We start from the raw sequence: 47,685 nt of genomic DNA, 5'->3' as shown, positions 1-47,685 counted from the left end.
AGTTTTAACTCAGATTCTGAATGAGCAAATCTCCTCTGACGATTCTTGGGGTTGGTTTGTCCACTGTAGTCTATTCATCTGAAAACTGCTGTAAGTTGGCAATTTGCTTGATTTGGGCGGCCATAACCAAATGAATCGACATAAAATATCGGAATACCCAACCTAAGGTTGGAGTAGAAGTTGGTTTACCCAACTGATTGTCAATAGTTTTTTTCGCTCGTTCTAAAGCTTGACGTAAAGCTCTTTGACCCAGACTATAAACAAGCAGGCACAAACCCATAATCATTGCTAGTGCAGCAACTCGCTCAGTCGAATTGAGGAATACACTGGAAGTAAAAAATAAAGGGTCTTCGAGAGACCGAAAACCGCGCTCAATAGACTGCTGTGCCTTGTATTCACGTAATAACATTGTATCGCTGAGTTCTTCGGAATCGAGGACATTGTGAGTGCAGATCATGAAGTCTCTTCCAAAAGAAAGTCATTCAAACAACTTTAAATTTAATTAGATAAAGTTCATAATTTATAGACCCACTATAAGATTAAATGATTGCTCATCCAGCCGGGAAAACTAATAGGCTGATCGCTAACTTCAGTTTTGAAGCCAAGCATGGTAAGTGAGTCCCATACTTAACTTAAAGGTTTATCGCCTGCCTGTCACCTATCCTCCTCCCCTTGTGGTGCAGACATGATTTTCTTTTGCTGTTCTTGTAGCCAGTTTTCAAAGAGTTCATTCAACAAACGCATTTTCATAAATTCATCCAGTTGTGCTGGAATAAATTTTTCTAACCGCAAAATAACAAACCATTCAGCGATACGGGTAGGAGGCAATATCTGACCTGGTTGACTGCTAGAGAGCATTTGCACCATTATCGGATGTAGTGCATTCAGTTCAATCGGGCCTACCAAGCCACCAGTTTGGGCTTCCGGTCCAAGTGAGTATTCCCGTGCCAAATCAGCAAAAGAGTTTTCTTTTGCCTGAATCCTGAAGTAGAGTTCTTGGGCAATTCCTACATCCTGGGTTCGCAGTAGGGAATAAATTACTTTGTCTAGTTTTGCCTTAGACTGAAAAAAGTAAGATTCCAGTTTATTACCCCAAGTGGCTTGCTTAAATTTTTCAATTTTCAGCTTACGAGTGGTAATAACTTCTAGTTGATCGGGAGTCAGCCCTTGATGTGCCATCCAAGCCTGGATGTCTTCTTCATTTTTAAACTGTTTCTCAGCGTAAAACTGCTGTTTAGCTTGAGCTACTTCCTCAGGGGTACACTCTATTACTACCTTGGCAGAGCGTGAGTTTTGCTCTATCGCCTCATCAATGGTTAATTCCCGCTGCAACTGTGGCAGCATTTGGTAACTTGCCAGTAAAGAAATCAGTTCACTAGCTGTAATTGTACGATTACCGATTTGGATCGCTTCAGTCATTAGCTTTCGGTCATCTCAAGAATATCTAGTCTGTTAAAGAAGCTATACCTTAGCCCATTGTCTAGGACTTTTTACCTTAATTCTACAGACTTAGGTATACTAACCTCACTTTCGCAATAATTAAATAGTTACTTGCTAACATACTTAAAAATATACAGTTTATATGAGTTTTTATCAAAGATTCTACGCAAATACTAGCAGATGTAAAGATAAAGACAAAAGACAGTTCTCGCCACTACGACTTAAAACACGAAATTTATCAGACTGAGCTAAGGTGTTTTAAGATAACCCTCTTTAATCAACCTTACCATAGTAAAATTTTTAACCCTTATCTAGCTAGGATTTTGTCTATTAAGCTTCGTTTTGAGGTTTCTATTATGCGTAGACGCGCGCTGGTATTAGTGTTGCGGTAGCGAGTCTTCTCCCAACCTCAAAAGAGCGTTTCGTAGATAAGAGGAGACACCAAGGGCGTTAGCGAGTTCGCGTATCCTCACGGGGAAGCAAGCTACGGGCAGCGTCTCCCCACCCAAGCGTTTGGAATTTCCTCAAGTAGAGCAGGCATTATGCTAAGAGCGACCTCCTACAGCCGTTAAAGATTCTCTACGAAATGCTATGCGAACACTATCGAGCAGAGGTCTGTTTACAGTTGTTAGAGGTGTAAAAAGGCAGCACATCCTATGCTGCCTTTTCACATGAGGGTATTTATGTATCCTACAACTAAAAATTTTGAGGTTTATAACGACTCTAAATAGTTCAAAAGATCCGCCATTTCTTGGGCACTAGGTTGGAATTTTGGCATTGGTGGTGTTTCGCCACTGATTACTTGGTGAATCAGCCCATACCGAGACTTGTGCTTTGAAACAGCTTGCAAACTGGGCCCCACTCGCCCGTCTGCTTCCAAGCCATGACAACCAGCACAGTTAATTTGAAATATCGCGTGTCCTTGAACTGGGTTTCCTGTTAGGGATAGAACACTCTTGACGTATGGATCAGAGGCTTGAACCAACTGAACACCAAAAAAGCCCAAAGGGACTCCTAGCAGTATAGCCAGCGTCAATAAAACGATCCGCTGAATCAAAATTTCAGGTTTGGTAATCTGGTTATCCAAAAGGTTTGCTGTGAAAGTCTAGGTGTGCTAAAAAGTTTTCATTTCCTACACATAGCTTAAAAGTTCTTGATTGTGTCTGCAAGCACAGAATACTATTTTTTTGTGGGCAGTCGGCCTATAAAAGGCTGTAGAGCGCAGGATTCATACGAAATTTGGTAAAATCAAAAACAGGCAACGAATATTTAATAATTACAAAGAGGAGATTTACAGTGGTTGAACCCCTGCTATCAGGTATTGTCCTTGGTCTAGTTTTCGTCACTCTCGCCGGACTTTTTTACGCTGCATATAAGCAATACAAGCGCCTCAATGAGTTGGGGGGATAAGGAAATGCCCAGTGCTGTTAGCGGTAGCAGGGCGTTTAGCCCGTGCTGAGGAGCCAGTATGTTGGGCAGCTCTGCCGACTTGTACCCCTGCTCTTAAGCAAGCTACGCGTAGGTCTCCGACAGGAGAAGCAACTGGCGTTGCTGAGTAGGATGAGGGAAGGGGGATAAGGAGGACAAGGAAGCAATTTTTCTCTTCCACTCCCCATTCCTGTCATTCCGAAATTCTGTAGAAAGTAAGTGATGTGTTGCCGTAAACTTTCTGGCGGCAAATTTCCCAAGCGGGAATCTCTGGCGGTGTCCAACCTTGTGAGGAGTGTTCAACTGCGATTTCGCCGCTAGGATCTAAAAGTTGATAGTGAGCGATCGCTTCTAGTACTGGTTGGTACAATCCACTGGCATAAGGTGGATCGAAGTAGATTCTATAGAATTTCTTACCTGATAAAGTCTTTAGCTGCTGCGTAATATCTCCCCGCAATACCCGAAATTCTTGGTCGGCATCAGCTACTTGCTGCCAATTTTGCTGGATGGTGGCACAGGCTCGGCTCGATTGTTCAATTCCCACTACTAAGCTGGCTCCTCTACACAAAGCTTCTGCGCCCATTGAACCAGTACCGGCGCACAAATCTAGCCAGCAACAACCTGCAATTTCTCCCTGCCAAATATTAAAAACTGCCTCTCTTACTCGCGCACTAGTGGGTCTAGTTTCTTTTCCTGGTAAAGTTTTTAGCTGACGATTACCGTAAATTCTCAGGCTCATTGGTTATTAGTCATTGGTCACTTGTACTGAGCGGAGCCGAAGTATTAGTTTTCAGACAAAAGACAAAGAACAAATGACAAAAAGAATATTAAGCAGGAATTTTTTCACGGACTTGAGCAACGAAATTAGACAGTATTTGCAATCCGATATTAGAGGATTTTTCGGGGTGAAATTGGACTGCCATCAGGTTTTCATGGGCGATCGCAGCTGTAACGGTTTGAGTACCGTGAGTGATAGTTGCTGCACGGATTAGCGGGTCTATTGGGTCAACATAGTAGGAATGGACAAAATATACCCAAGGATCGGACGGTAAATGCTCCCACAAAATACTTTTTGGTTGAGTGATTTCCAGTTGATTCCAACCCATGTGAGGAATAGTGATGTCAGGTTCGGGACGAAACCGCCGCACTTTTCCTTTGATAATTCCCAGTCCTGGTTGGGTACCTTCTGCACTTGATTCAAAGAGAATTTGCAATCCTAAACAAATTCCCAAAAAAGGTTTACCAGATGCGATCGCTTCTTTAATAGGTTGTTCTAAACCACGCGATCGCAAATGTTGCACTGCTGGATCAAATGCTCCTACTCCCGGTAGGACTATAGCATCTGCCTGCTCTAATTCTTTTGAAGAGTAAGTAACATTAGGAGTTGCCCCAGCTTTTTCCAAGCCTTTGCAGACTGAGTGCAAATTTCCCATCTCGTAATCTACGATCGCAATTACTGGCATTTACCTGCTCCTTGTAAATTTATTATGGAGGGTTTTTCTATTCTAAATAATATTTGTTATGAAGAAAAGAATTCTATTAACTTCTTTTGATATTTGGCTAAAGGATCAACAGTCAAATTCTTCTGATGATTTATTACTTGAAGTGAGCAAACTCGATCTGATACAGCATGACTTAACTTTTTTACGCCAGTTACCTGTAGATGTGCAACTTGCCAGTACTCTGGTAATGGAAAAAATCAAAGCAATCCAACCTGATTACATCATCTGTTGTGGCATGGCTGCAAGCCGGACACAATTAAGTATGGAAGCAGTTGCTAGTTGTGGAGAAATTGTTTTGCAGACAGAAGTTGATTTAGAAAAATTAGTGGCGGGAGCAGCAATTCAGATTAGCCACGACTGTGGGAAATTTGTCTGTGAGGGTCTTTACTATTCTGTGTTGGACTACTTAAGCCAAAATCAACTTACGGCACGTTGTATTTTTGTCCACGTTCCGATTCTCAATCAAGAAAATTTGATGGGGATTCTTGCCGATTTCGTATTAATTATTAACAAACTGGCACTTTCATCAAGTTGTTAATGTCTGTATGGTGAAAGAAATATCTAAGTATATGTTGCCATTGTTACTAATTTTCCCAATAGCCCAATTAACTCCTACCACACCACCACCTGAAGAAGTCGTGCAACCCCAAGAAGTACGTCCTTTACCAGGTCAATTAGATACAGTGCCAACGTTTAATAGCAATAGTCCAGAATTGGTGTTGAAAGAAGGAATTTTACTTTCCACCTTTCCACCAGATGGGAAAAAAGTGCCGACAGCGCATCTAAATTTTCCTTTTCGGGGACGATTTGATATTTTTGCTCATCATGTTGCGAAGGCTGAACCACCAGAGAATTTGCAATCGCTCTATTTAGGGATAATTTTGCATAACCCTAGTTCGGAACCAGTGAAGGTAAATATTTGGCAGGCGGCAAGTTATTTAAGTCAACCGGATGCACCATTTATTCAGTTACCATCCTTTAGCCAAAACCTTTTAGGTAAAGTTTTTGCAGGTCCTGGCGATCGCGTCATGTCTGATGTACTCAGGGGAGTGCGACAAGAGATTTTTCCTGCCCAAATTGAGATTCCACCAAAGCAAAGTCGGATGTTACTCAATTTACCAATTCCTGTGCAGGGATTGACACCACCCTTGAATGGTAGGTCTACATTCATCCGACTCCAAAGTGATGGCACTGTCTATGCAGCTAGCCTAGCGATGTTTGCACGGGTGAATCCTGATGGCAGTGAGCGATCGCCTACCTTACAAGAGTGGCAGAATTTACTAGATAATGGCGATTTAGCTGGGCCACGAGATAAAATTCCCACTCCCTTAGAGGAAACTGGCAAGCCAAGAATTTATGGGCGAGTTGCAGGAGTGGTTGGAGGTTCGCGATGGAGAGCCTTATTAGTAGATAATCCTAAAGCCAGGTATCTAACTATTCCCCAGCCTGGTCAAGTGTTTTCCTACGCTCTGAGTACCCTGCATGGTGGTACATTAGGAACTGGTCAAATTCAAAGTGCGCCTATGCTGGTGCGCTATCTTGACACTGCATATCGCGCTCATGGCAACTATGGAATTCAATATAATCTCAAGTTGCCGTTATACAACAATACTCAAAGTCCTCAAACTGTTAGTGTGTCGATACAAACACCACTCAAGGAGGATCAGTTAGTCAAACCAGGGTTACGCTTTCTGAGTACACCCGCTCCTCAAGTATTCTTCCGAGGCACAGTGCGAGTACGTTACAAAAATGACCAAAATCAGCCACAAACTCAGTTTGTGCATTTAGTGCAAAAGAGAGGTCAACCAGGGGAGGCGTTAGTTTTATTAAAGATGAAACCAGGCGATCGCTCTTTGGTAGAAGTAGATTTTCTCTATCCGCCGGATGCTACACCACCGCAAGTATTAACAATCTCAACCCAAACTGAACCTCGGTAATGAGTTATCGGTAATGGGTAAGAGCTTTTCTCCAATTACCTGTTACCAAAAAATATTAGTCAACTCATTCACAAAGCTCTACTGTTTAAAAACAATTCAAGATTGTAGACGCCTATTGAAGTTGCAATAATAGATACTGTGACTACTAAGGTAGTAGTCCAAGATCCGATCTCACGCATAGATTCTTTTGTTTTTATTGATTGTGCAGAGCGTAACCTACATACACTACCCGAATCTAGTCCTGGCAAGTAACGTCACTGATTATACTACTTACAAGCAACCATGCCATATTTTAGGTTGAAAAAGAATTCAGAATCCAGAATACAGAATTCATGGCTTTATTCTGACGACTGATTCCTGAATTCTGTTTTGATAAAAATGCTATGGCCAAAACCTAAAAATATTAGAGCAAATATTAAGAAATTTAAAGATATAAAAGTTATTTTAAGTTTTTCATCATTAAATCAGGGTCAGCAAAATACTTGTAATTTACGATTGCAAAGCCTCGGACTTCCACTATTACGGAAAACAACACTTTACTTATAGAAACCATATCGTATATACCTCTAGATTCCTACGCCGTCTGTTCGAGCCGCTCAATTCTGAGAATTGCGTTGCACAATGTTAAGTAAAATTATGGAAATCTTATTTTTATATAAAAAATGCACTAATTCTTAAATTTTCATTAGATACTGTGACATTCACTTAGAGTAAGGCTCCTGGTATGCCCATTCCCAACACTTCCACATTGGAAGGATTGCGAGTACTAGTGGTCGATGATGACCTCGATTCCTGTGCCTGGATGACTTGTTTGCTTGAGTTGTATGGGATTGAAGTTTATTCAACTTTCACAGTAGATCAAGCCTTAGCAACGTTTGTCGAACTTCGCCCAGATTTAGTACTTAGTGACATTGCCATGCCCGATGAAGATGGTTATTCGCTGCTACGTCAGATCCGGCAAATCGAAGATAGGCTCGACAAATCCACTCCCGTTATCGCAGTCACGGGACTTGGAGAGTTAGAAGCTCGATTTCCAGAGTCGCAAGCAAGGTTTGACCAATGGTTATTAAAACCTGTGGACATAGATGAGTTGGTTGGGGCGATCGCTCACTTAACAGGGCGGTCAATATTGCTTGGTGAATTAATTTCTTCATATTGATAAAGCTTTTTACCCCAAATTTGTGTATTTAGGGTGAATACTTATTCTGATCCATGCATTGCAATAGAAATAGCAGACTATAGCAAGCAATAAAAGGACGGTATGGGAACGGATCAAAAAATCAATCAAGAAACTGAGTTAAATTCCCTCCAGCACCTTATTGGAACCTTGATCTTACTGGTAGAGGATGAGCCAGATATTGCAGATTTACTTACCTTCATTTTGGAAACGGAAGGTGCAGAGGTGATGGCTTTAAGCGAGGCAGAAGAAGCCCTTGCTTTGGTCGAATCACTTCATCCCGATATTTTGCTGTGCAATATGAAGTTGCCCGCTCATGATGGAAATTGGTTAATTAAGCAAATTCGAGTGCATTCTTCCCCATCTATAAGAGAGTTGCCTGCGATCGCTATCACTTCTTATACACGGGAGGTATCAAGCCATAAGGCTTTGAATGCTGGTTTTGATCGATTTCTAGTCAAGCTTGAAAGTCCAGAGGAAATTGTAGATGAGATTGTTCACCTGTTATTTCCCGATCCTTAAATATAATTAGCCGGCTTTCATCTGGTTTTTAAGACTGATTTCGCACAATACGCTGTAGGAGCGCGCAGCTAGCTATACACTCCTACAAAGGACTTTAAGAAAGGAAACCATATAACCCTAAGTGAGTAGGGTAAAATGTTGGATATGTTTGTTAACCTCGTTGAAAACCCTTTGCTGGCTTTTGTTGCCCCTTACCCTTTGGCTTAGATTTGTTAACTTCTCTTAAAGCTTCCTGAAATAAGTTATGTAAATGTATGGGTACACTGGCAATGTCTGGCAACTCTGGCTCAATAGGTTTGTAGAATTCTTGCAAAAGTGCATCCAAGTCATTTTTAAGTCTAAACTCTGGACGTTGTAAAAATGTTTGCAACACATTTTCTAACTGAGTTGGATACTGTTGTGCTAATCGATGCCAGATAAAAGCATTAATACTTTTATCTTCGAGGTAGTAGCGAATTAGTTTTTCCGCCCCTTGAACACTTTGCCAGTCATCTGCCGATAAGATTGCTTGTACTTTATTATATGTTGGTAAAAACATTTGTCCCCAACGGGGATGAGAAAGAGCCATTACCTGTTCTGCTTTCTTGAGTTCAGCAGGCAAATCAACCTTTGGCATAACCATTTTGCTCTTGCCACTTTTGTTGTTAAACATCTCAGAGACTACGTTGGAATCAGCACCAAATTCTTGTGCGGCTGCTTTTATTTCCTCGTCGCCAATGCCAGCGGCTTCTGCCACTTCAGCCAGAGATTTAGAAGTATCAATTCCTGCGGCTGCAAAGGTTTTTTCAGTAATTACTTCTTGAAATTCCGCTATTTTTTTATTAAGCTGGTATCCAGGTAGTGTGATTTCATCAGTGCCAAAAAAGTCCACAAACTGCTGATGATATTTTTCTACTGACTGCCAAGCTTCTTCTAGCAAGTCTGGAGCATCGCTGTAAAGATTACTTTTATAGTTTTCTTTGAAATTACCAATTGCTACGGCAAGTTTTGGTTTACCTAATTTACCCATTATTGTGTAGGGGCCAGAAAACATCCAGTAGCTATCGGTAACGGGAGAAATGCGAGTTAACAAGATTTCTCCGACTTTCAACCGAGATATTGCTTGTAATGTTTGAGTATTGTTTGGCTTGACAATGTAGCGTTTATCTGTCAACCAGTTCGTCAATTCAAAGCCATCAGGTAAAATATTAGTGATGGCAAATAAGCCAATAAAAGTATGATGCCAACTATTTATCAGGCTGCGATCGCTTTCTGCTAAATCTGGATGGCTTTCGATAAACAACTCTAATGGAGACTTATCACCGACTTTTCCATCTGTCAGAAAGCTATCAATGATTAAGTCCTGCTGCGTACTATCCCCACTTCCACGGCGCGACTGTGCTGCTGCATAAGTTTCCAATGCTTGTGCCAGTTCGCCTTCAGCATCAAAGACAAAATCAACTAAGGCTTGTTTTAATTCGTGCGATCGTTCTAATATGACATCCACAAGTTAATCTCTCGGTGCAACAGATGTAAATTATAGCGTTTGAGAGAATTACAGCATCTAGCAATAGCTAGATTCATGCTTACAAAGCAAGCAGCCTAACTTTTAAAAGCGACAAACTCAATGTTAGTTCCAGTGTATTTAAAGGGCGTGTTTTCAGTCAACCATTGGTCTACAGATTCAAAAACGTGGTAATTGGCGTATGAAATACGATTTTTAGGCAGAAGTTGCCTATGCCAAAGATCAAGCAGTTCAAAGTTGGTTTGCTTGAGGAGGTCTTTTACCATCTTTTTAGAATACAAGCGGTCATGGTAAAAGTCTCCCCGCAAATGGGCTAAACGCTGAGTCCAGGAAAAGTAGTAGGGAAGGAAAAAACACAAGAAAAGGCCTGATGGCCTCAACACTCGATGAATCTCACCAAGAGAAGCAAGGTCATTAGGAACGTGTTCAAGGACTCCAAAACTTAAGACGACATCAAAGCTTGCATCGCTGAAGGGAAGTAAATAAGGATGTTCTAGGGGAACAACCGTTAGGGATGCTTTATCTATAATAGGTGTAATCTGACCAAAAGCTGAGTCATCAGTAGCGTGTACATCACAACTGGTGATTTGGACACCCATTTCACGCATCAGAAAGGAAATATGTCCTTTACCGCACCCCCAATCAAGAATACGTATTGTATTTGAGCTTGTTTTAAACCAATACTCAGAAAAAACTTTTACGTACTCTGTCAGGTAAAGAAAAATGTTGTGAGAGGCAGGGTTTCTTAAGAAGGCATGGGTATCTATATGCCCTGCTAAATTAATGACTTGCTGATTCAGAGGTAGGCGTTTCTGGAAATGAGTGCGTCTTAGAGCAACTAACCTTTCGCTATTGTGCATGTAATTTCTGGTTTTTTTAATGTTCGTGTTATTAGGTGGTTATAAGCTTTAGATATTCCTCTTGTACCAGCTATTAAAAGAAAAAATTGCAGGTATTAAACAGTTCCTCAAAGGTATGGACAGTTATAAAACTACTTGTACTCTGACGATAGGTAAAGATCATTCGTTTCCAGTGCTTGTGCCAGTTCGCCTTCAGCATCAAGGACAAAATCAACTAAGGCTTATTTTAATTCGTGCGATCGTTTTAATATGACATCCACAAGTTAATCTCTCGGTGCAACAGATATAGATTATAGCTTTTGAGAGAATTTCAGCATTTAGCTATTGCTAGATTTATGGAAATGGGCATTTAGCAGAATAGGTTTTATAATTATGTAAGTTATTTGTAATATATAACTATAATACAAATTATCTGAAGGGGTTCATCGGTGATGACAGCCGTAGTTCATCAGTGATGACAGCCGTAGAACTGGAAAATTTATCCAAGACGTTTACTCTGAGTAGGGGTTGGGGACGCAACCGCACGAAAAAAGAGATTGTTGCTGTAGATGGCATCAGTCTGAGCGTTCCCGATGGTCAAGTGATCGCCTTCATTGGCCCCAATGGGGCGGGGAAGTCTACTACAATCAAGATGCTTACAGGGATACTACAGCCCACATCTGGCACAGCCAGGTTATTGGGATTAAACCCTTGGCGAAATCGGCGCGAACTAGCGTACTCAGATTGGGGTAGTGTTTGGACAGCGATCGCAGTTATGGTATCACCTACTTCCCCACGATACCTTAGAGTTACTGGCGCGAATCTATAATCTTAATCGGCAAGAATACATCAAATGTCGTGACCAATTAGTTGAGCGTTTTAACCTCAGCCCGTTCTGGAATATCCCAGTACGTAAATTGTATTTAGGTCAGCGGATGCGAGCAGAAGTAGCAGCCAGCTTACTCCATGCACCTAAAGTACTATTCCTCGACGAACACACAATTGGACTGGATGTAATTGCTCGTGAGGAATTACGCGACCTCATCCGGGAGTGGAATAGTGGGGGAAGTGCATCTTTTTTTCTGATTCTTGCTTGTGCTTGAGAAAGCGCAGAAAGTCCAGAGTTTCTTATACAAGAAACTCTTGAGAGAATTCATTCAATGAATTCAATTTCTTGGGGAAGGAGTTTTTTGAGAGTTATAAATATAAGGAAAAATGGGAATATAGAAGTTTGATTTCCAGACTTTTTTCAAAACCTACTATGCAAATTTAGTTCATTTGTACTATTTTATAGTTGTAGATTTTATTACAGGCATATTATGAAAAGCGATCCTAATCAGAGTAAGGAAATAAATTATAACACTGGGCTGAGTGTTATTTTCTCTGAAAAAGCTCTCATTGCATTGTTGCATATCATACTTGCCTTAGGCATTGCTCATCTACAATTTAGCAGTTCAGCTAATCAAGAACACCCTGCAAAAGTTTTGCAAGACAAACACAATTAGTAAGGTTTTTACTAGGGAAATACGAGAAATTGCGAAAACTTGCACAAAGGATGATTGCTTATGCCGAGAGGCGGTTCCAGAAAAGGGTCAGGTCGTAAATATAAATTTGGGGAGCCACTTGCAGATATTGGTGTTCCTTCATCAATCAGTAATGACTTGATTGTGATAATAGAATACCTCTGGGAAAAGGGAATAAGAGGAAAAGAATTGATAAATGCTCTACGTTCGGCAGAGTTTCGCAAGGTCAGGAAGTATGATTATGCAGTATCAGCAGGCACACACAGCACATCCAGTGTTGGAGGGGATTCAATGAACATCGATTATGAAGAAATTGATCTCTGTGAGGAACTGATCAATGAATCAAATAAAACGGTCATCTTACCTGTAATGGGAGACTCAATGATAGGTATTGGTATATATCCTGGTGATTGGTTAATTGTTGAATTGATTAATCCTCTATATCAAGAGCCTAAAGAGCAAGAGATCGTTATAGTTTCTGTGGATGATGAAACTTTAGTTAAACGTTATAGCAGGGAAAAAGGAGAAGTAGTTTTAGTATCGGAGAACAAGAACCACGAGCCAATCAGACGCTCTGAAGGAGCAATTTATATTTCAGGAATTGTGAAAAGTGCTATTCGTCGCAATTTATCAAAAAGGTTGCTGAATGGATAACCTTTGTACAGGACTCATTGATGAGTTACTTAGCAGCTTTTTTTAAACATTGCCATCTTTGTCGTAGTTGATGCAAGTTAGGCGTATGACCACCATAGCGCCAACCAACATAAGCTTGACAAATTTCATCTATTACCTCAGCAGTTGCTAGAGCATGATGCTGGTATGAAACTCTGGCATACTCTAAAGGAGTTTGTGCTGGATGTTTGCCTAAACCTTTTTGGGTTGTCCATTGCAGCATTTGTTGATAAAGGCTCTCCATTGCTGGCAATTTCTTCAACCATCGGCGGTTACGCCACTCTCGCCACTGACCCCAACCCAGCCAACCAAAGAAAGCTGCTGTAGTTGCCAAAATTAAGCCAGTTAATATACCGAACCAACCTTGGGAGAACAAAGCTAAAAACCAAGCGATCGCTCTAATCACCCACTTAAATATTGTCTCAAATACATTATTCAACAAACCTGTCACCGGAGAGGGCAACCATCCAGCAACCCAGTGCCACAGTTGGCGCAACACACTAAAAGTCTGAGTGTCTTCTATTGAAGGTGGTATCAGGGGATGATTGGGAATAGGGTCAAAAGCAAACCAACCATATTTCGGAAAATACACTTCCGTCATCGCATAAGCGTCAGTATTACGGACAACATATAGCCCTGTAAATGGATTAAACTCTCCTGCACTAAACCCTGCTACTAACCGCGCTGGGATGCCAATGGAACGCAACATTACTGTAAGAACTGTTGAAAAGTGGTCTGGATAGCCTCCTTTTTGCTTAAATAAAAAAGTTTCTACCAAGTCTTGTTTTTCACTCAAATAAGGTAGTTCTAAGGGATTTTGGGGAACAGAGTAGCGTTGCTTTAAATATTGAGCTAAGTAGAGAGCCTTCTCATAAGGTGAATCCAGGCTTTTCGCAGACTTTGCAACTTTTTCTTGATTGTAGTTAGCGAGAATTTCTTCGGTACGTTGCCGGACTTTTTCGGCAATTTCGGGAGGAATTTGCAGATAATGCTTTTTAATTTGTGGTGGATATTTAGTAGAAGCTTCACCCAACAAAGTGCGATCGCGGTATGGCACTTCGGAAATTATTGTGTAGGTGAAACCTTGTGATAATTCTACAGGCGATCGCAATCCGTCTTCTTTATCAACAGCGAGCACTGGTGCTGGAAAGTAAACTTCTTTTGGATAAGTCATCGCTGGAATCAGGTTAGGCAAATCCGACACCACTGTATAAGTTTGTACTACCTCTTGGGTTTTACCAGTGAGCACAGATGGGGAAAGAAAAATTTGGTAAGACCAAGGCGATCGCCTAACAGTCGTCACATCTTCATTGCGAGAAACTTCCCATCCCTTACCTGTATAGCGATCAAATGCTAATACTCGCCAAAAACCCTCAGCTTGCGATCGCACCCGCATTACAACCTTGGGTCTCATCTCGCCCCGCAGGTTTTGATTCATTTGGCTATTAAAACCGTAATAAAAATTATTATCTACTTTACCTGGTTGACCAGTTTTATTTTGTCCCGTACCACCGCTACCACTGCCTTGATTATCACCTTTACCTTGGCGGATATAACCGGGATTAATAATACTACGACCAGTGAAATTACTTTTTACTTGAATAGCAGAACTTACAGGAAAATTCCGTAATTGATAGCCGGGAAATCTGGGTAAAACAGCAAAAATTGCCAGCCCCAGACCAACAATTAGTAAAAAAGTTAGAATTAAAAATTTAAAATTAAGACTTGAGGAATTCTTCTGATTGAATTTTTCCTTTTGAGTTTTTAATGCCTGTAAACCTAAGCGTGAGCGGTAATCTAGTACTAAAGTTGGCAGAGCGATCGCTAAAAATAACAGCAACACAGGTGCAAATGCTAAAGTCTGACTTAGGGTTGCTGCCACACCCAATAAAATCAGTCCGATAACAATCGAATAGCCCAAATTTTTCCGGCGCGGTGTATCAAAGCTATGCAACACCTGGAGTTGAATTAATAACTCTGCCAAACCCAAGCGCGTATCATTCAACTCTCCCACTAATCGCCCAAAAAAAGCACCTAGTGCTACTAACATTCCGATGGCGATGCAGAATTTAATTGCAACATTGCGATCGCGGCGACGATAATAACTCCAAATCGCACCCACTACACTTAGGGGTAACGCCCAAAAACTAAATGAAGTTTCGGCGGCAATATCCGTCGCCACAATTCCCAAAATAACCAACGCTAGCACCAGCACCCGCAAAGAAATAGAATCTTCCACTTCAATCAAAGGCGACCCCTGCGGATTTTGCCGCCAGAAATTACCTACAGGGATACGCCAAAACCGATTCATCCTGGATAAGTTAAACATTTGAGTCTAGTAGAAGCAATGATGTAGATGCAACAAACACAATGCGGGGGACGTAATTTGCTACCCTAGCACTGTGTTAAAAAATGATCGATAGGGGGTAGAGATGGAGAGAAACGAGAAATGGGTGACACGGTGAATCGAGAAATAATCAAATACTTTCTCAATATCTCTATGTCCCCATATCCCCGTGTCTCTGTGTCTTTGTAATAACTGCTTCTCGTAGACACCCTAATGACCGTTTATTGAAAAATAGGATGAGCTTCAAAACCAGGAAAATCCTCTTAATATATATCGGCGTTGATTGAAATAATGTGCTAGCGGTGGAAATTTAAACTAAATCGTGGGATTAATCACAAACAGCAACGACTGTTCGTCTATTTCTGGAAATTCAACTTCTAGAGTATAAGTTGGGTTAAGTTGCTCGCAGCCTAACTCTACATTTAAGTATCCCGAAATCGAAGATGTTGTCATTGCTAAAGTGCCACTTCCCCGCAGCGTCAAAGTTCCTTTAACAGGTAACTCAGCTTGAACAAGTAACTTCGTAAGTTTACTTAGAGACTGGTATTCTACTCTGATGTTCAAAGCACCAACACTGGTTAGCCATTGTCTTTCTACCACCGGACTGGTTGCTGAAAGTGGTAGAGTCAGATTTTCCAGCAGTTGTTTAGCTGCTAGCAACGACAAAGCCATCTGTTGACGCGGTTGTAAATCTGAGTAATTGCTCTGAATAGCAGGCATTGCCTCCAGATTACTTACAGACCGATAGGTGCTTCTTAGCACCAATCCAGCTATGTCATTTAGTGCTTGAGACTCATTGGGAAAAAAGTTCTCCACCACTTGAACTAATTTTGCCCCCAACGGCACTGAAGATGTCACTAAAGCCTGACATTGTTCTAGCAATTGCTGGAAAACTCTTTCCGGCAAGCGAGTCGGCAAGGTCAACTTCGACTGTTGTACCATCCATCCCCAGCTAGGAACGAGCGTCATTGACGGTTCATCAACAAAATCAGGATATTCGATTAATTGTGTTTCCCAGGGAAACAACGGCGGGTGGTCTTGGGCTTGAATTTGTAACCGATGCTTAAGGACAGCTTGAAAACGATCTTGCACAGTAGGAATTTCTCCCAGTTGAAAGGTCTGGGGCGTTCCTCCCAATTTTGGCTCACTGCTTTTTGAAGCAGTGGCTTCCTTGAGGAGGTTTTTTACCCCGTCATTTTCCTCACATTCTACCGATTGCTCGTTATTTTTGACATCATCTGTCAATAACCAATCGAGACACCAGTTTTGTAAGGATTCTGAGTCACTATTCATGAGTAGATGCACCTGATCCGGAAACTAATGAGTTACGAATTTCCCAAGCTTGCTCAAGAATTTTAAACCATCGTTTTTGCAGTTGTGCCATTGACAGCCCTAAAGTTTTTGCTATTTTTTCATCAGCTTGTCCTTGTTGCTTCAACTCTAATAAAGACCGTTGCTTGTTGTCCAGCTGTGCTGTGTATACTTGCCATTGCTGAGGAGTTAAGCCCAAATTGGTGTGCAAAGAAGCTTCCAGCCACTCGTGAACTAATTCCCAACGGTGCAACAGGGCGAACCGAATCAAATGATACTTAAAGCGCTGCTGCAAATAATCTCTCTGACGAGGAGTTAAACCTAAAACTGACTCAATTTCCTGGGCTGATAAATCCTGGAGGCGGAGGGAAAAATAATCAGCGCAGTCAGATTGTTGTCGTTGTTCGAGATAATTCATTAATTCCGTGACAACAACAGAGCGCAAGGTGTCTTCTTCGGGTTCGGGTTCGGCTTGTGTTGCCATTGTAGAGCGCAATTGGTGAATTGCTGGTTCTTCCCAAGAACCGTCACCTTCATTATTGCTACCTTCTGCGGCTTGTTCTATATCTACGCTGGTTTCTGGGGGCTGCTGTTGGGAAAAAGTTTGCGCCCGCAGGATAATTAGCTGTTGCTGACGACCTGGTAAGGGAATGCGTCGCTTGCCGTAACGCTCGGTAAATGCCATATACTCGGACAATTCCAAGAGCGTCTGAGGGCGATAAGTAGCACCGAGTTGATTTTCTCGCCGGAAAGCGTTCAACGCCTCTAAATAAAAACTCTGGAGAAAATCTTCAATTATTGTCAGCCGCCCTTGATAGCTCAATTGTCTCTGAGGAGGATTAATATACCGATAAATAATTGCACTCAGAGTACTGTGTAATTCGACTCTGCCCCGATTTGAACCTAACTGATAGTACCTGAGACATTGTTGCAGCCGATGCCGAGCCAAGGTCATCGCCGAGCTTTCTACAGATCCAGAAGCTTGGATACGTTTACTCTCATGACAAATCCGGTAGACTTCGGTGGTAATACGTCTTGCGACATCGTGACAATTCTGTTCCGAAGCTTTGGTTGACTGCTGAAACTCCTTGGACAGGAGTTGAAAGATCGCCTCCACGCCTGTAGAATTTTCTCCCAGAATAGTTGCAGATAGAATAGTTGCGGTTGCGGCTGAATTCATAGTCTCGGTTTTCAAAAGACCCTAACTTACTTAAAGACAACCTGTACGACTGTGGGTATTGGCTGGTTTGGTTTTACGTATAAGCTAAACGCAGGCCAATCCTATATTGAAGATATGGCTGATTTTATTATTCCCAATTCTGATGGGATTGTTCACACTTGATAGATGTTATTGCCATTACCCAGGAGCCGTATACAAGTCATTATGGATTTAGAAGCACAAATTCAATTGCTGATTGACAATGCACCCCGCGATGGTATGACACCACATCTTGTTGCAGCAATTGCTCCTGCCCTTAGAGCGATCGCTCAAAAATTACGCTACTCCCAGTACTATATTCTCCAAAATTTGGAGTCAAGCTGGGTTTTAACTACGTTGAGCAATCGTGCTAACCCAGGATTGGAAAAGCGTGTGATTTACGCTTTCCCTACCATACAGGATGTCTCTCTAATTTCCCCTGCTGGGCTTGACCCTCAAATGCTAGCTAAAATTACTCCTGTCACCCATATTTTGTTTCAAATGGTGGCATTAGAACCCGTAGATAGTATCGTTTTTTTGGAGACGCCGGGTAAGACCACTCATACCGTCGAAGTTCGGCGCACTGAACTAGAAAAACTCATGCAGAAACAGTTACGACAACAGCGATCGCCTAAACAGATACCCCCTGATATTGCATAGAAAAAAGTTGGATGTGGAGTTTTTTAGATACAACCCCACATCCAAAATTTTAAATCTCAAATTTCTTTAAAAAAGTTTTCTAAATCAGTGAAAAAAGAAATTTTTTCTTTGCGTTACACCATGCGACTGACTCAACTCTCGGTGAAACCTAAAATTGTTTAAAAAACAGTTATCAGTGAACATTTTTCCATTTTCAAGTTTTAGTTTCCCAGTGAAGCAAAGTCTCATACTTAAGAACTTTCACATCAAAAAATATCCCATTCTTTATTGTGAGGTTCCCAGTAGCCACAAGCGGGCAAGTCTTTAAAGTGAGCGCTCAGTCGAAGTTTTCCATCCCACAAGTAGTAGTAATTTATTTTTTAGAAATCCCTAAGAACTTCCAAATCAAAACCCCACTTTCTACTTGCTAAATAAGTGGATTAAATCAAACATAAAGCTGCCTTAGTGTGTTCAAGCGTTGCATAACACAACATTTCAGGTTTTCGGTGGGTTACGGAAGCCACAACATACCTACATCTAAATCCCCACTTTCTACCTAAGAACTGATAACTGATTTAATAGAGGCGACTCAGTGTATACTCAGCGATGTTAATCAATGCCTGATGGGATTCTGAGAATGGGAGAACCGCAAGATGTTCAATTGCCAACTTAGCATGGTGAGCAGCTAACTCTCGCGCCTGCTGTATACCTTGACTATCTTGAATCAGTGCTAGTGCTTGCTCTAAATCTCCTTCTTGAGCAAACTCTCGATCAATCAACACTTCCAAAGATGGTTTTTGGGCCAAAGCAAATAAAACGGGTGCAGTCAGATTACCACTTTTGAGATCCGACCCCACTGGTTTACCCAAGGTATCTGTTGTACTGGTGAAATCTAAAATGTCATCAACAATTTGAAATGCTATACCAAAATGACGACCATAGCTATACAGATGCTCAACAGTTTCTCGTGAGACTTCACTGAGCAATCCAGCTGCTTTGGAACTGTTGGCGATTAACGAAGCTGTTTTGTAGTAACTCTTCTCAATGTAAGTTTCAATAGAGATACCAGCATCAAAACGATTTAGTCCCTGCTGAATCTCCCCAGTAGCCAGATCCATAATGACTTCTGAGAGCAGTTTCACCACCTCCAAATTGTCCAAGTTTGCTAAATACCAGGACGATTGGGCAAAGAGAAAATCTCCTGCTAAGATGGCAATGCGGTTCCCGAACAAACTATGAACGGTAGGAACGCCTCGCCGCACGTCTGATTCATCTACCACATCGTCATGTACCAAGCTTGCTGTGTGAATCATTTCTGTAATCTCAGCAAGGCGGCGATGACGCGGTGTAATGTCTTGTTCTAACATTGTTGCCCGCGATATTAGCAGGACAATTGCTGGTCTGATACGCTTTCCCCCAGCTCCGAATAAATGTTCGGCTGCTGCAAACAGAATGGGGTGGCGATTTCCAACTAGCTGTTTTAGGTTATCTGCTAGTAGTCGCAGGTCTGCTTCCACAGGGGTAAACAGGGAGGTGGCTGGGGTCATGGATGGGCGGACTCTGACTTAGGTTACGAAAGTTTACATATCCTATACTCATTTTAAGATAACCCTGTGCCAGCGCAAAGTTTTCATCAGGTAATCCCGTTTTTATGAGTCTATGGGTGATAATTAAGGTTGCCGAGGTTTTTGTCAATAAGCAATTATGCTTAATTTGTGGCCACTCAAACTTTAAACTAACTTAAAACATGAATTCTCAGTACACAAGATAAATGTTAGATTAAATTGTGTTAAGTAGTTTCTCATCTCACCTTTCTTGCCACAGTTCAAAAGATAATTTAAGCAATATTACTTATTGACAAAAAGGAAGTGATTTAATTTCGTTGCCAAGAGTAAGGCTAAATTTCTCCAAATTGAGGTGTAGCTCTTCAAAAAATTTGAAATTTAGCAGCCGAATAAGCTCAAAATTCAGGGTCGTTGTGTTACGCTAAAATATAGGAATTTTAAATTTTGTAAGGTATTTGCACTCCAAAAGTTAAGTCAGCTACTAGTTGATTTTACTGAGTTGGTGTTGTAAGTCTAAAATAAATATTCGTCGGTTAGATTAAGAGAATAAATTCTTTAATTTTTCCTACGATAGGCAAAACTCCTGGTTTGGAGCTGTGTGATATTCCTATGGGAAGCCGCTACACGTACTCAGCACACGTAGAGCGCAAGCATTGCTTTTTTCCCAGCAGTTTGAGCAAAAATAGAGCAGATCAAGTAGACCGCTGAAAATCGTAGTTTTAGATTGCTAAACGGCAAGCTAACTGCTGTGGGATCTATGGTCTGCAAGAAGTCGCATTAGGTTATAAATTCTTTGTCCGTAGAGGATTTTATCTCTATAGGTAATTTTGCCATAGGAAACTACAGTCATCAAGAATGCACTTGCTTGGCTGAGGTTCTACTAATTTTATGGAATTTTATATTCGTTTAGAAGGGTGCTAGTAGAACAATGATTTACGGAAGTATACCTATGATGATTTTTATTTTAGCCTCTGGATATTTGTTCACAGTCTACCTGTTATTAGCACTGGCGAAGCGGACGGGTACAAAGACTGTTTCGACAAGTTTCCCTTCATCTACTGAAGGAAAACACAAGCAGGAGATATCAGTTAATAGTCAATAGTCAATAGTCATTTGTCATTTGTTTCTATAAATGACTAAGGACTAAGGACTAATTAGTTTTATTGGAGTTGGGAAATAGCAATATCGGTGAAGGAAACCTCTTCAACCATTGGGGTATAGCCTAGCCACTGCACTCCTGACTGGGAAAACTGTTGCGGACAACCGCTGACGGCGAACCGAGTTGGTAATGGTAAATGAGTATTTCTTAAACCTAGTAAGTCTAGTTCTTGGGCACAAGCTGCCACAACATGAACAGCTGGATCAATCAACTGAACTTGAGAGGGGAGGAGCGATCGCAGTACTGGTGTAAGGTGGGGATAATGAGTACAGCCGTGAACTAAGGTGTCAATTTCCTGCTCTAATAAAGGCTCTAGGTAGCCTCGTGCGACTTGTGCAGTGTAAGGATCGTGAATGCGGTTTTGCTCGATGAGTGGCACAAACTCTGGACATCCTACTTGCCAGACTTGGACATCAGGAGCAATTTCAAGAATAGCGTGCTTATAAGCATTACTCTTAGCTGTCGCTGGAGTGGCAATTACACCAATCCGCTTTCCTTGCTGCACCGCAGCTTTTGCACCCGGTAGGATTACTCCCAAAATGGGTATGCTGAATTCTTGACGTACGGTTTCTAGGGCTAAAGCAGAACTGGTGTTGCAAGCCATAATTACCATTTTTACCTGCTGCTGTTGTAGCCAGGTAATAATTTCACGTGTAAATCGTAAAATTTCTGCTTGTGAACGAATTCCGTAAGGAAGTCTAGCTGTATCCCCAAAGTAAACAATTGATTCATTGGGGAGTTGTCGATATATTTGTCGTAGTACTGTTAGCCCACCCACACCACTATCAAAGATGCCAATTGGGGCACGTTGGGGTTCTCGATCGGAAAAATCGTCAAGATTCCCTTCAAAAATGGAAGATGAATACACAGGCAGATATAAATTTAGGTTTTGGGATTTAAAATACAGAATTTAGCAGACTATCTCCAAATTGACCACTAAATTCTGCCTGTCAAAGAAGTTTAAATACACCTCTTTAATTAGTAATTTGTACTATATTACCTCTGCTGTAAGTATTTTAGAATGCCACGAGCGATCGCTTCTGCCATCCGATTTTGATATTCTGGTGTTCCCAATCGGGGATTATCCTCGTAACCAGTCATGTAGCCTGTTTCTACCAAAATCGAAGGCATGGAGCTTTTCCTCAGAACATAGAATCTGGCTTTGCGGGTTCCCCGGTCTTTGATAGTACCGATGTCCTGGAGAATAGTTTTACGAACTACTTCAGCCAGGTTGTAACCACTATCGAAATAATATACTTCTAACCCATTGACATCAGGGCGATTATCAACAGAATTAGCGTGAATGCTGACAAACAAAGTCGCATTAACCCGCTTGGCAATATCTACCCGTCCCTGAAGTTCTACGAAAAAGTCGGCATCCCGCGTTAGTATCGCTTGTACACCATTTTGCTCTAAAATTGTTCCCACCCTTTTCCCAATAGGCAGAATTACATTCTTTTCCAAAAGTCCTCCTAGACCAGGGGCACCTGAGTCTTTTCCCCCATGTCCTGGGTCAATAACTACTAGTAATTTCCCTTTAGGAACTGAGGGGCGTGGCTGTGGCTGGGAGATGGGACGGGGATTATCTATGGGATTTGGTAATTGACCTTGGTCTGGTGATGGCAGGGGAGGTAAAGTAATGGGCGGTGTGATGCTGCTAACAGAGCGTCGTAATTCTAAAGCTAAAAGCTGGTCGCCAACCTGGTTGAGTTCCCCAATTTGTACTCCGGCTGCTGGTTGAACTAAGATGGTGACAGTGTTGGATTCTTGTGGTTGCAGGCGTACTCGCAGAATCGGGCTATTAGGATTGAAAGTCGGGCCTGTGACTTTGGGAGCTAACTTAGCATTGTTGATAGTGATGCGGAATAGACCAGAGGTTCTATCCCAGCCTCCTGTAGCAGATAAAGTTTGGTCGGCTCGAATCAGCAGTTGTGTGCCATTATTAGCTAGTTGCACAGACTGAATGCTAGCAGTTGTGTTACTTGGTGCTATGGGACGTGGACTGTTATTTTCAGGCAGCTGGGCAACCCCACGACTGGGTAGAACCACAAAACCACCAGCACTGCTAGTGGTTGCTCGCCAATTTGGACTATTTTCATCTACTTGTAAAGTCAGGCGAACAACAGATGGGCTGGTTTGCAGTTGAGTGAACTGGATACGGCTGACACCATAGCGATTAATCAACAAATTCCGTGGCTCTAAACTTGGTGATAAAGTTGCGCCAGCAATGTCGATGTTAATTGCTTTTTGATCGTTGCTACGATTTACCTGAATCTGAGGATTGCCACCACTTGTAGCAATGAAAAAACCATCACCTGTGACTTGTAAGTTCTTAATTTGAGTAACCCTGGCAACAAGCGTTCCGTTGTTAAGTGGATTTACAGAGCCATTTGTTACCACATTGTAAATATCCCTTTGGGGGAATGCTGGTGTAGATGTTCTGGGTGAAGTATCAGTGGCTATAGCTTGTTCTGGTTGTCCCTCAGTGTTTCTTGCGGGTACATTATCGGCTTGTGGCGTAGGTAATTGCACTGTCCAGCGATCGCCACTTCTACCCACAAATTGCACTCGTTTAGGGTCTAAACTATAACCAGGAGTCAGTTCAACCACGATGCGCGTTGTTTGTTCGTCAAACTGTCCAACACGGATCGAACGAATTGCACCGCCCACTTGTTGGGTTAGCTGTGGGCGACCAAATGAAGTTCCTGGTAAATCAATTACTAAACGAGTCGGGTTAAAGATTAATTGTGCTTGGGGTTGAACATTCCCTTGAGTATTAAATTCCAGCCTGTTTTGATTAGCATCAAAACGCCAAGATTCAAGTCTCGCGGCCATTGCCGGCGACGATAGCATGAAGATGGTTCCAATAGTACTGGATAGTAACCAGCGTAATTTCACAGTCTTTATCTCCTGATTCACATTTATGGGAGCCGTCAACATCTCAACATATTGGCTAATCCTCATACCGTCACCGCGCACACTTGAGTTTTGCGCTGTTATTTAAGACACAGCTAATGGCGTAAAATATAGCACGCTCCTCTGATTTTGCCATGTCATTAGCCTATATAAATTTGACTGCAAATTTTAAATTTTAGATTCCCGATTTTAGTTTTCTGCCAGACTAGTGTCCTGCTACATTAACACCTGTTGTAGGTGATACAAATCCAAAATCCAAAATCGTTCGACTGAGCGTAGCCGTACCCCTCCGGGGAAGCAAGTTACGCGTAACGTTCTCCAGGAAAGTATAAAATCCAAAATTTGTTGACTTGCAAAGTATCAAATGACAATAACAAAGAAGTCACTCCTATCCCGCCACAAGAATACTTAAATTGTTTTACTACTAAATTGGATAAAAATGGTAAAGATTAGATGTACTTATTCAACAATTTAAAAATTTAGACTAAATTACTTATCTTCTCTTGAGATACTGAAGAACGCCACGAGCGATCGCTTCTGCCATTTGATTTTGGTAAGCTGAAGTTCTGAGCCTAGCCATATCCTGTCGACCAGTCATATAACCCGTTTCCACGAGAATAGAGGGCATAGAACTTTTTCTGAGGACATAAAATCTGGCTCGCCGCACTCCCCTGTCTTTGAGAGTACTAATACTTTGAAGAATGCTACTACGGACAATACGAGCTAGATTCAGTCCGCTGTCGTAATAATAAACTTCCAATCCATTAACATCAGGACGACTCGCACCTGCAGAATTAGCGTGGATGCTTACAAATACATCAGCATTCGCTCGCTCTGCTAATTGCACCCGTCCCGGAAGGGTAACAAAATAGTCAGAATCCCGCGTCATAATTACTTGTACGCCATTTTTCTGTAGAATCTCAGCAAGTCTCTTACCAATAGGCAAAATAACATCTTTTTCGCGCGCCCCCCCAATACCAAGCGCTCCTGAGTCTTTACCACCATGTCCAGGGTCAATAATGACTACCACTCGCCCATTGGTAACTCGGCGCAGTGGTTGGATTATGGGTTGAGGATTTGGATTGTTTGGGTCTGGGAATGGCCCGTGGTTTGGCGGTGGTAGCCCAGGTAAAGCAAAGGGTGGCCTTCCGGGGAGGGTGACAACTCGCCGAGAACCTAGTATTGGTACCAAAAGCTGGTCGCCGATTTGCTGGGGTTGCCCAAGTTGCACTCCGCCTGCTGGTTGAATTAAAACAACCACTGTATTAGATGCTTGAGGTTGCAGACGTACCCGAAGAATGGGGCTATTGGGAGCAAAGGTTGGCCCTGTAACTCTGGTAGCTAACTTGGCATTGGTAATTGTGACGCGGAAGATACCTGAGGATCTATCCCAGGTTCCCGTAGCAGATAAAGGTTGGTTGCCTCGAATTAGCAGTTGTTTGCCATTATTGGCAAGTTGCACAGACTCAATTGTTGATGGCGAGTTATTGACAGATGCTCTACTAGGAAAGGAAACGGCTTCTGACTGATTGTCGGAATTATTACTTCCAGGCAATCTGACAATCCGACTAGGTAGAACTATCAAACCACCATCGTTACTATTAGTTGCTCGCCAATCTGGGCTATTTTTATCTACCCGCAAAGTTAGGCGGACACCAGGAGGTTGGGTTTGCAATGAGGTAAATTCGACGCGGCTAATACCATGTTTGTTAACAGGTATATTCCTCTGCTGCGTCAGACGTGGTGATAAAGATGCACCAGAGATATCAACGAAGATGGTAGCGCGATCGCGGCTGCGAATTACCTGAATTGGAGGATTACCACCACTGGTACGAATGAACAACCCATCACCTGTTACTGTCAAGTTCTCAATTTGAGTTGCCCCTCGTGTAGTAGTGGCAACCCTTGAAATATTAGGTTGAGGTTCGGAATCTGGGGTAACAACAGTGTAAGCACTTCTGGGAGATGAGATAGGAGATGAGGCTACTCTATCGACTGCTGGCTTCGGTAATTGCACCGTCCAGCGATCGCCAGTTCTACCAACAAATTGCACTCGTTTGGGGTCTAAAGTGTAACCAGGAGTCAGTTCGACAACTATGCGTGTTGTATCTACATCAAACTGTCCAACACGGATTGAGCGAATTCCACCACCCACCTGTTGGGTTAACTGCGGACGACCAAATGTAGTTCCCGGCAAATCAATTACCAGCCGAGTTGGATTAAAAATTAATTGTGCTTGGGGTTGAACTGCTCCCACAGTATTAATTTCCAGCCTGTTTTGATTGGCATCAAAGCGCCAAGATTCAAGTCTCGCGGCCATTGCTGGCGACGATAGCATGAAGATAGTTCCAATAGTGCTGGGTAGTAACCAGTGTAATTTCACAGTTCTTTCTCCTAATTCACATTCATGGGAGCTGTCAATATCTCAACTCATTGGTAAATCATCACACCATCACCACCTCAACTTGACCTTTGAATCCCTTTTTTGATTTTTAAGCTGGAATTTAGACACACTTAAATCATTGAACGGGTTTCAAATTCAGTTTAAATCCCCATGCGAAACCTTCTACCTTTATAGGTAGAGAACTCTGACTCCCAATAAAGCTAGAAAACTGATAATTGATAGCTGTTTACTGATAAGTGTTTGTTCTTTGTTGGCATTGATGCACTGAGTAAATAATTCCCATTACTGTCAAACGATCTAGCAAAATTTATGGATGTTACTCCCCAATTATCTGAAAAATATTTAGATAAAGGCTCACAAGCCGAGGGAGACTAGAAATTAAGTAACATTCTGAATGCTGGTAGAAATTATAAACAAATGATTATTCTACAATCACATAGGACGGAGATTTGAGGATAGAAGTTTCCACTGCACAATTGGGAGCAAGGGAGGAGAGAGCAGGGGAGCAGAGGAGAGAAAGAGCAATGTCCAATGCCCAATGCCTCATTTCCCATGCCCAATGCCCCATTCCCCATTCGCAATAATTAACGATCGCCAGAATCTGGAGTTACTCCCAAATTGCCGCTGTCATTTGATGCTGGCACCCTTGACTGAGGTGGTTCAATTACCAACGAAGTCCCAGAGGAACCGTCTAAGATTAGTTGCTCTGAGCTTCCGTCCACGGTTTTTGGATCTGGAAATACAAATCGTAACAAGGGAGGAGCTAAAAAGGTTGTCAAGATAACCATCATGATAATTGCTGCCCCTAATGGTTTCGAGAGAGCGCCACTGGCAGCGCCGACACCAGCAAACACTAACCCAACCTCACCTCTGGGAATCATCCCTACACCGATCGCTAAACGGTTGATTCCCGGTTGACCAAACACGCTTAAGCCTGTGATTACTTTACCGAGAATGGCTACTGTAATCAGGAAAGTTGCCATAATTAGACCTTCACGATTGTCGGGAATTGCTGGGTTTAAAACTCCTAAATCGGTTTTTGCCCCAACAGTCACAAAGAAAATTGGCACTAATATATCGGCAATGGGAGATACTTGCTTTTGCAGTTCTTTACGCTTATCTGTCTCTTCTAGGACTAAACCTGCTGCAAAAGCTCCCAGAATTGCTTCTAAGTGGATGACGGCAGCAAAGTATGCCATCGCAAAGGCGAAAATGAATGCTGGGATTACTAGTCCACCGCGTGTTTTAAGTTGATCGGCGATCGCTACAAAGGACTTATTGAAAACATTCCCTAGTAGGATTGCTCCCAAAATAAAACCAGTGGCGCTAATAATCAAATAAATGACTTTGCTGACATCCACCACGCCGTCTTTAGCTAGGCTAGCTACTACCGCTAAAACGATGATTCCCAGTACGTCATCAATTACCGCAGCACCCAAAATAATTTGCCCTTCTTTAGAATTGAGCCGCCCCAATTCTGACAGCACCTTGGATGTCATCCCAATACTAGTAGCAGTCAAAGCCGCCCCTGCAAAAATTGCGGGTATAGCGCTAATACCAAACAAAGTCATCAGTCCCACAGTCCCAGCGGCAAAGGGTACTGCTACCCCAACTACTGCGACGACAGTGGCTTGGATACCAACTGCCATTAAATCTTTTAAATTCGACTCCAAGCCGATTTCAAACAGCAGAATGATCACACCTAATTCTGCCAAAACGGAAATGACCTCGGACTGGGCTGCAAATACGGCTGGAGCGGCTTCAGGCGTTAAACCAGCAGTGGTTTGAAGGAAGGACACAATCAAAGAATTAGAACTGTCTGTGCCGCCTTCTGGAAAGACTAAAAGATGGAAAACAGAGATGCCAATTACCACACCGCCAACGAGCTCGCCTAAGACAGGCGGCAAACCCACTTGGTTTGATAACTCTCCACCAACTTTGCTGGCGAGATAAATGACTACTAAGCTTAGTAGCACTGCTTCGACTACCATTGAACTGTCTGCGGCTTGTGTTGCGCCAGCCAGCAGAGGAAAAGAGAAGTTGATTGGTTCTAACAAATGCATTAGGTTCTCTGAAAATCCTTCTCTTTGATTTTGACGTGTTTCTGAAAAACATCCTATGAAGACATAATCTGAATTCAAAATGAATACAGTGTAAACGTTTCATTTACGCTGTGCAGTATTAGTAAATTTTTTTAGTATCCAAAAATGTAACCATTTCTGCTTTTGACGATTGCAGTGTCAAAGTAAGAACATACAAATCGTATCTGGCGATCGCACTTGAGTTGTGAAAAACTTGTGGTGGCTGTTGACTCTCAACGACCACCAGAAGATTGCTACATACGTTTATTCAAAACATCTGTGGATACTTTGAGGAGTGCAAATATGATGACTAGAGCCGCTTTACCCGGTTCTCAGTTTCCATCGGGAAACTTGTGGAAAATACTGCCTTTAGCAATGCTTTTATGTACGACTTTCGTACTACCCGCATTCGCACAAGAAAAAGATAAATTGTGGCGAACACTTAGTGTCAGTGGTCGCGGAGTCGAAACAATTCCGACAACTCTGGCACAAGTCAGTTTAGGAGTGGAGATTCAAGGGAAAACAGCCCAAGAGGTACAACAAGAAGCCGCTCAGAGGTCATCGGCTGTGGTTGCGTTTCTCAAGAGCAAAAATGTTGAAAAATTACAAACCACTGGTATCCGGCTCAATCCGGTTTACAGCTATACCAATAATGTGCAGCGGATTACAGGCTATGCTGCCGATAACACTGTAAGTTTTAGAATTCCTGTTGAGCAAGCTGGGACATTATTGGATGATGCAGTCAAAGCCGGTGCAACACAAATTAATGGCATTAGTTTTGTTGCGAATGATGAAGCGATCGCCGCTGCTCAAAAACAAGCATTAAAAGAAGCTACTCAAGACGCGCGGCAGCAAGCTGATGCCGTTTTCAGTGCTTTGGGTTTTAAATCCAAAGAAATAGTAAGCATTCAAGTTAATAATGCTAGTGCACCTCCACCACCACCAATGTTTTTACGGGCTAACGCTGCGAAATCTGCTGATGTTTCCACCCCTATTGTTGGTGGTGAACAAGAAGTAGAAGCATCAGTGACGTTGCAAATTAGTTATTAGTCATTTGTCATTAATCCTCTCTTACAAAGTCTGATCGCCGGAAGCCGGCGATCAGACTTTGCGCTTTGTCATTTGTAAAGGCAAAGGACTAATAATCAATGCCCAATTCCCAATTCCCAATTAAAAATGTTCTGAAGACATATCTCCTGTACCGCTTTCTGCATCTCGCTTAGAGCCTAATAAATCTAGCTGATCTACTTGGATCACGGGTGATGAGCGGTTTGCTCCTGTTTGGCGATCGCTCCATGTGTCAAACTTCAGAGAACCTTTGACAGCAATTTGCTTGCCTTTACGTACATAATTACCTGCCACCTCCGCCGTTTTTCCCCATAGTTCCAAATTAAACCAGTCGGTATGTTCACCTTCTTTTGTGCGACGATTTACGGCTAGTGTTAATTTACACACAACCTTACCAGATTCAAAATATTTTATATCAGGGTCGCCGCCTACACGACCAACAAGGGTGACAATATTAATACTCATCGTGTTACCTTTCAGTACAAACGTACTTAGCAATTTCGACTTTCATCATAGCGAATTGTGAAAGACTTGAAAATAATGTGTTAAACAGTTAACAATATAATTGACTTGAAAATTTATACACACTATTTGGAGTAAACACATAAAAGTATACGGATATACTAATCTAACCAGAGAATATCAAAAAGTACAGTGCTTGAGACATACTAAGTATTTCTGGGAATCATATAAAAATATTGTCTAGTTTACTCAACTTAGGATACAAACATAATCGAATCAAGCACGATTAACTCTTACCGTTGTAGTCAAGAAGTATCGCACATAGGGGGCTTACAGGCGCGTGGGTATTTTTAAGAACTTTCGCACATCATGGGATATGGGTATCGACCTCGGTACCGCAAACACCCTGGTTTATGTATCTGGTAAAGGTATTGTACTACAAGAACCTTCTGTAGTTGCTATCGATGTCAACGAAAAGGTTGCACTAGCAGTAGGAGAAGAAGCCAAAAAAATGCTCGGTCGCACACCGGGAAATGTGATTGCCCTCCGTCCTTTGCGGGATGGGGTAATTGCTGACTTTGATATAGCCGAGCTAATGCTGAAAAGCTTTATTCAGCGTGTAAATGAAGGTAAATCTTTGATTTTACCCCGAATCGTTATTGGTATTCCCAGTGGCGTCACAGGAGTAGAAAGGCGAGCAGTGATGGATGCAGCTCACCAAGCAGGAGCAAGAAAAGTTTATTTAATCGATGAACCTGTAGCTGCGGCCATTGGTGCAGGACTACCTGTTGCTGAAGCAACTGGCAACATGATCATCGATATTGGTGGTGGGACAACAGAAGTTGCAGTGCTGAGTCTTCAAGGTACGGTAATCAGTGAATCAGTACGCATTGCTGGAGATGAACTGACTGATGCGATCGTTCAGTATATTAAGAAAGTTCATAACTTAGTCATTGGTGAACGTACTGCCGAGGAAATCAAGATTCGGCTTGGTTCTGCCTATCCGACAAATGATGACAATGACGCCATGATGGAAGTCCGAGGCTTACATCTGCTTTCTGGTCTACCACGAACTGTAACAATCAAAGCCCCAGAAATCCGTGAAAGTATGTTGGAACCGCTATCAGTAATTATAGAAGCTGTGAAGCGGACACTAGAACGTACACCGCCAGAACTGGCAGCAGACATTATTGATAGAGGTATTATGTTAGCTGGTGGCGGTGCTTTGCTTAAAGGCATAGATACCCTCATTAGCCATGAAACAGGGATTATTACCCACATTGCTGCCGATCCTTTGAGTTGTGTTGTGCTGGGAACAGGTCGTGTGTTAGAAAACTTTAAACAGTTGGAACGAGTTGTTACCGAAAGCTCTCGCAATATGTAGCGAAAAAATATCAGAATTGAGTTCTATTTGAGTTCTATTTGGGTTCTATATAAATAGAATCCAAGTAGAACTTAATTTATATAAGTATATACGGGTATATATGGTGACAATACGGCGTTGGTGGGATCATAAAGGGTTGCAAATTGGGTTGTTAGCTTTAGTACTTGGTAGTGCTTGGATATTGCGACAGACTCAAGCTGAACTAGTGCTTGAGACATACCAGGCAATTACCCGTCCATTGGAGATGTTGCAGTCAGGGCCAACTCCAGAAGAACGTCTTAGAGATGCCCGGATAATGGAATTGCAAACCCGTATAGTAGATTTGGAAAGTCAAAAGACGAAGTTACAAGATTTATTAGGCTATGTGGAAAAAGAGCCGCTGGCATCACGGCCAATTCCAGCACGGGTGGTAGGACGTAGCGCTGACCAGTGGTGGCAACAAGTTATGCTGAATCGTGGTGCGAGTGCAGGGATTCAGGAAGGCTTCATAGTCAAGGCAGAAGGCGGATTAGTGGGTTTGGTGGAGAGTGTAACTCCCAATACTAGCCGCGTGTTGTTAATCAGTGACCTCAAGAGTCAAGTGGGTGTATCAATTAGCCGCACAGCAGCTAAAGGCGTTTTGCGAGGAGATTCTTCTGCTGAAGCTGTACTGGAGTTTTATGAAAAAGTTCCAAATGTTAAAGTAGGAGATTTAGTTTCCACATCTACTTATAGTCAGAAATTTCCCTCTGGTTTGGCAGTAGGACGAATTAAGTCGCTGGATTTAAAGAAACTCCCAGCATCAGTGGCAAAAATTGAGCTTTTTCCGCCAATCCGCTCTCTCGATTGGGTAGCTGTTTATCCCAAGCCAGAAAACCAAGAGTCGGCAAATCAAGTACCGCAAAAGTCTAAGTAAATTATTTGAAAAAATCCATAGAAAAATGAAGATTCCTGCATTTGGTGGTAGCAGGCAGAAAAAGCCAAAATCGTCAGAGCGAAAATCGAAATTCCGAATCCAGCCGCTTGCTCGTTGGCATCCCGGTATACGTCAGTTGCTGGGTTGGATAGTGACGGCTAGTTCTGTACTGTTATGTTTACTATTATTACCAACCCGATTCCCAGGTATGGAATTGTTGGGAATTGGCCCTAACTGGCTATTAATTTGGGTGGTAGCTTGGAGTGTGAAGCGCACGGTGTTTGCCGGAGGATTGGCAGGTATAGTTTTGGGGCTACTTCAAGATTCAATGACATCACCTAATCCGACTCATGCCATCAGTTTAGGTATAGTGGGGGCTTTAACTGGTCTGCTCCAGAAACAGCGTTTTATCGAAGAAGATTTTATTTCGATTGCTGTAATTGTCTTTGTTTTAGCAGTTTTGGCAGAAACTATCTTTGGGTTGCAATTAACTTTGCTCGGCAATGAGCGCAAGGTGACAGATATTTGGACATATTACCAGCGCGTCGCTCTTGCCTCTGCCATTCTGAGTAGTCTGTGGGCACCTGTGGTCTATTATCCGCTGAATCTTTGGTGGCAGCGGATGAAATTGTTGGAGCAATAGTAAAGGGAGTTAGAGACGCGATTAATCGTGTCTGTATAAGAGTTAGGAGTAGAGATGCGATTAATCGCGTCTGTACAAGAGTTAGGAGTTAGGAAAGGGATAGGTTACAGGTGACAGTAAAGAAAATTATCTTTTGTACCCTGTAACCTAAATCTTTATGGAATTTGGGCAACCTCTGGCAATATGGATTCAAGCTACAGTGAAACTGTAAGTGTGAATATTACAGGCTCATGTAAGTTTAAACAGCCAATAATAGCGCCTAGATATTACTGTTTAATTATCAGGAGCAAAGCGCGATTCTCTTGTGGAGAGGCTGCGCGATCGCGTGCAGAATATTTACAGTGTTGCCTAAAATTATGGATAATTCCCCAGTGGTCGCTCAAGCAGATGCATCCTTACCAAATTACACTCAGGAAAATACACCAATAGTGGAGTCAGCGGCTGGCTCGAATTCACCACCGAAGCAAAAGATAGGAAGTGACTTTGACTCTCGCATGATGCTGCGGTGTTTGGAACTGGCTCGCCGTGCTTTAGGACGGACTTCGCCAAATCCGTTAGTGGGAGCGGTGATTGTCAAGGATGGCGAGATTGTCGGCGAAGGGTTTCATCCTCGCGCAGGTGAGCCTCATGCAGAAGTGTTTGCCTTAAAAGCAGCAGGCGTTGGCGCAGCCTCTCCTCAGGAGAATCGCGCTCGTGGTGCAACAATCTATGTCAGCCTCGAACCTTGCAATCACTACGGACGTACTCCCCCTTGTTCGGAAGGATTAATCGAAGCAGGGGTGGCAAAAGTAGTAGTGGGTATGGTTGACCCCAATCCACTGGTAGCTGGAGGTGGCATTGCCCGTTTACGAGCAGCGGGGATTGAAGTGTTGGTAGGAGTAGAAGAGGACGCTTGCCGTCAGCTAAATGAAGCTTTTGTGCATCGCATTCTCTATAAGCGACCTTTGGGAATTTTAAAATATGCTATGACTTTAGATGGCAAAATTGCTACTACCTCTGGTCATAGCGCTTGGGTGACAAGTCAAGAAGCCCGCAGTGAAGTACATCTAGTGCGGGCGGCTTCTGATGCCATAATTGTCGGCGGTAATACAGTCCGACAAGATAATCCTTACTTAACCAGCCATCAGGTAGGGGCACATAATCCCCTGCGGGTGGTGATGAGTCGCCATCTCAACTTACCGGCAAGTGCCCATCTGTGGCAAACTGCGGATGCTCCAACTTTGGTGTTGACACAGAACGGTGCTAACCCCGATTTTCAAGAACTGTTGCTCAAACAGGGTGTGGAGGTGGTGGAATTAGCATCACTTACACCGGATAAGGCAATGGCGTACTTATATGAGCGAGGTTTTTGTAGCGTGCTGTGGGAGTGTGGTGGTACTTTAGCAGCTAGTGCGATCGCTCAAGGAGCAGTGCAAAAAGTTTTGGCATTTATTGCCCCAAAAATCATTGGTGGTAATATTGCTCCCACACCAGTGGGCGATTTAGGTTTTACTACCATGACTGAGGCGTTGTCATTAGAACGCGTTCGTTGGCGTGTAGTAGGCTCTGACTGCTTAGTAGAAGGTTATTTTGCCCCAAAAGCTAATAGTCAACAGTAATAACACTTGACGATCAATCTATTTATTTTGATTTTGCGTTGGCGTAGCCCGCCGTAGGCATCATGAACACTGGCGTTCATGGGCAATATCACGTATAAGGGCTAGCCGAGATTGAATGTAGTGGCATAGAAAGTCAGTTTCGTTAGAATCTAACAACACTTGCGTTTCGGTTTGTTTTACTAACCACTGCACCAAGCTAGCATCATCCAGTTGTAAGAGGAGCTTGGCTTGCGCGGTTTCAACCACTGACCAAAGCTGACGCATGATTGTAGGAGTCATCAGACCTCGATTGAATAATGAGCTATTAGCTGTCTTTAGATTACCCAATTCCGATCGCAATTTACGACATGAATGTAGAAGCTGAGACAAGTATTATTAAAAAGTTAATAATGGTATTTATAACTTTATGAAGATTAAGAATTTGAAACTCAGTTTGAAAATGGGTATAAGGTATTGGGTATGAGAAATACAGATTTTCAAGAATTAGAGGATATTTTAAAAGGGTATTTGCTTTCACAACAATCGCAGTATAGAATCTCAGTACATGGCTGAAACCTTGATTTGTCTTTGCATCCAATCAAAATCAAAAGAGTCAAATTATACTTTTCAGGACTTTTAAAGTCACCTCTTGTGTAGGCAATTCATTAGAGCTTACTATCTATTTTCTTGGAAAATCGGATGCATTTTACGGACTATTTTCAAAACCTCGTTTCTTGCCTTATAGCTACACCAAAGGAAAATTGCCCAAGTCTGCCAACTCACTATTATATAACTATTTTGAGTCCCTAGCATAATGGCAATAACTATAAATCCCGTTACTAGGTTTAGGGCACTAACTTCGCCAGAAAAATTCCTATTACTTGAGACAGCTTTGGTCAATTCCAGCTTAATTCTGCCAAATTATTAGCAATAGCTAGTAAAGGAAATGTTAAAAATATATCATTAAGACATTAACACTTTTTGGCTGTAGATGGACTCACAAAATTATGTAAATCTATATCCCAAATGCTGATATAAATAAAATCACATTCTTGGCGGATAATCTGACCTTTGACTGAGCCATTTTTAAAACTAAAATTATCAGATTGGCGCTGTTGTACCTGTTTGAGTCCCTGCTTAATTTCTTCAGTGGCTTGCCCTCCTAACATTCCATTCAAGGTAGTCTCCATTAACTGTGGGTCTACCGATTGGGCAAAAGATACCTCAGTTTGGCGCAGCGTTTTGGAATTACGATCAAATAAGTAGCCAAGGTCAATTTTGTTTGGCACTAGTTTGTAAACGATAGCACGAGTATTGCCCCATGCACCTCTTAAATCCTGATTTGGTTTGCCAAGAGTAGCTTCTACGGCGCTTCTTGGTGTACCTGTAGTAAATGCGGGAACGCTTTCTCTAGTGGTAGCTAATTTACTAGGCAGCTGATCGTTGTTTTGTGGTGTGGAACGAACTTCTGGTTTGGGAACTACCCTCGTCTGATCCTTTAGTTCTGGCTGTGGTGTGGATACTGCTATCGGTGCTGGAGTATCTGAAGTGAGAGGCTCTTTTTCTGGCTGTGGTATGGGTACAACTGGTGAGCTAGGGATAACTGGAACTGGAGAAGTTTGGGAGGAAACGGGCGGTTCGGTAGATGCAGAAGTGGGAAAAGATTCTGGCGATGGTGTGGGATTTGTGCCAATGGTTGTTTCTGGTTGTTGCTGACGAATGATGTTAGGAATTGCTACTGCACCAATCAAGCCGCCTATCAGCAAACTGCCAACAATCACAGCAGATTTTTGCCAGTTTGCAGGAGTGGAAGACCCTGGAATCGCAGAATTGTTTTGCGGAGAATATAATGACTGAGCTTGTGGAGTCAATGCAGTGGAAGAAAAACTAACTGTGGAAGTATTTGCAGCTAACTCAGGAGGTATATTACTAATAGATTGCAGGGCATATAGCATTTTACTGGCAGTGCTGTAGCGATCACTAGCATGAGGCTTAATTGCCTGATTGAGTACCGCCGCCAATTGGGAAGAGACATGAGGGGCGTGCTGCTGCCAAAGTATTTCCCCAGTTTTTAGATCGGTTACTAGTTCTTGCGGGCGTTTACCAATTAGCAGATAAATTGCCGTTAAACCTAAGCTGTAGATATCAGTGGCATAAACTGGGCGGCCAACGGCTTGTTCGCTAGGCATATATCCAGGCGTACCAATAACAAGCGATCGCGTGGGGTATCCTGGAGAATTCACCACTGAACAGATTGTTTGTTTAACTGCACCAAAATCAATCAAAACTGGCTCGTTATCAACAGAACGCAGAATAATGTTATCTGGCTTGATATCCCGGTGAATAATGCCTTTGCTATGAATATAATCTAAAACTGAAAGCAGACTCAAGAGAACTTGCCGAACAGCAGTTTCACTCTCAAATCTTTTGGCTTCAACAATTTTTGTCAGGGTTTGGCCGTGAATCCATTCTTGGACGAGGTAAAATTGTCCATTCTCAGAAAAGTAGGCGTAGAGTTTAGGAATTTGGTGACTACTTTCACCCAAATACTCCAAGGTTGCGGCTTCCCGTTCAAACCGTTGTTGGATAAGTTGGTAGGTTTGCGGGTCATTATTGGTTATCGGTTTTAGTTGCTTGATTACACAGCGACGGCGAGAAGGCATGTGGACATCTTCTGCTAGAAAGGTTTCACCAAACCCACCTGCACCGATTACCTGGATAACTTGATAGCGATTGTTCAGCAGGGTTATTGTCATGAAAAATTATAAGCGTAGACACCCAGTGCGGAGCCGGAGACTTCTTGTCTTCTCCGAACTTGTCGTCAGACATCGCCCTTTCCAAATGTACATCAGATGAGTGAAGCCAAGGCGAATATACTCTGATGAAATTAAATATGCGTTATCTAGAGACGTAGCACTGCTACGTCTCTAGATGCTTATGTTTAATGCAAGCTGATGCATTGGTATCGCAGAGTCTTCCCAAATTTAATTTGCTACGAATGAATGAAATACTGTACTAATTGAACTCTATAGTCTCAACAAACTCTAAAATACTTTCTTTGATGTCTTCAGCCTCTTCCTCAACAGAATCGGGAGTTTCACCGTTAATAAAGCTGTGCTGACTACTAACTATATACAAAAATTCCCCACTGATAAAGGTGAGCAAGCCCCGGTACGCATCTAATCTGATCGCAGTTCCATTATTTTCTTGCTTAGAAATTGTGGAACCTTTGGGCATATCAATTAACACGTAGTAAGCACCTCGCAAAGTATTTTCCAGATATTCGGTGTATTCCACAGAAGCATCTGGTACATTGGCAAAAATCGCTTGGGGTACATACTTGTCTACTAAAATTGTTTGTAAATATTCTTCTTGGCCAACAGACTCCAATTCCTCTAACTGTTCTAAGGGGAAAGGATAATAATCGATTCTCAGTAAAGTACCGATGTCATCAGAAAAGCCAACTACTCCTTCCTGGCTTTGAATTCTACCACCCTGCTGCAGTTCAACCGGAATCGGTACGGTAAAATTACCTAAAGGAGATTGATATGTCTGTTCGCTAAAATCTTCAATGACCACTGTTTCATCATCATCGTCGTCTGCATATTCTTCATCTTCTGCTTCTTTAAAGGCTGCAATTACCTCCTTGATGATTTCCTCTGCTTCTTCATCCTCAAGTTCTAAAGCTGCTTGTAGCTTTTTCAGGTAGACTTGTTTCGGTTTGGGGATGGCGAGTTCATCGTCTAAAAGCACTATTACCCCAGCAGCAAAACCATCTAGCACTAATTCATCTGAGAGAGATACTTTGGCCGCATTAAACAGGGGCCCAATTCCTTCTTCTTCTGCAATGGAGATTAGTCTATCAACTATTTCTGCAATTTCATCTTCTGAGTATTCCTCAAAAACCTCGAATTCCCAGAGGATACCCGCTAAACTTTCTGCATCTATCTCTTCAATAAATGAATCAGCGATCGCAGTCACAGTTGCGATCGCCGCCACCGCTTCCTCTGGACTTAGTGATTCCTCTGATGTCTTTGGTGAGTTAAAAACCTTGTCATATTTGGTCATAATTGCTACCTAAATTAATTCCTTGATAGTAATAACAGATTGAAAGTGACAATGGTCAGTTTACCAATGGAGCGAATCTTCTAGAGAAAAAGTTGGTTTATACGTGGTTGACTCAGTATTGCTCAGGTGTAACAAAACCTTATTAACAACATTTACAACTAATTTTCAAGGAGTTGAAGTGCTTTAAAATCTGTTGTCGAATATACACCTAAACACGAGCTAGGCTCAATATTTACCGCCAGTCAACTTAATTAAATATTGTAAATTTTTGTGACTAAGAAATCATCGTTAATAAGTGCTGTATTCCTTTATTTCTATCCTCCAGCAGATGAATTATATCTATCGATAGAATTATAAACTAGCCAGCGATAGATACATACACCATAAGCAGGATGTCACAATACCAAAGTTTGTAGTAGCACACAATACTTGAAACGTTGTACTGTTGGTTCTACAAGTGTGAATTACATGGAATTTTGAGTTTTTTATGGTACAAACCCCACCATCCCAGTTTTCACCAGATCAATATAAAGTAGATCCTGCAAAGGAAAATGTAGAAGCTCTTATAGAAGAACCACAGCAGTTAGATATTGAGATTGCTCTAGAGTTCCTTTACACCAGAGATATTGAATTTCGTCAGGAAACAATTTATTTTCTCGTAGTCGATCGCTTTTATGATGGCGATCAAGATAACAGCGAAGGTGCAAACTCAGAATTGTACGATTCAACTAGACAAGATTGGGGTAAGTACTGGGGTGGCGACTTGCAAGGTGTCATCGATAAATTAGATTATCTCAAAAATATGGGAGTTACTGCCCTTTGGCTAACTCCACTATTCGAGCAGGTTGAAGAGTTATTTGTTGGCAATGCAGCAATACATGGCTATTGGACAAAAGACTTTAAACGGCTTAATCCTCGATACATTGCTGACGGAGAGAACCCTTCTTTAAACGCTACTCAAGAAGAAAAAAATACAACTTTTGATCGGTTAATTACAGAACTGCACAAGCGCAATATGAAGCTAGTGCTGGATATTGTCTGCAACCATAGTACACCTGATACCAGCGGTAGTAAAGGTGAATTGTATGATGATGGTGTAAAAATTGCTGACTTTAATGATGATGCTAATAATTGGTATCACCACTATGGCGAAGTGCAAAACTGGGAAGACGATTGGCAAGTACAGAACTGTGAACTATCTGGCCTAGCAACCTTCAATGAAAATAATACTGAATATCGGGAGTATATTAAGTCAGCAATTAAACAATGGCTAGACCGGGGTGTTGATGCACTGCGCGTGGATACTGTCAAGCACATGCCGATTTGGTTTTGGCAAGAATTCACTGGCGATATGAGCAATCACAAACCAGATGTATTTATTTTTGGTGAGTGGATTTACAGTAATCCTAGTGACGAGCTCTCGGTGGAATTTGTTAACCACTCAGGCATGACACTTCTAGACTTTGGGTTGTGTGTGGCAATTCGAGCTGCACTGGGACAAGGTTCAGAAATGGGATTCCAAACAATTCAATATATTTTTGATCAGGATTATCGCTACAACGGGGCAACAGAGCTAGTTACCTTCATCGATAACCATGATATGTGCCGTTTCCAATCGCTGAACTCCGATCCAGCGATGCTGAAGGTTGCGATCGCCTTAATTATGACTTGTCGCGGCATTCCCTGCATCTATTACGGCACAGAACAGTATCTGCATAACGACACTGATGGCGGTAACGACCCGTATAACCGCCCAATGATGGAAAGTTGGGATACAGAGAGTGAGATTTATCGTTGCATCAGGCTGCTGTCTGGCTTACGACGACTGAATCCAGCCGTATCAATGGGTAGCCACTGGCAAAAATACTTAACACCGGATGTTTACTGCTATGTACGTCGCTATCGGGACTCTGTATGTTTTGTAGCTTTAAATCGGGGAGGAGAAGTTACTTTACCAGAAGTAGAAACAGAATTGCCCGATGGAGAACATACCTGCGTGGTGACTCGCAACAAGTATGAGGTGAAAGATGGCAAGATTTATGACCTAGTATTAGAAGAACGGGGAGTGATTGTTTTCAGCCACGTTGGCGAACGGATAAAAGCACAAACAATTGTCCGCGTCCAACTCAATGGCGTGGAGACCAAACCTGGTGAAATCGTTGTGGTGACAGGAGATTGCCCAGAGTTAGGTAACTGGGATATCAGCAAAGCCTATCCCCTAGAGTATATCAACACCAATACTTGGTTTGCTGAGATTCCCTTTGATGAAAGTACTGGTCAGCTGATTGCTTATAAATATGCCATGTGGCGGGAAGGGCGATCGCCTCTGCGCGAAAATCTCGTAAATCGCCGCTGGGTGATTGCGAAAGAAGGTACTGTCAAATGGCGTGATACTTGGGCATCGGGACGCGAGTCTTAGAGTTTATGATTTGATATGATACCTGGACATAAGGAAGAGAATCGTAGAAATTTCAGATAAAAAATGAAGTGCAAAGGAGTAAAATTTTCATCCTTTGCACTTCATTTTTTGTGAATTGATAGCGCTTCTCGTATCCTACGGTCAGCCGCTACACATCTATGTCTGTAATACTCTGATTTCTAAATGCTTCTTCAATATATTTTAGTTTCCAGTGATCTGAATCACACCATTTTGTGAGTAAAAATAGATAATATCAAGCAGATAAATACCTAATAACCCTTAAAAAGAGGGGCAAATTTTTTAATACTTACCAAGTCATCTAAAAAAACGAGAAAAAGGTAAATAGTAATGTTCGACCTCTTAGTGAAAAATCAATTAACTGTTCCAAAAAAAATAAAGTTTAAAAATGAAATTTTGGCACGAGTTCAAGGTCGAAAGCCAGAAGCTTTAAATGAGGAAATCTATTTTTATAAAACTGAATTACTTCCCTATTTTATAAAATTGAGCCAACAGAATCCTGTTTTCAGTGTTACAGAGCAACTACGGCTTTTAGTGGGTGTTTGGACACCAATCTGGTCTACTATATCCTTTCATGAAAGTTTACCGAAAAGAATACAAGAGCAGTCCTTCCAAATTTTTCAGCATGATAGTTACTCTGCCAGTGTAGCTCGCTATATAATGGGAAAAGAGCCGTCTTTATCCCACAATTTTCAATCAAGATTACCAGCTTATGATTTCATGGTAATCCAGAAATATGGAGTTCAAAATGGTAAATGGTATCTTCAAAACATTGATAGATTTCAGGCTTTTAAAAATAGAGAAGTTCCTCTAACTTTAGAATCAGTCTATAGCTGGTTTACTAATTTACTTAACAATAAAGTAAAACTGAATGCCTCAAAATTAGTTTTACCTAAAGCTTTCAAAATAGAAAATTCAGAGATGAATGATGCTAATGACTTTGAAAAAATGTCTTTAGCAACTTCTCAAGTATTTGAGCATTTATATATAGATAATGACTGGCGACTTGTCAAAACTCAAACGGATGCCTCACATTTACCTAGTTACACAATTTTTGTGAGGAGGCAATAAGGATAGTAATTTCTCTAAATCTAAAGCTTTTTTTAGATGCTAAGTAGAATAATTAATCTAAAAATAAGCCAAATCAAAAATCCTATTCTTTGTTGAAAAAATACTTTATTAAAGCTGTAAAAGGTAAGCTTTTTGATTTAGGTGGTTAGGCTTTATTTCTTGCTATTTGCTAGAATGACACCCAGAGGTTTGATAGCAGGAAAACTGAGTCAGCCAAAATGTTGCTGAAAACAAAGGAGTAACTATTGATGAGTAAAGCAACACTCTACAATCAGGACTTTCTGGTGTGGACACAACAACAGGCTGAGTACCTGAAGACAGGACGCTGGGCTGAGTTAGACGTTGAACATTTGGTAGAGGAACTAGAGGCTTTGGGTCGAAGTGAACAAAAGGAACTTGGAAGTTATTTACAGGTGCTTTTAATGCACTTACTCAAATGCCAATATCAACCAGAGCGAAAAACCAAAAGTTAGGTTAACACAATCTCAAACTGCCGAAATCAAATTCAAGATTGCTTGGAAGACACTCCCAGTTTGCAGCGCCTTCTAGAAGACTGGGAGTGGACACAAAAATATTATCGCCGCGCTCGTCGAGATGCCGCAAATGAGACTCAAAAGCCAATAGAAACTTTTCCCCTTGAGTGTTCTTTTACTATGGAACAAGTTCTTAATCCTGAATTCCTGTAAGTTAGACTGCTGAAACTCAGTAAGTAGGCATAATTAAACATAAAATAAAATCCTAGTTCGTAGTGAGTGATTCATCGCTCAAAACAAGGATTATCAGCTTCCGCAAGATGGGGGAACACTACTGTGATTTAACATGGTGGGTGCGTAGCTAGCAAAAACCGCAGGCATCGCACATTCATCGCAAACTTATAATATTAGATGATATCTATCCACCTCTGACTTTTTATTGCGATAATTCCCAAGGGGGACGCGCTCTCCACTGGTCAGTTAAAGGGGGATAGATGACACTCAAGCGGTTGGTTTTATTTTTTGTGATGACGCCGATAGCAGTTCTGTTGGCAGTTTCGGCTTTATTCGGTAGTTGGCAAGAACCTCAATTTCAAAGTCGCCTGGAACTATACCAAACAAATATTGCTTTACAAGCTCAAGCTTGGCAATCAGAAGATAGCAGTGATGACAAACTCCAGGCAATTCAAGAAGCAATACTTGGTGAGCAACCTCTAGAAAGCGCTACAAAGCAGTATCAGGAGGCGCGTCAATCAGTTCAAGCTAATTTAGACAAAGTTAACAATAAACTTGCACAATTACGCTCTCAAGCTGAAATAACTCCTACGCCTCCGAAACCTCTACCAGATGCTCCTCCCACTATTAAGACCTCTAAACAGGGACAGCAACAGTTACAGCAGTCTTTTAAGCAATTACAAAAATTACTAGCTGAATTAGACCTGCGCTTGGGAATTTTACAAGCACAGCAAGGACAGACGGATACAGCCTTCAAGACTTGGAGCGAATTACAACAACGCTCAGATATTAATCTAGGGTTTGGGGAAACCGCCGCTGTATTGACTGGACTGTGGAGCAATCCTCCCCGTATCCTTCAAAATGCTCAAGAACCAATTCAAAAAAATTTAGAAGGTTGGTTTCGCTCTACTGCTTTGATTAAGTTATACCAACTTCAGCAACGACAAGACGCGTTATCAGCAGTAAAAGCGGCACAACAAGAATCTTCTGCTCAAGCAGTATTGAAATTGGCGGTTATTGGTACTATTCCCACTTTGGCAGCTTTAATTGGTTTAATACTGCTGATTTTATTATTTGCTCAACGCTTGTTGAAAGGAAAAGCCTCGTTATTAGCTCAAAATGCTGATATCCCTTGGTCAACGCCTTGGGGTGGTGAAACGGTTTTGCAGGTTTTTATCATCGGCTTTTTCTTCATGGGGCAAATTTTTGTGCCCTTGGTAATATCGCTGCTACCCATCCCGCGTCCCATTGTGGATGTGCGACTTCAGGCATTTTCTGTGTTAGTTAGTTACTTCTTGGTAGCATTAGGTGCGCTGTTAGTACTGTATTTCTCTCTCAAGCGCTTTTTTCCACTACCAGAATTCTGGTTTCGCTTCCGTTTTCAAGATAACTGGTTTTTGTGGGGACTGGGAGGCTATTGCACGGCTTTACCTGTAGTTGTGGTGGTATCTTTGATTAATCAGCAGCTATGGCAAGGACAGGGTGGGAGTAATCCTCTGTTACAACTAGCGCTGGAAAGCCAAGATAGTATAGCACTTGGTATATTTTTCTCCACAGCGGCGATCGCCGCTCCATTTTTTGAAGAAATCCTATTTCGCGGTTTTTTGTTACCCTCTCTAACTCGTTACTTACCCGTGTGGGGATCGATTCTGATCAGTAGTTTGTTGTTTGCGATCGCTCACCTTAGCTTATCGGAAATTCTTCCCCTGACCGCATTGGGCATTGTGTTGGGAGTAGTTTACACGCGATCGCGCAATCTCCTTGCTCCTATGCTCCTCCACAGCCTCTGGAATAGTGGTACACTATTAAGCTTGTTTGTTTTAGGTAGTAATTAATACAAATAAAGTACGGTTGTCAAAAACAAAAATGTCTGGTTTTATCTCCATAGATAGAGACAATTTACTAGTGATAATTGGTTACAAGCATAAATACTAGCTAAAACCCAATTAAGATAATGGCAAAAGCAAATTAAAGAATGCTATTAACATAGACAACAAACTATCTAGTTAAGCATTTATTCTCATTCGGATAGATTTTAGCCATTTTCGAGATATTAATTGTCTTCTTGAACCATTTTTAGCTGTCATGAATTGGAATGCAATTCCGGTTTGTGCTCATGAAAGTGGGGATCGGTAACTAAAAAGCGGTTAGTAAAGATATGGAAGATGCCTTTTGTGCTTCTATATTCCCACTAGCCACGCAGTTGTCTTGCCATTGGTGCGATGGCAAGACAACTGCTGGAAGCGATGTCTACGACGGTCACTGAGTTTGTCGTACCACTTCTCTACGGGATGCTACGCGAACGTGGAAGCAAGCTACGCGCATCTGTCTGCGACACGCTGTTCGCGTTCGTAGAGAAGTGCTGGCTACGCATACGCAAAAGAATCCGGAAATAATACTGATGGACTTGTAGAAAGTGGTGTTATGTAGCAGCTTTTGCTGATTATTTAAGATTGATTCTGCTCAAGATAAACACCTGAGCTAAAAATCTGCAAAACTGCTGCACTAGGGTTTGCGATCGTCAAATCCACCAAAATTCATCAAGGAGCGCCAGACCTGCTTATACTGCAAGACATATTGGCGTCTTTTCTGAAATAGAAGCACGCTGATTTTAATTATTCATCTTGGGACTTACTCATACTGAAAAAATTAAAAATCTATTTATTAAGCAAATACATTTACTTGCTTCCATTACAATAAAGACTTTATTTTTATACTCACTTATCAAGGAGCAGCACTTATATGGCAAATCTTAACCCAAGTCACCCTACCAAACAACTTCTAGCTGGTTACTGTGGCATTATCCTGGGAGCATTTGGGGTTCATAAGTTTATTCTAGGATACGCTTCGGAAGGCTTTATCATGTTAGTGATTTCTGTAGTTGGGGGTTCTTTCACCTACGGCGTTGCTTTGTTAGTTATGCAACTTGTAGGTCTAATTGAAGGCATGATCTACTTAAATAAATCCCCTGAAGGATTTGTAGATACCTATTTTGCAAATAAGCAGGGCTGGTTCTAGTGCAAGAATAGCCTTCTTACTGGAAGCAGATGGTAACAGACGCTTCCAAACTTAGGATTGCAGCAAAAGCCCGGGGATAAAGGGCAGCGATAAAAGAAACATCCTTTTTCCCTTCCGCTTCACCCTTTACCTTTAGCAGAAGTTATACAGCACTTTTACTTCCTATTATTTATTTTTATTTGATATGCTCATTTTCAAACCTAAACAGCTTAACTGGGCAATGTTCTTCTTGTTAGGCTTAGGATATTTTAGTGTTATGTCTCATTTAGAAATCAACTATTTCTTAAAAAACTTGATTGCGATCGCGCCAATACAGGTAGCAGCTATTATTTATGTCACTTATCGACGCTGGAACTGTCAACCCCCTGTAGGGGAATTTAAAATTCCAAATTTAAAATTTAAAATTCAGAACCCTAGAGATAAATCTGGGAACTTGGAACCTTGAATTAAGTAGAGCGATAGTCGTTCATGCTCAACGAAGTACGATAAATTAATAATTTTAATATGGTTGACATTGAGTCATAGTTCCATATTTAGCCTACGCTCGAATTAGAGACGCTTTTAGTCAGGCGTTGAATTTCTGTAGCGAATCTAAACACAAGCCATGCAACTTGTCCCGAAAACTAAGCCAGCCCTAGAACTTGACCCAATCCTAGAGAAGATTATTCTAGATGTTGGGGGTATGAAGTGTGCTGGGTGTGTGAACGCAGTAGAACGACAGCTGACCCAACATCCAGGAGTCAAAAGTGCCTGTGTGAACCTGGCCACAGAGGTAGCAGTTGTAGAGTCAGAAGTTGGTGCAATAGATGCAGATGCACTGGCACAGCGATTAACAGCCGTTGGATTCCCGACTCAACAGAGAAAAGCTAATGGCACAGTAGCAGGCGAAATATTGACCTTACCAGATCCAGCAGAACGACAACGCCGAGAAATGCGTTCTTCTCTATGGCAGTTAGCGATCGCTGCGGTGTTGCTGATATTGTCCGGAAGTGGACATTTTGGTAATCTTGGTAGCTCAGTGCTGCCAGTGCTAAATAACATCTGGTTTCACTGTGGACTAGCGACAGTAGCGCTATTAATTCCCGGCCACCCGATTTTAGTAGATGGCTGGCTGGGCTGGCAACGAAATGCGCCTAACATGAATACCCTGGTGGGATTAGGAACACTGACAGCCTACATTGCTAGTTTAGTTGCGTTGCTTTTTCCTCAATTGGGTTGGGAGTGCTTCTTTGACGAACCAGTAATGATGCTGGGCTTTATTCTCTTAGGAAGGACATTAGAGCAACAAGCTAGAGGTCGCGCGGCTGCTGCATTTAGGAAATTACTAGCACTCCAGCCACTCTTAGCGCGATTGATTGCCAACCCAGAGAAAGGCGGAATGGGTTCTTCTAGTGTTGAGATTCCTGCTGAACAGGTGCGTGTCGGTGAATGCTTACAAGTGCTGCCAGGTGATAAAATCCCCGTTGATGGTGAAGTGGTGGTTGGTCAAACAACGGTTGATGAATCCATGTTGACTGGGGAAGCAGTGTCAGTAATCAAGCAACCAGGAGATATGGTGACAGGAGGGACTATAAACCAGTCAGGAGCGATCGCTATTCAGGCAACCCGGACTGGAAGTGATACAACTCTAGCTCAAATTGTCGCCTTAGTAGAAGCCGCCCAAACTCGGAAAGCACCAGTACAGAAATTAGCAGATACAGTCGCTGGTTACTTTACCTACGGAGTACTAACAGCATCTGTATTGACATTTGTCTTTTGGTACTTTTTCGGCACTCACATTTGGACTGATATCAGCATGTCTGATGGCATGGAAATGATCAGCCACGCTCATCACTCCGTAGAGACACGATTAATCGCGTCTCTACCCACTCCCCACTCCCCCCTATTAATTAGTTTAAAACTAGCGATCGCAGTTATGGTAGTCGCCTGTCCCTGTGCTTTGGGACTTGCCACACCAACAGCTATTCTTGTTGGGACTGCTATGGGCGCAGAACGAGGTTTGTTAATCAAAGGTGGCGATGTTTTAGAAAGAGTACACCAGTTAGACACCGTAGTATTTGATAAAACTGGCACTCTCACCACAGGTAATCCCATCGTCAGAGATTGTCTGTTAATTGAGGGATCGGGGACTGTGGACTGTGGCCTGGGGAAGAATAACAATGCTCAATCCCTAATCCAACTAGCAGCAGCC

At 42.0% G+C, this 47,685-nt stretch carries 40 protein-coding genes and 3 pseudogenes (1 of these 43 cut by a window edge); 24 read left to right on the top strand and 19 right to left on the bottom strand.

Features of this window, described 5'->3' with window-relative positions; translation table 11 throughout:
* Positions 1-91 precede the first annotated feature (91 nt).
* The 3 genes and pseudogenes from V7K60_RS01595 to V7K60_RS01585 form a co-directional block, all read right to left on the bottom strand.
* Positions 92-460 (bottom strand): annotated as a pseudogene (locus V7K60_RS01595) (IS1634 family transposase); the annotation flags it as partial.
* A gap of 194 nt (positions 461-654) precedes the next feature.
* Positions 655-1,419 carry a peptidylprolyl isomerase gene (locus tag V7K60_RS01590; RefSeq protein ID WP_334922402.1) on the bottom strand — a complete coding sequence of 255 codons (765 nt, stop codon included), beginning with the start codon at positions 1,417-1,419 and terminating at the stop codon, positions 655-657.
* Positions 1,420-2,152: 733 nt separating this feature from the next.
* A complete protein-coding gene (locus V7K60_RS01585) occupies positions 2,153-2,527 on the bottom strand; it encodes a c-type cytochrome (protein WP_094352507.1) in 375 nt (124 codons plus the stop codon).
* A 209-nt stretch (positions 2,528-2,736) separates the two neighbouring features.
* On the opposite strand from V7K60_RS01585, the gene petG reads away from it, so the two are divergent.
* Both petG and V7K60_RS01575 read left to right on the top strand, forming a co-directional pair.
* A complete protein-coding gene (gene petG, locus V7K60_RS01580; RefSeq protein ID WP_292861673.1) occupies positions 2,737-2,850 on the top strand; it encodes a cytochrome b6-f complex subunit V in 114 nt (37 codons plus the stop codon).
* Between the two features lie 11 nt (positions 2,851-2,861).
* A complete protein-coding gene (locus V7K60_RS01575; RefSeq protein WP_334922400.1) occupies positions 2,862-2,999 on the top strand; it encodes a hypothetical protein in 138 nt (45 codons plus the stop codon).
* 62 nt (positions 3,000-3,061) lie between these two features.
* Here V7K60_RS01575 and rsmD read toward each other — a convergent pair whose 3' ends face one another.
* Together rsmD and hisH are read right to left on the bottom strand one after the other, a co-directional pair.
* Positions 3,062-3,607, bottom strand: coding sequence for a 16S rRNA (guanine(966)-N(2))-methyltransferase RsmD (rsmD, locus tag V7K60_RS01570; RefSeq protein ID WP_334922398.1), 546 nt, complete (start codon positions 3,605-3,607; stop codon positions 3,062-3,064).
* Positions 3,608-3,695: 88 nt separating this feature from the next.
* A complete protein-coding gene (hisH, locus tag V7K60_RS01565; protein WP_334922396.1) occupies positions 3,696-4,331 on the bottom strand; it encodes an imidazole glycerol phosphate synthase subunit HisH in 636 nt (211 codons plus the stop codon).
* 58 nt (positions 4,332-4,389) lie between these two features.
* Between hisH and V7K60_RS01560 the strand changes: the two genes are divergently transcribed.
* From V7K60_RS01560 to V7K60_RS01545, 4 genes are all read left to right on the top strand, one after another.
* Positions 4,390-4,908, top strand: a complete 519-nt coding sequence (locus V7K60_RS01560) for a pyroglutamyl-peptidase I family protein (protein WP_334922394.1) — start codon at positions 4,390-4,392, stop codon at positions 4,906-4,908.
* A gap of 31 nt (positions 4,909-4,939) precedes the next feature.
* The gene (locus V7K60_RS01555) at positions 4,940-6,307 is read left to right on the top strand and encodes a DUF3370 domain-containing protein (protein WP_334922411.1); all 1,368 of its coding nucleotides are present in this window, start codon (positions 4,940-4,942) and stop codon (positions 6,305-6,307) included.
* A gap of 724 nt (positions 6,308-7,031) precedes the next feature.
* The gene (locus V7K60_RS01550) at positions 7,032-7,466 is read left to right on the top strand and encodes a response regulator (RefSeq protein WP_334922392.1); all 435 of its coding nucleotides are present in this window, start codon (positions 7,032-7,034) and stop codon (positions 7,464-7,466) included.
* Positions 7,467-7,568: 102 nt separating this feature from the next.
* Positions 7,569-8,006 carry a response regulator gene (locus tag V7K60_RS01545; RefSeq protein ID WP_334922390.1) on the top strand — a complete coding sequence of 146 codons (438 nt, stop codon included), beginning with the start codon at positions 7,569-7,571 and terminating at the stop codon, positions 8,004-8,006.
* A 151-nt stretch (positions 8,007-8,157) separates the two neighbouring features.
* Here the strand turns inward: V7K60_RS01545 and V7K60_RS01540 are convergent, their stop codons facing one another.
* Both V7K60_RS01540 and V7K60_RS01535 read right to left on the bottom strand, forming a co-directional pair.
* Positions 8,158-9,492, bottom strand: coding sequence for a hypothetical protein (locus V7K60_RS01540; RefSeq protein WP_334922388.1), 1,335 nt, complete (start codon positions 9,490-9,492; stop codon positions 8,158-8,160).
* Between the two features lie 95 nt (positions 9,493-9,587).
* On the bottom strand, positions 9,588-10,370 hold the full coding sequence (locus V7K60_RS01535) for a class I SAM-dependent methyltransferase (RefSeq protein ID WP_334922386.1): 783 nt from the start codon (positions 10,368-10,370) through the stop codon (positions 9,588-9,590).
* 9 nt (positions 10,371-10,379) lie between these two features.
* On the opposite strand from V7K60_RS01535, the pseudogene V7K60_RS35005 reads away from it, so the two are divergent.
* The 4 genes and pseudogenes from V7K60_RS35005 to V7K60_RS01520 all read left to right on the top strand — a co-directional run.
* Positions 10,380-10,533, top strand: a pseudogene (locus tag V7K60_RS35005) (ISH3 family transposase); the annotation flags it as partial.
* Positions 10,534-10,824: 291 nt separating this feature from the next.
* Complete coding sequence (locus tag V7K60_RS01530) at positions 10,825-11,178, top strand: ATP-binding cassette domain-containing protein (RefSeq protein ID WP_334922384.1); 354 nt, start codon at positions 10,825-10,827, stop codon at positions 11,176-11,178.
* The gene (locus tag V7K60_RS01525; RefSeq protein WP_334922382.1) at positions 11,102-11,452 is read left to right on the top strand and encodes a hypothetical protein; all 351 of its coding nucleotides are present in this window, start codon (positions 11,102-11,104) and stop codon (positions 11,450-11,452) included. The genes V7K60_RS01530 and V7K60_RS01525 overlap by 77 nt, the downstream gene beginning before the upstream one ends.
* Positions 11,453-11,914: 462 nt before the next feature.
* Positions 11,915-12,526 (top strand): LexA family protein, encoded by a 612-nt coding sequence (locus V7K60_RS01520; RefSeq protein WP_334922380.1) that lies wholly within the window; start codon positions 11,915-11,917, stop codon positions 12,524-12,526.
* A gap of 25 nt (positions 12,527-12,551) precedes the next feature.
* Here V7K60_RS01520 and V7K60_RS01515 read toward each other — a convergent pair whose 3' ends face one another.
* The 3 genes from V7K60_RS01515 to hetZ form a co-directional block, all read right to left on the bottom strand.
* A complete protein-coding gene (locus V7K60_RS01515) occupies positions 12,552-14,873 on the bottom strand; it encodes a transglutaminase TgpA family protein (protein WP_442944322.1) in 2,322 nt (773 codons plus the stop codon).
* A gap of 333 nt (positions 14,874-15,206) precedes the next feature.
* Positions 15,207-16,184, bottom strand: a complete 978-nt coding sequence (locus tag V7K60_RS01510) for a PatU (RefSeq protein WP_334922378.1) — start codon at positions 16,182-16,184, stop codon at positions 15,207-15,209.
* The gene (hetZ, locus tag V7K60_RS01505; RefSeq protein ID WP_334922376.1) at positions 16,177-17,382 is read right to left on the bottom strand and encodes a heterocyst differentiation protein HetZ; all 1,206 of its coding nucleotides are present in this window, start codon (positions 17,380-17,382) and stop codon (positions 16,177-16,179) included. Before hetZ ends, V7K60_RS01510 begins: the two co-directional genes overlap by 8 nt.
* A gap of 204 nt (positions 17,383-17,586) precedes the next feature.
* On the opposite strand from hetZ, the gene V7K60_RS01500 reads away from it, so the two are divergent.
* Positions 17,587-18,060: a hypothetical protein gene (locus V7K60_RS01500; protein ID WP_334922374.1), complete on the top strand. Its 474-nt coding sequence runs from the start codon at positions 17,587-17,589 to the stop codon at positions 18,058-18,060.
* A 554-nt stretch (positions 18,061-18,614) separates the two neighbouring features.
* On the opposite strand, the gene sds is transcribed toward V7K60_RS01500, so the two are convergent.
* Entirely contained in the window at positions 18,615-19,586 is a 972-nt protein-coding gene (sds, locus tag V7K60_RS01495) for a solanesyl diphosphate synthase (RefSeq protein WP_334922372.1), read from the bottom strand.
* Positions 19,587-20,553: 967 nt separating this feature from the next.
* On the opposite strand from sds, the gene V7K60_RS01490 reads away from it, so the two are divergent.
* The gene (locus tag V7K60_RS01490) at positions 20,554-20,706 is read left to right on the top strand and encodes a hypothetical protein (RefSeq protein WP_334922412.1); all 153 of its coding nucleotides are present in this window, start codon (positions 20,554-20,556) and stop codon (positions 20,704-20,706) included.
* Positions 20,707-20,764: 58 nt separating this feature from the next.
* Here the strand turns inward: V7K60_RS01490 and murI are convergent, their stop codons facing one another.
* The 4 genes from murI to V7K60_RS01470 all read right to left on the bottom strand — a co-directional run bounded on the left by murI (position 20,765) and on the right by V7K60_RS01470 (position 28,146).
* Complete coding sequence (murI, locus tag V7K60_RS01485; RefSeq protein ID WP_334922370.1) at positions 20,765-21,631, bottom strand: glutamate racemase; 867 nt, start codon at positions 21,629-21,631, stop codon at positions 20,765-20,767.
* 128 nt (positions 21,632-21,759) lie between these two features.
* Positions 21,760-23,661, bottom strand: coding sequence for an N-acetylmuramoyl-L-alanine amidase (locus V7K60_RS01480; RefSeq protein ID WP_334922407.1), 1,902 nt, complete (start codon positions 23,659-23,661; stop codon positions 21,760-21,762).
* Positions 23,662-24,172: 511 nt separating this feature from the next.
* Positions 24,173-26,062 (bottom strand): N-acetylmuramoyl-L-alanine amidase, encoded by a 1,890-nt coding sequence (locus V7K60_RS01475; protein ID WP_334922368.1) that lies wholly within the window; start codon positions 26,060-26,062, stop codon positions 24,173-24,175.
* Between the two features lie 605 nt (positions 26,063-26,667).
* Complete coding sequence (locus V7K60_RS01470) at positions 26,668-28,146, bottom strand: cation:proton antiporter (protein WP_334922366.1); 1,479 nt, start codon at positions 28,144-28,146, stop codon at positions 26,668-26,670.
* A gap of 324 nt (positions 28,147-28,470) precedes the next feature.
* Between V7K60_RS01470 and V7K60_RS01465 the strand changes: the two genes are divergently transcribed.
* The gene (locus tag V7K60_RS01465; RefSeq protein ID WP_334922405.1) at positions 28,471-29,214 is read left to right on the top strand and encodes an SIMPL domain-containing protein; all 744 of its coding nucleotides are present in this window, start codon (positions 28,471-28,473) and stop codon (positions 29,212-29,214) included.
* 120 nt (positions 29,215-29,334) lie between these two features.
* Here the strand turns inward: V7K60_RS01465 and V7K60_RS01460 are convergent, their stop codons facing one another.
* Positions 29,335-29,697 (bottom strand): single-stranded DNA-binding protein, encoded by a 363-nt coding sequence (locus V7K60_RS01460; protein WP_334922364.1) that lies wholly within the window; start codon positions 29,695-29,697, stop codon positions 29,335-29,337.
* Positions 29,698-30,070: 373 nt separating this feature from the next.
* On the opposite strand from V7K60_RS01460, the gene V7K60_RS01455 reads away from it, so the two are divergent.
* The 4 genes from V7K60_RS01455 (at position 30,071) to ribD (ending at position 34,214) form a co-directional block, all read left to right on the top strand.
* Entirely contained in the window at positions 30,071-31,078 is a 1,008-nt protein-coding gene (locus tag V7K60_RS01455; protein WP_194040314.1) for a rod shape-determining protein, read from the top strand.
* Positions 31,079-31,178: 100 nt separating this feature from the next.
* A complete protein-coding gene (mreC, locus tag V7K60_RS01450) occupies positions 31,179-31,973 on the top strand; it encodes a rod shape-determining protein MreC (RefSeq protein ID WP_334822363.1) in 795 nt (264 codons plus the stop codon).
* A gap of 25 nt (positions 31,974-31,998) precedes the next feature.
* Positions 31,999-32,616 carry a rod shape-determining protein MreD gene (mreD, locus tag V7K60_RS01445; protein WP_334922362.1) on the top strand — a complete coding sequence of 206 codons (618 nt, stop codon included), beginning with the start codon at positions 31,999-32,001 and terminating at the stop codon, positions 32,614-32,616.
* A gap of 356 nt (positions 32,617-32,972) precedes the next feature.
* Positions 32,973-34,214, top strand: coding sequence for a bifunctional diaminohydroxyphosphoribosylaminopyrimidine deaminase/5-amino-6-(5-phosphoribosylamino)uracil reductase RibD (ribD, locus tag V7K60_RS01440; protein WP_334922360.1), 1,242 nt, complete (start codon positions 32,973-32,975; stop codon positions 34,212-34,214).
* Positions 34,215-34,274: 60 nt separating this feature from the next.
* Here the strand turns inward: ribD and V7K60_RS01435 are convergent, their stop codons facing one another.
* From V7K60_RS01435 to V7K60_RS01425, 3 genes are all read right to left on the bottom strand, one after another.
* Positions 34,275-34,493, bottom strand: coding sequence for a hypothetical protein (locus V7K60_RS01435; RefSeq protein WP_163937100.1), 219 nt, complete (start codon positions 34,491-34,493; stop codon positions 34,275-34,277).
* Positions 34,494-35,164: 671 nt separating this feature from the next.
* Positions 35,165-36,949 carry a protein kinase domain-containing protein gene (locus V7K60_RS01430; protein WP_334922358.1) on the bottom strand — a complete coding sequence of 595 codons (1,785 nt, stop codon included), beginning with the start codon at positions 36,947-36,949 and terminating at the stop codon, positions 35,165-35,167.
* Between the two features lie 259 nt (positions 36,950-37,208).
* Positions 37,209-38,261: a hypothetical protein gene (locus V7K60_RS01425; RefSeq protein ID WP_334922356.1), complete on the bottom strand. Its 1,053-nt coding sequence runs from the start codon at positions 38,259-38,261 to the stop codon at positions 37,209-37,211.
* A 487-nt stretch (positions 38,262-38,748) separates the two neighbouring features.
* Here V7K60_RS01425 and V7K60_RS01420 point away from each other — a divergent pair, with 487 nt between their 5' ends.
* The 7 genes and pseudogenes from V7K60_RS01420 to V7K60_RS01390 form a co-directional block, all read left to right on the top strand.
* On the top strand, positions 38,749-40,680 hold the full coding sequence (locus V7K60_RS01420; protein WP_334922354.1) for an alpha-amylase family glycosyl hydrolase: 1,932 nt from the start codon (positions 38,749-38,751) through the stop codon (positions 40,678-40,680).
* Between the two features lie 348 nt (positions 40,681-41,028).
* Positions 41,029-41,769 carry a hypothetical protein gene (locus V7K60_RS01415; protein ID WP_334922352.1) on the top strand — a complete coding sequence of 247 codons (741 nt, stop codon included), beginning with the start codon at positions 41,029-41,031 and terminating at the stop codon, positions 41,767-41,769.
* Between the two features lie 248 nt (positions 41,770-42,017).
* Positions 42,018-42,455: pseudogene (locus tag V7K60_RS01410) on the top strand (DUF29 domain-containing protein).
* Between the two features lie 281 nt (positions 42,456-42,736).
* Positions 42,737-44,311: a CPBP family intramembrane glutamic endopeptidase gene (locus tag V7K60_RS01405; protein ID WP_334922351.1), complete on the top strand. Its 1,575-nt coding sequence runs from the start codon at positions 42,737-42,739 to the stop codon at positions 44,309-44,311.
* A gap of 907 nt (positions 44,312-45,218) precedes the next feature.
* Entirely contained in the window at positions 45,219-45,494 is a 276-nt protein-coding gene (locus V7K60_RS01400) for a TM2 domain-containing protein (RefSeq protein ID WP_334822374.1), read from the top strand.
* Between the two features lie 184 nt (positions 45,495-45,678).
* Complete coding sequence (locus V7K60_RS01395) at positions 45,679-45,939, top strand: hypothetical protein (protein WP_334922350.1); 261 nt, start codon at positions 45,679-45,681, stop codon at positions 45,937-45,939.
* A gap of 159 nt (positions 45,940-46,098) precedes the next feature.
* On the top strand, positions 46,099-47,685 hold the 5' portion of the coding sequence (locus V7K60_RS01390) for a heavy metal translocating P-type ATPase (protein ID WP_334922349.1). 927 nt of this gene lie beyond the right edge of the window; 1,587 of the gene's 2,514 nt are visible here — the first part of the coding sequence; the start codon lies at positions 46,099-46,101; its stop codon lies beyond the right edge, outside the window.

Origin of the sequence: Nostoc sp., assembly GCF_036917555.1 — a bacterium.
Taxonomy (GTDB): domain Bacteria; phylum Cyanobacteriota; class Cyanobacteriia; order Cyanobacteriales; family Nostocaceae; genus Nostoc.
The sequence above is the reverse complement of the archived record's forward strand: the minus strand, read 5'-3'. Positions and strand labels throughout refer to the sequence as shown.

Excerpts from the sequence above, each read along its gene's own strand:
- V7K60_RS01590 (WP_334922402.1), bottom strand. The coding sequence starts at position 1,419 with ATGACTGAAGCGATCCAAATCGGTAATCGTACAATTACAGCTAGTGAA.
- rsmD (WP_334922398.1), bottom strand. The coding sequence starts at position 3,607 with ATGAGCCTGAGAATTTACGGTAATCGTCAGCTAAAAACTTTACCAGGA.
- hisH (WP_334922396.1), bottom strand. The coding sequence starts at position 4,331 with ATGCCAGTAATTGCGATCGTAGATTACGAGATGGGAAATTTGCACTCA.
- V7K60_RS01560 (WP_334922394.1), top strand. The coding sequence starts at position 4,390 with ATGAAGAAAAGAATTCTATTAACTTCTTTTGATATTTGGCTAAAGGAT.
- V7K60_RS01555 (WP_334922411.1), top strand. The coding sequence starts at position 4,940 with ATGTTGCCATTGTTACTAATTTTCCCAATAGCCCAATTAACTCCTACC.
- V7K60_RS01550 (WP_334922392.1), top strand. The coding sequence starts at position 7,032 with ATGCCCATTCCCAACACTTCCACATTGGAAGGATTGCGAGTACTAGTG.
- V7K60_RS01545 (WP_334922390.1), top strand. The coding sequence starts at position 7,569 with ATGGGAACGGATCAAAAAATCAATCAAGAAACTGAGTTAAATTCCCTC.
- V7K60_RS01535 (WP_334922386.1), bottom strand. The coding sequence starts at position 10,370 with ATGCACAATAGCGAAAGGTTAGTTGCTCTAAGACGCACTCATTTCCAG.
- V7K60_RS01530 (WP_334922384.1), top strand. The coding sequence starts at position 10,825 with ATGACAGCCGTAGAACTGGAAAATTTATCCAAGACGTTTACTCTGAGT.
- V7K60_RS01520 (WP_334922380.1), top strand. The coding sequence starts at position 11,915 with ATGCCGAGAGGCGGTTCCAGAAAAGGGTCAGGTCGTAAATATAAATTT.
- V7K60_RS01515 (WP_442944322.1), bottom strand. The coding sequence starts at position 14,873 with ATGTTTAACTTATCCAGGATGAATCGGTTTTGGCGTATCCCTGTAGGT.
- V7K60_RS01510 (WP_334922378.1), bottom strand. The coding sequence starts at position 16,184 with ATGAATAGTGACTCAGAATCCTTACAAAACTGGTGTCTCGATTGGTTA.
- hetZ (WP_334922376.1), bottom strand. The coding sequence starts at position 17,382 with ATGAATTCAGCCGCAACCGCAACTATTCTATCTGCAACTATTCTGGGA.
- V7K60_RS01500 (WP_334922374.1), top strand. The coding sequence starts at position 17,587 with ATGGATTTAGAAGCACAAATTCAATTGCTGATTGACAATGCACCCCGC.
- sds (WP_334922372.1), bottom strand. The coding sequence starts at position 19,586 with ATGACCCCAGCCACCTCCCTGTTTACCCCTGTGGAAGCAGACCTGCGA.
- V7K60_RS01490 (WP_334922412.1), top strand. The coding sequence starts at position 20,554 with ATGATGATTTTTATTTTAGCCTCTGGATATTTGTTCACAGTCTACCTG.
- V7K60_RS01470 (WP_334922366.1), bottom strand. The coding sequence starts at position 28,146 with ATGCATTTGTTAGAACCAATCAACTTCTCTTTTCCTCTGCTGGCTGGC.
- V7K60_RS01465 (WP_334922405.1), top strand. The coding sequence starts at position 28,471 with ATGACTAGAGCCGCTTTACCCGGTTCTCAGTTTCCATCGGGAAACTTG.
- V7K60_RS01460 (WP_334922364.1), bottom strand. The coding sequence starts at position 29,697 with ATGAGTATTAATATTGTCACCCTTGTTGGTCGTGTAGGCGGCGACCCT.
- V7K60_RS01455 (WP_194040314.1), top strand. The coding sequence starts at position 30,071 with ATGGGTATCGACCTCGGTACCGCAAACACCCTGGTTTATGTATCTGGT.
- mreC (WP_334822363.1), top strand. The coding sequence starts at position 31,179 with ATGGTGACAATACGGCGTTGGTGGGATCATAAAGGGTTGCAAATTGGG.
- mreD (WP_334922362.1), top strand. The coding sequence starts at position 31,999 with ATGAAGATTCCTGCATTTGGTGGTAGCAGGCAGAAAAAGCCAAAATCG.
- ribD (WP_334922360.1), top strand. The coding sequence starts at position 32,973 with ATGGATAATTCCCCAGTGGTCGCTCAAGCAGATGCATCCTTACCAAAT.
- V7K60_RS01435 (WP_163937100.1), bottom strand. The coding sequence starts at position 34,493 with ATGACTCCTACAATCATGCGTCAGCTTTGGTCAGTGGTTGAAACCGCG.
- V7K60_RS01430 (WP_334922358.1), bottom strand. The coding sequence starts at position 36,949 with ATGACAATAACCCTGCTGAACAATCGCTATCAAGTTATCCAGGTAATC.
- V7K60_RS01425 (WP_334922356.1), bottom strand. The coding sequence starts at position 38,261 with ATGACCAAATATGACAAGGTTTTTAACTCACCAAAGACATCAGAGGAA.
- V7K60_RS01420 (WP_334922354.1), top strand. The coding sequence starts at position 38,749 with ATGGTACAAACCCCACCATCCCAGTTTTCACCAGATCAATATAAAGTA.
- V7K60_RS01415 (WP_334922352.1), top strand. The coding sequence starts at position 41,029 with ATGTTCGACCTCTTAGTGAAAAATCAATTAACTGTTCCAAAAAAAATA.
- V7K60_RS01405 (WP_334922351.1), top strand. The coding sequence starts at position 42,737 with ATGACACTCAAGCGGTTGGTTTTATTTTTTGTGATGACGCCGATAGCA.
- V7K60_RS01400 (WP_334822374.1), top strand. The coding sequence starts at position 45,219 with ATGGCAAATCTTAACCCAAGTCACCCTACCAAACAACTTCTAGCTGGT.
- V7K60_RS01395 (WP_334922350.1), top strand. The coding sequence starts at position 45,679 with ATGCTCATTTTCAAACCTAAACAGCTTAACTGGGCAATGTTCTTCTTG.